The organism is Fusibacter sp., from assembly GCF_057447755.1.
On the sequence record NZ_JBVBZF010000004.1, the window covers coordinates 1 to 40,841 of the forward strand.

Genomic DNA, 40,841 nt, shown 5'->3' on the forward strand with positions numbered 1-40,841 from the left:
AAGAACACAATTTATGGGAGCGTGAAATGATGAAAACTACTTCGAATGAAATTCAAAATTTAATACTGAGCACTCTTCAAAGAGAAGTTGCCCCTGCCATGGGCTGCACTGAGCCAGTTGCCGTTGCGCTTGCAGTTGCAAAAGCCAAGGAACTTCTCGCAGATCGTGCAATTCTTGAAAGTATACAAGTTTCTGTGAGCCCCAATATTTATAAAAACGGTTTGGCAGTGGGAATTCCGGGCACTAGAGAGGTAGGACTTGTCATCGCTGCAGCACTTGGCTTTACCAGTGGCAAAAGCGAAAACGATCTCAAAGTACTCTCTACGGTCAATGATCAAGACCTCATACAGGCTAAAAAACTCATCACAAGTGGCGCTTTAAAACTTGATATAAAGGATACTGCTAATAAAATCGATATTGATGTCACCATAAAAACCACGACATCTACCTCGAGGGCTGTCATCATGCACAGACACAATCGCTTTGTCTATCTTTCCTCTGATGATCAAATACACCTTGATGAAATAGGCGGGAACACTTGTACAATTGAAGAAAATCCCCTTTATGAAATCTCAATTTCTGAAATCGTCACTGCCATAGAAAGTATGCCATTTGAGTCATTGGCCTTCCTAATTGAAGGTGCAACCATGAATCGCTCTGTGGCAGAATACGGATTAACCCACGATGCGGGTATGAGAGTGGGTCGAACACTCATGAATTCCAATTTCTATTCTGACGATCTTTCTTCTAGAGCAATGATATTAACAGCAGGCGCTTCAGATGCAAGGATGGACGGTATCAGCCTTCCTGTAATGAGCTCAAACGGGAGTGGCAACAACGGTCTCACAGCTATTTTACCTATTGTAGCCTATAAGGAACTCTATAATATCGACGAAAGTCATTTGGCAAGGGCTATTGCTATGAGCCACATCGTCAACAGCTATATCAAGAATGCCATTGGCAGATTATCAGCACTTTGCGGATGTGGTGTAGCGGCTGGTACAGGTGCTTCCGTTGGACTCGCATGGCTAATGGGGGCTACTAAAGAACAGCTCAACAGTACGGTAAAAAACATGCTCGCAAATACAAGTGGCATGATTTGTGATGGTGCAAAGGTTGGTTGTGCCTTAAAGCTTGCAACTTCGGCATCGGCAGCCGTTCAGTCTGCTATTTTGGCCACAGCTGATATTTGTGTTCCTACCTTTAACGGCATCATCGGCGATACCGTTGAAAGAACCATCGACAATTTACGCATCCTATCCAACGAAGGCATGATGCGAACGGATGAAGTCATGCTGGGTATTATGAAGCAAATGCAAACAGAACTGCAAGCTTAGTTTAAAGTGTCATATAAATGCCCACTGAGCATGCCACTTCTCACTTCTCTTTTCCTACTGTAAACTTAAAAAAGCGAGCGTCCTGATGGCTAAACGTCTCAGGTCACTCGCTTATTTGATTGTCTTTCATTTGGTAGATGTCCGGATTATGATTTTAAAAAATCTAGGTTTTGTGTATTTTATAGGACGCATATTCCGCTACAAAGTATTATGTGTCTCACCGAAAGTAGGCACCTGTAGCACTTGCTCGGATGGTAAATCTAGATCAAAGAGCTCCTTAATGACCTCCTCAATGGTCTCCATTGGCTTAAAGACAATGGCATCAGTGACTTCACTTGGAACGTCTTTTAAATCCTTCATATTTTCGGTAGGGATCAATACCTTTTTCACACCAGCTCGATGGGCTGCTATAATTTTTTCTTTAATACCACCCACTGGCATCACCATACCTCTTAAAGTTACTTCACCCGTCATAGCAATATCCGACGGCACCTTTCTACCAAGGACAAGTGATGAAATTGCACTAAAAAGAGCAACGCCTGCAGAAGGACCGTCTTTCTGAATCGCGCCTGATGGTACGTGAATATGAAGGTCCTTTTTAGCGAATTCAAAATTTGTCGTTTGGAATGCCAATCTTGATTTCACAAGACTAAGTGCAATCCTTGCAGATTCCTTCATCACATCTCCCAATTGCCCAGTCAAGATCATCTGACCATTCCCTGGCATAAAAGAGCCTTCAATGAAGAGGATGTCTCCACCAACTGGTGTCCAAGCAAGTCCTGTAACAACACCCACTGCATTGTTTTTACCAATTTGATCATGTCTTGCTTTTGGTCTTCCAAGAAATTCTTCAACCTTAGCTTCGTCTATGACAAGTGGCAAATCTACTTCTCCAAGGACGATTTTTTCAGTTGAAACCCTAGCAAGACCTGCAAGTTCACGCTTTAGCCCTCTAACGCCAGCTTCTCTTGTATAATCATTAATGACTTTGAGAATGGCCTCATCGCTGTATTGTAATTGGTAATCGCTTAAACCATGATCTTCAAGGACGTTTTTAACAAGATGGTCCACAGCAATGTGGAATTTTTCCTGATTGGTATAGCTTGAAAGCTGAATGATTTCCATACGGTCAAGTAGTGGTCCTGGAATACCTCTAAGACTATTTGCAGTAGCGATGAAAAAGACATCTGATAAGTCATATGGCACTTCCAAAAAGTGGTCTGCGAAGGAATTATTTTGCTCAGGGTCAAGGACTTCCAGAAGGGCACTGGCTGGATCACCACTGTTACCTACCATTAACTTGTCCACCTCATCTAGGATGAAAACAGGATTGGTTTGCCCAGCCTTTTTCATGCCCTGAATGATACGCCCAGGTAGTGCTGCCACATAAGTTCTTCGATGACCTCTGATTTCAGCCTCATCTCTAATACCACCAAGGCTCATTCTCACATAAGGTCTATCCAGTGCTGTCGCAATACTTTTACCCAAGCTTGTTTTACCAGTCCCAGGAGGTCCCACAAGCAATAAGATTGAACCTTGTTTTTCTTTTTTGAGCTTCATCACAGCCAAGTGCTGTATGATTCTATCTTTGACTTCTTTTAGACCATAATGCTCTTGGTCCAAAATCTTTCTCGCTGCTTCTATGTCAATTTCCTTTGCTTTATGCTTGCCCCAAGGCAATGTCAACAACAATTCCAAATAATTGACGACAACATTACGCTCAGCACTCTGTGCTGAAAGACCTTCAAATTTAGCCAGCTCATCATAAGCCACTTTTTTCACATCTTCTGGCATTAATGAAGTCTCTATGCGTTCTCTGAAATCCTTTTTCGATGAACCACTTTCAGTTTCGTTAAGTTCTTCCTGAATTGCTTTTAACTGTTCACGTAAAAATGCTTTTCTATAGTTCTTATTGGCCTCAGTTGAAAATTTTTCTGAAATCTCTTTTTGGAAGGCATAAAGCTCTTTTTGCTTAATCAAGAGATCTATCATCTTCATCCCTTTTTCACTGTAGCTATAAGCTTCAAATACGGCCTGCTTATCCTCGATGTTAACCTGCATGTACTGTAGCAAAATACCACACAAGAGCGGCAAATTATCAAGCTCTTCAATATATTGAATAAAAGGTTCAGACCCTTTGAAATAAACACTGATTTCTTTTACCAAGGACTTAATGGTCTTCAGCATTTCTTTTAAAGTCATTTCATCCAAATCCACCACATCTTCATCGAATGAATAAGATGCCTTTAATTCACCTTCAAACTCATAAAATTGTTCTATTTTAGCTTTTTCAAGTGCCATGACGTCAAGCACATAGAAGTCGTTTTCCAGTTTAATGCTCTTAACTGTTAAAATAACGCCTTTTTTATAAAAATCGCCCACCTGATATTGGTGTGAAGGTTCAGTCTTCTTCACTGTAATGCCTAGGGCATAATAGGAATCCTCCATTAGACTTTGTTCTAAATCTCTTTTGGGATCCTTAGCAATTCTTATGGTGATTTCAGTCCCTTTAAAAAGAACCATATCCGTTATACCAAGTACATTCAGGGTTTTATTAATTTCTTCTCTTCTCATATGAAAGCCTCCTCTCACATAGTCTCTATTTTGTTAACTTCTCAAGTAATATCATCAGAGTCTTTATTTCTTCAGCTTCCAGTTTCTGATAGATGACATCTACTAAATTTCGATAGCTCAATTGGTCTAGTCTTGCCAACTGCTCCCCTTTTTCGGTTAAGGTGATGTAGTAGATACGGCCATCCATAGTGCACTGGTGCTTCATGATGCAATCTAACTTTTGTAATTTATGAACCGTTTCTGTAACCGTTGGTTTTTTTAATGCCATAATCTCAGCAAGATTACTTATGGTCGTTGCTTCAAGGTCGTCAATAACTTTCAAATAAGCCAGTTGTTTCATGGTCAACTGATCTGTACCAAGATCACGGACGAGCTCAAAAGCACACTCTCCTTTTAACTCCGCCAGTTCTGCCAATAGGGCTTCAAGTTTTAAGCGTGAATTTTCATTTTTCATGTTCAACCACTTCCTTAAATAGTTAGGTCCTTACTAACAAATTATCACATTCCCATTTTGACTTCTTACATATTTCATGTCCAAATTGTTACAAATCATTGAACAAATGACCTACAAAAAAAGAATAAACCTCCCTAAACTGATGAAAACATCAATCTAAAGAGGTTTATGAATTGGCAGTAATGCTTATAATAGTACTGGAAAGTTTAAAATTGTAAGGTTTATTACTGCCAAATGGTAAACTTTATTGAATTTATACGAGTCTCGGAACATCCTCACTCTCTCCAACAAAAACACCATTGTCATTTTGTACATACAGTGTTGCAACTCCCGCGTTTGTTAGAATAGTAAGTGCTAAAAGGACCATAGCCAATTTCTTTTTCATATTGTTTCTCCTCCAAAATGTATTTTTCAATAGCATTTTATTAGGAAAACAGAGTCTTTAGTCCCGATGTCAATCGGGATAATTATCTTTTGAAAACAATATGAAATCTTGTATTCAGCACATGTTTATTATAAACTAGAACTACTAAACAAAACCCCGATGTCAGTCGGGATTTTACAGGAGGCTTTAAATGTTTGCTTCTTATGATTTAATAGAATTTGGCAATCGATTAAAAGAAATTCGAAAGAAACAGGGTATCTCACAAGCCCAGGTCAAAGAGATCGTAGGCTTGAACGAGGATACCTTAAGGAAAATTGAACACGGCAACGTCTTGCCACGTTACGATACATTAGAACTGATGTCGCTCGCATATAAAGAAGATCTCCTCAAACTACTCCAGTCTTATAGAAGCAATCAAACCCTAACTGACTTATATGAGCATACCGATCAAATCATCACAGCATATACCCTTGAAAACTTGAACAATATCAAAGCTCAGCTCTCACAGTTTAAAACCCAAAACCTATCAGACAATACTCTATACAACACACTTGAAATTGAACAATTTGAGCTTTATTTAGAAAGCCTTCGCATCTACTTTGAGGGCAATATTGTCAAGCGAAATCAAGCCTTTGGTTTTTTACAGGAAGCACTAAACAAGACGCTCATAAATTTTTCACCCTTTAACTTTAGAAAGTACAAATACAATTTTTTTGAAATCCGAATTTTGCTCTTTCTTGGCATCGTACTATACGACGTCAAGCAGGAAGCCCTAAGCAACCAAGTGCTGGAGTTCTGTTTAAAGTACCTGCTTCAAAGCTTTACACTTGAAGAAAAAATTCAAAAATTGGTCATAAAGGTCTATAATAACCTCGCATATAACTATCACCTATCCAATCAGCATAAGAAGGTCATCCAAACTGCTGATGACTGCATCGACTTTGCCACTTCCCACAACAATCTCTACGGCCTTGCCAACATTTACTATCGGAAGGGGATCTCTGCTTTTAGACTGAAACGAGAGGATTATCTTGATCTCTTGAAAAAGAGTGTCATGTTATGTGAAATCTCAGGAAATCATGATCTTGCGGCACTTTATAGACAAGTAACGCTCAAATATTACAATATTCTCATTGAATAGACGTTCTTTTACAAAAAAGCGCTCAATAGCCACTCGGTTTGATTCCCGAGGCCACTGAGCGCTTTTATTATATTTTATATTTTATTGAGAACAAACAATCTGATCACTAATCTCTTCTTTGATAAGACGTGTGCAAAAGATGATGTGCCTTATGACTGTTTGGCGCATCCAAATAGGTTTCATAAAGCTTCATTACCGATGGATTGTGATGAGATTTTCTATAGTGAAGCACATTGGCGTCCTCATGGTAGAGGGCTTTTGCCCTTTCTACCCTAACATCCATATGCATCTTGCCCTTTGCGTCCACTATAGGTTGACCCCCACCGTTTACACACCCGCCTGGGCAAGCCATGAGTTCTATAAAGTGATAATCCTTCAATTCACCCTTTGACAACTTTTCCATAACCGTTCTGATATTCTTGCCACCATGTGCTATGGCAATCTTTGCAGTGAATTCTGGTGTCACTTGAATTTTAGCCTCTTTAACCCCCTGCACACCTCTCACAACCGTATAATCGATCTCCTTGATCTCAGTGCCGTTCATGATATCTGCAACTGTTCTGATTGCCGCTTCCATGACACCACCTGTCGCACCGAATATGACAGCAGCTCCAGTTGAGTCCCCATAGAAATCATCAAATTTTTCATCTGATAGATATTTAAAATCAATCCCTGCTTTTTTTATCATCCGGCCAAGTTCTCTGGTGGTGATACAGTAGTCTACATCTCTTATGCCATCCACCTCAAGCTCACCACGTGCCACTTCGAACTTTTTCGCTGTACACGGCATAACCGATACAACCTTCAACTTTTCAGGATCAATGCCATTCAATTCTGCATAGTGGCTCTTGAGCAAGGCTCCCATCATATTCTGAGGCGATTTGCAGGATGAGATATGTGGAATTAGCTCTGGGTAAAAGGTTTCTGCGAACTTGATCCAGCCTGGTGAACAACTTGTAATTAATGGCAAGTGTGCCCCTGCCTTAACTCTGTTAAGAAGTTCTGTGCCTTCTTCTAATATGCAGACATCTGCTGCAAAATCTGTATCAAATACCTTGTCGAATCCAAGTCGTCTTAGGGATGCCACCATTTTGCCAGTTGCAGGTGTCCCCATTGGCAAATCAAAGACTTCTCCAATTGCGGCTCTTACTGCCGGGGCGGTTTGAACAATCACCGTCATGGTAGGATCGTCAATTGCATTTTGAACGTCGCTTATATTATCCTTCTCTTTAAGCGCTCCCACTGGGCAATTCACTATACACTGACCGCAGTTGATACAATCAGATTCAGCAAGTTGTTTTTCATAAGCAGGCCCTATATGCATGTCCACACTTCTGCCGATAAAGCCAAGTGCACCCACATCTTGCTGGTTCTGACAGACTGAGACACAACGGCCGCACAAGATGCATTTAGACTGGTCTCTAACAATGGACGGTGAAGAAGTATCCACAGGTTCTGCATTGAAGTGCTTCTTAAAATGACTGTCTTCAATACCGTAGATCATGGCCAAATTCTGTAGTTCACAGGATTGTGACCTCACACAAGTTGTACATTCTGCATTGTGATTGGCAATAATCATCTCTAAAATCGTTTTTCGCTTGTCCCTTATCTTAGGCGTATTGGTCTTTATCATCAAGCCTTCTGAAACTGGATAACTACAAGCTGTTTGAACTTTACCACCGCTGGTCTCAACGATACAAACTCTACACGCACCAATGCCGTTTACATTTTTCAGGTGACAAAGCGTTGGAATTAAAATACCCGCTTGCTTTGCAGCCTCTAAAATAGACATATCATCCGGCACTGTAATCTTGATTCCATCAATTGTAACATCACAGTATTTCATCCTTAAAGCCCCCTACTTTATCTGATATTTTTTAAAAATGTACTTTCAAAATACTGGTATCCCGTCTTAAAGGGTACCGGTTCAGTCCTGCCACTGCCGCAAAGCGATGCTTCAGACATCATATCTAAAATGTCCTGATACATTTTTAGGTCTGACAGGGTTGCTGTTTTTGCTTTAAGCTTTCCAAGTATAATCTCAAGCTGACGATTACCCTCCCTGCACGGCACACATTTGCCACAGCTTTCGTGTATAAAAAACTGGCCTACATTTTCCAAATAATCTATTATGGAATCGTCTTCATCTGCAACCACAATGGCACCTGAGCCTACACTCACTTGTTTGGCTTTCAGCGCTCTATAGGTAAAGGGGGTAGACAAGCATTCTGGTGGAAGGATACCACCTGATGCCCCTCCAATCTGCACAAAGCCAACATTTTTCCCATCTTTTACGCCTTCAGCCAATTGGATAATTTCTTCAATTGGCGTTCCAAAAGGGACTTCAAAGACCCCAGGCTTATTGACCTTGCCAGAAACACTCACAACTTTCGTACCTGGACAATCAGGACTTCCCAAATCGACAAACATGGTCGTACCAAATTTCAAAATTGCCGTGATCGCAGAAAGCGTTTCAACATTAATGACTAAAGTCGGATAATTTAGATAACCCTCCTGCTTTACATATGGCGGTTTAGACCGTGGCCTGCCACTTTTACCTTCCATGCTCTCACACATGGCAAACCCTTCACCGCAGACATAAGAACCGGCACCTGAAAACAAAGACAATTCAAAATCAAAGCCTTGTCCTAGTATATTTTCGCCTAAAAAACCAGCCTCCTTACACTTCAAGATTGCAGTACATATCTGTTCATGCATCCAATCGTATTCTTCACGGCAGTAGATCACACCCTCTTTGGCGTTGGTACAGTATGCCACAATGACCATGCCCTCTATAAGCTGATAAATATCATTTTTCAACAGTTCCCTATCCTTGAAGGTCCCAGGTTCACCTTCATCTGCATTGCAGATTACAAATTTACGATCCCCTTTTTCCACGCGTGCCTGTTCTATTTTACGACCTGTGGGATACTCAGCACCGCCACGCCCCTGCAGGCCAGATTCTTTAATCTCCTCTATAGCCGCAAGTGGTCCCATTTCAATGACCTTCTTGAGCGCTTTAAAGCCGTCAAGCTTGAGATATGCCTCTAGCGACTTACCATCATATTTTCCGAAGTTTGCAGTGATAAAGTTCATTACATGTTCCCCCTTAACGCACTAATAATGCCCTCTACTTTTTCCTTATCCAAATTACCATAGACCTTATGACCGATCTTGATTGCCGGTGATACATCACAAGCCCCAATACATGGTGTCAGTTTAATCGTAAACAGGCCATCTGAAGTCGTTTCACCTGCATTGACTTTTAAGGTATCCTTAAACCATTCCAAAACATCATTAAAACCATTGAGTTTACAAACAGTCGTATTGCAGATCTGTATTACATATTTCCCCTGTGGTTTGTGAGATAAGGCTGCAAAATAGGTAACCACCTCGTAAACTCGACTCAAGGGTATATTGAGCTTATGTGCCACATAGGTCGCCACCTCCTCTGAGATGTAGTTTTCCTCCTCTACAGATTGAACCTTGAGTAAGATTTGTAATAAGTTTACTGAATCGTACTGATAAGCACCCAGTATTCCGTCAATTACAACTTGATCAATCATTTTAACGCCTCCCCATATTCATTTTCACGATGTTCGTTTGTTTATTAACAAACTATATTGTACAGATTTCTGTACATAATTTTATTATAGCCTACTTGTTTTAAAAAATATAGAAGTTGTCGCAATATTCAGTTAATTTTTAAAAAAATAAATGAACACCATATTTATGTGTTCATTTATCATTGATTGCTTATTGATATATTATGCAAGACCTTCTGATGCCAAAAGGCTCTCAATTGCCGCTATCGCATCACCTTCATCTGCACCTTCTACACTGATTTCCACAGTCTGGCCATTCTGAATGCCCAATGACATTATACCCAGTACTGATTTTAAATTGCCAATTCTGCCATTTGCATTAACTTTAATATCAGATTGGAAGCGTCCTGCTTCCTTTGCCAAAACTGAAGCAGGTCTGGCATGAAGTCCTGCTGGATCTGCAATAACAAATTTTAATTGTTTCATTTGCCACCTCTTTTTTCATTTTAACATCATAAACTTTTCTTATATTTTGTTATGATTTACTTTTGATTCTCAAGAAAGGCTTCAACTAGTTGTTTGACCGCTTCATTGGAATCCAATTCTAGCGCCTTTTGGACCAATGCCTTTACTTCACTTTGTTTCAAGCCTGAAATAAGCTCTCTAGCTTGCAAAATGCTGCTTGCACTCATGCTAAATTCATCGAGACCAAGACCAAGAAGCAGTGGAATTGCAATTAAATCGCCAGCCATTTCACCACACATCCCCGTCCATTTACCTGCCTCATGAGATGCTTGGATGACATTTTGAATCAAACTCAATAATGCCGGGTGATAGGGTTGATACAAATAGGCTACCTGCTCATTCATTCTGTCTGCTGCAAAAGTATATTGAATTAAATCATTGGTGCCTATTGAAAAGAAATCAACGACTTTTGCAAATTGCTTTGCCATAACTGCTGTTGATGGTATTTCCACCATAATGCCAATTTCAATATTTTCACTAACAGCGATGCCCTCTGCCTTTAACTTGTCCTTTATCTTTAATACAAAGGCCTTGGCTCTATTGAACTCCTCAATAGTCGCAATCATTGGAAACATTATTTTTAAATTACCGTGTACACTTGCTCTTAGCAAAGCCCTTATTTGAGTTTCAAATAGGTCTAATCGGTCAAGGCACAATCTAATGGCACGATGTCCAAGAAAGGGATTAAGCTCATCAGGGAGGGGTAGATAGGGTAATTTTTTATCGCCACCAATATCTAAAGTCCTGATTACAACTGGCTTTGGTCCCATACCTTCAAGTACTTTTTTATATGCTTCATATTGAATTTCTTCACTTGGCACCTCTAATTGATCCATGTATAGAAATTCTGTTCTATAAAGACCTATGCCCTCGGCGCCATTGGCTAAGACTTTATCTAAATCCTTTGGTGCCCCTATGTTTGCAGCGAGTTCAACATGCACTCCATCTAAAGAGAGGGTTTCAAGACCCGCAAATAACTGACGCCTCTTCTTTTGAACCTCAAATTCATGAATTGCTTTAATATATTCTGCCTTAACTTCAGGTGAAGGATTAATAAAGAGTTCACCCTTTACCGCATCTAATATAATGATGTCGCCATCACTGGTGTCCTGAAGAACCGTATTTGTACCTACAATTGCAGGTATTTCCAAGGTTCTCGCCATGATTGCACTATGACTTGTTCTACCGCCAATATTTGTAGCAAAGCCCTTTACAAAGTTTTTATCAAGCTTGGCTGTATCCGATGGCGTTAAATCCTCAGCGATTAAAATAACTTCCTCATCAATTGACTCAATCGATTTAAGGTTCACACCACAAATTGCATTCACAACTTGTGCTGAAATGTCTCTGATGTCAGCAGCACGTTCTCTCATGTAGGCATCTTCCATATTTTCAAACATATCTATAAAAAACTGGCTGACCTTTGAAAATGCATTTGCAGCGCTTTCCTTTTCATCATTAATGCGTTGAAGGGTCTCCCATCGCAACGAAGGGTCTTTCAGGATCTCAAGATGGGCTTCAAAGATTGCCGCATGATCTGCCCCCAGTTTCAATCTCGTTTTTTCAGAAAGCGCTTGAATATCCTTACTGACTGCAGAAAAAGCCCTATCCAAGCGTTCTATTTCTCCAGCAGAGTCGCCATTATGATGCATTTCAAAGCTAAGTGGTTTGTTTTCATATCGATACGCCTTGCCAATGACAATCCCTTGGCTGGCAGCTATTCCAGAAAGTTTCACATTGCCTCCTAAGCATTTACTTTTTACGGTTTAGTTCCAAAATGGTTTCAAGTGTTTCATGGTCTGATACAAGTGTGTTGATATAACCGCCCCTTAAAGCTGCTAAAATTGCCTTTGCCTTGCTTGGACCACCTGCCACCAATAAAATATTTTCATTTTTTTCGATGTCTTTAGTCTGAATGCCGATGACATTATCATTGACATCCAAATCCAAGAATCGTCCTTGGTCGTCAAAAAAGTGAGCACAGATAAAGCCAACACCGCCATTTTCCTTTATTCTAGCCTGTGTATTGCCTTCAACGTAAACATCCCAGAGCACAGCAGGTATGCGGCTATCGATTGCCCCAATACCAGATAGGATAAGATCACAATTCTTAATCATGTTCAGTGATTGCTGAATCACAGGGTTAGCAATTAAAATTTCTCTCGTTTGCTTATCTGGCATGTAGATGGGTGCTGGCAATGGGAAAAATCTGCCGTTTAACTTTGAGGATAGTAGATTGCCAATACTGAGCATATCCGTATCGTCCATGTCATAACTAAAGGCGCCGAACAACTCAACAATCTTTAAATCCTTAATGGCTTTATTTGGCAATTGATTGACCGTATTTCTCACTGATCTTCCCCAGGATATTCCGATTGTCATGCCCTCTTTTACCTTGTCTATTAACTCAAAAGCACCAGCTTTTCCAATTTCTCTAAGGGTGTCTTCATTCTTTTCAAGTGTTCTCACCGCGATTACTTTTGGAATATTGAAGGTTCTCATGACATCACTTTGAAGATTGGCAAGTTCATCACTATGATAATTAATCTTGATGTCTACAATATTGAGTTCGCGAGAGCGTTTTAAAAGTCTCGACACCTTAGGACGAGAGAGAAAAAGCTCTTTTGCAATTTCGCTCTGAGTTTTTCCTTCTAAATAGTAGAGTATCGATACTTCAATTAATAATTGTCTTTCATCTTGATCCATCATCATCACCTAATTTCATTTATTTGATTGCCCATAGTAGGCTGTTTTACCATGTTTTCTCAAGTAGTGCTTATCCAATAAGAACTGGTCGATCGCATCAATGTCACGGTTTAATTTCTCTGTTCTATAAGCCATTTTAGCGACTTCTTCCATCACTTTTGCATTATGAACCGCATCCCTTGGGCTTTTTCCCCATGTAAATGGACCGTGGTTGAAAACGATAATACCAGGGACTTCAACTGCTTGATATCCCTTGTTTGTGATCGTTTCAATTATAACATTTCCAGTTTCATATTCATAGTTGCCTTTGATCTCGGTTTCATTTAGTTTGCGTGTACATGGGATTTCACCGTAGAAATAGTCTGAATGCGTGGTGCCATAACATGGAATAGCCCTGCCGGATTGCGCCCATGAGGTTGCCCACTCAGAATGGGTATGAACCACACTCCCAATTTGATCATAAGCCTTATAAAGGGCCAGATGCGTCGGTGTGTCTGATGAGGGTTTAAGGCTGCCTTCGATGACGTTCCCCTCCAGATCAACGACAACCATATCAGCCACCGTCATCTTATCATAATCAACACCAGAGGGTTTAATGACAACTAATCCAGCCTCTCGATCGATGCCACTGACATTTCCCCAAGTATAGATTACCAATCCCTGACGAACCAATTCAAGATTGGCTTCAAAAACAGTTTGTTTTAATGCCTCTAGCATTTAGCCACACATCCTTTCATATAGCCAAGCTTTTGCATCTATAAGTTGCCTTAGTGTCGTCTCCGTTGTTTGTGAATTTGTCTCATCTGCCCACATTTCAACCAAAAAGGGCCCTTGATAATTGAGCTTTTCTAGTGTGTTAAAGAGCATACTGAAGGCAACCGTACCCTCACCAAATGGCACACATTTGAATTTACCTGGTTTGGTATCCTTAAGATGGATGGCAACGATGTCCTTAAACCCAAGCGCAAGCTCAAGTTCAGGCATATCACTCCATTGTGTCAAGTTTCCCAAATCTGGATAGATTTTTAACCATGGCGACTTAATTTGTTCTATATAATGCAAGCCCTTTTTTATAGTCCCCATAAAGGGTGTATCCATTATTTCTATAGACAGCATGACATTTGCGCGTGCCGCCTCTTTTACAGCCTCTTTTAAACCCTCAACAAACCATTGCTCAGTTGCACTGTCCTGTTCTTCATAATAGACATCGTAACCTGCCAACTGGATATTTCTGATGCCTAAATCCGAGGCAAGCTCAATGGCTTTTTTCATAATCCATTTTGCTTTTTCTCTTATTTTAGGGTCGTGACTTCCAAAGGGATATTTTCTATGACCACTCAGACACATGGATAGAAAATGAAAATTCTCCTGGTCCATAATTGTTCTAAGCTGTCGTCTTTCGTCCTTTGACCACTCCAATCTTGAAAGTCTTTCATCACTTTCATCAATTGAAATTTCCATAAAGTCATAACCTGCTTCTTTTGCGATTTTTATTTTTTCTTCAAAGCTAAAGTGATTGGGAATTGCTTTTTCATAAATACCGATTGGATTTTCTCTTAAACTCATGAAAACCTCTTTCCACTAAGCCCAGTACTTCAAGATTTCATCTTTGAGCGCTTTAGCCGCATCTTTTGGAACTGCTGCGTCTCTAATGCTTCTACCTGCAATAAAGCAATAAATAGGAAGCCCTGAAAATAACTTGATATCCTCAAGCGCCAAGCCACCTGTAACGGTCACCTTGAAACCCATCTCACATAGCTTGCTAATTTTATCAATATCAGCTGGGCCCCAGTTGACACCTGCAGCTTGAGCATCTCTTGAACGATGATACACAACTTGTTCTAGACCAGCATCTCGCCACTGGTTGGCCTGTTCAAATGTCCAATCCCCATAGAGTTCAATTTGAACATCCTTGTCACTTCCCATTTCTTTTGCAACAGAAAGCATGCCAGTCATGGTAGGAATTTCAGCACAACAGATAACCGTCATCCAGTTTGCACCTGCGCCAAAGCACTGTTTCGCAAGCAAGCTGCCTGCATCTGCCCCCTTGATATCTGCTAAAATAGTCTTTTCTGGATAAAGTGCTCTTAAGCATCTCACCGGTTCAAGTCCTTCTGCCACATGTAAAATCGTACCCACTTCGATAACATCAATCACATCGCCAATATCTCTAATAGCCTCTAGTGCATCCACCAAAGAGGTATTGTCCAGTGCTACCTGTAACTTTGGAATCATACTTCCTCCTCCAAAGCTTTTGTGACTTTTTCCTTGATTTCCTGCTCGGAGAGTAAATTAACCAGTCCAACCACTTTGGTTTTATTTGTCACATTAAATTCTTTGACAAAGGCTTGAGAAACCAAAACGAGATCAAAGTTTTTCGCATCACTTTTTGCTTGACCAACGCTTGAATGGTGAACTTCAAACTTAAGCCCCATCTCTTTTAAAACTTTCTCGATTTTCATTTTAATGATAAGACTAGAGCCCATTCCATTTCCACATGCCGCTAATACTTTTAACATTTAAACGCCTCACTTTCAAATTTATGATTATTGAACAGTTGATTGTAGTTTTCTATAACATTGAAATAAAAGGTAGATCCGGTTCAATTGCAAAGGCATCCTCAAATCCTCTAGGGTGATGATATTCCAGTGCATTCTTATCGTTTGGATAAATAAACTTGCCACCTACTTCCCAAATAAAAGGTTTAAATTGATATTTGAGTCGATCCTTTCTCATATGCCATAAGGTCAAAATCTCCTTTGGGTCCGCCATAAAATTGGTCCAGATATCATGGTGGATTGGAATAACAACTTCTGTATTTAGACATTCTGCCATTCTAAGCATGTCAATTGATGTCATTTTATCCGTCATACCTCTTGGATTTTCACCATAAGATCCAAGTGCCACATGGATGGTATGGTCATTCCCATGTTTTGCATAATAATTTGAATAGTGTGAATCGCCGCTGTGATAGATGTTGCCACCTGGGGTTTTGATCAAATAGTTCACTGCTAATAAATCCATCTCTTGAGGCATTTTTCCCTTAAGTGTAACCCCCTTAGGTGCCGTTACAAGTTCTGTTCGATCAAACGAATCCAGTGCAACAATTTCTGTGTCCTTAATCTTAATGATATCGCCAGGCTTCATCACTATACATCTTTCAACTGGAACACCCCAGCTAACCCATAAGTCAACACACGCTTGAGGCCCTATAAAAGGCACTGTTTCATCACAGTTTTGCAAAACCGCCGCAGCAACATTCTCGTCAATATGATCACCATGGTCATGTGTTGATAAAACCGCATCCAGTTTCTTGATTGCAAAAGGATCAATGACACATGGCACATTTCTAAGGTTGGGTTGAAGTTTTTCGCAACCAATCATTCTCTGATGTTGGTGCTGTTTCTTCATCATACCCTCTTTAGAAGACTTCTTGCCTGTCTTAACCCAAAGATCAATGAGGATATTGGTATCACCCTCACTTTTAATCCATAAGCCCGTACAGCCTAACCACCACATAGCTACCGTACCTGGTTTAACTTCTTCATTTTCTATTTCCTCATTAAGCCATGTTCCCCATTCAGGAAAAGTACTTAATATCCATTTCTCTCTTGTAATCTCACTAACTTTGCTCATATTTTTCTCCTATTGTCATCTATTTGTGCAGATTCGCAGAATCACTCATTAAAAATCGAAACGATTTCCTTGGCTGTCTTTGCACTGAAAAGTGCTTTGTTTTTATCTTCATCAGAAAGTGCCATTACGATATTTTGAAGCATTTCGAGATGTGTTTCAGCATTTACACACGATAAAGTGATCAATACCCTTGAATGATGCTCCTCAGCCTCTGAAAAAATTACAGGTTCAGATACTCTTAAGATACTAAAGCCCACCTTTTTTGACCCAGCTTCTGGCCTTGCGTGTGGCAGTGCAATATCAGGTGCAATACAAATATAGGGACCATGTTCATTTACAGAATCAATCATAGCAGTCACATATGCCTCTGAAACATAACCTTGTTCTACCAGTGGCTTTGCGGAGATTTTTATGGCCTCTTCCCATGTATCTGCACCCTCTATAAAATTTACCAACGTCTCATCTAATTGAAATCCTTTGACCATCGTTTTGCCTCACTTCCATCTTTTTCTTTTGCGTAACATTTATATCATTAGTCTACCCACCGGCTGAACATTTGTCAATTCTGCTCGGTGTTTTTGAACATTTGTTCACTTGTTTTAATATATAATGGCCGACTGCATATGCAATTCCGTTTTCATTATTGGTCAAGGTTACATGATCAACAATCTCTTTAACAGCTTCAACTGCATTTCCCATTCCGACTGAAACACCAGCATATTGAAGCATCTCGATGTCATTGTACTGGTCTCCAAAAGCAAGTAGATCCAGCGTCGAAAGTCCAAAGTGGTTTTGCAAGCATTCAAGACCCGTTTTCTTAGAACAACCGCTCGGCATAATATCCAGAAAGGCTTGATTAGATTGAACCACTTCAAGAAGGTCCTCTTTCTCAAAGGTCTTTTTTAGCTGTGTATATTTTTCTAAATCCCTTTCAATAATCAACAGCTTAAAAACATCTTGTGAACAAGCTTTTTTTATATCCAATACAAAAGTCACTTTTTCATCCTCAGCTAAGGATTGATTTCTGTTCATAAAAAAAGCCACACGTTCATTCATATCTGAATAAATCGCATGATTGGTATAAGCCATCACCAAATGCTTGTGGTCTATACAGTAATCAATGATTGTCCTTACCTTATCTTTTGGTATATAAGATGCCGCTAAATACTGATTGCTTATGGCGTTTCCTACAACAGCCCCGTTACAAGTTATTATGGGTATCTTTATCCCCAATTTCTTCACATATTCCCTGATTAATATTTCAGGTCTTCCAGTGGCAATGGTAACTTCATAATCATTTTTTCTCAACTTATGAATTGCGTGCAAATGCTCTTCAGATATATTACCTTTCGAATCTAAAAGAGTACCGTCTAGATCAAAAACTGCTAATTTTTTCATTTTAATGCCACCTTACTCTCGTCACTTCAGAATGTTTTTACTAAGCCTGTTTGGGATTAAACAAGCCAAATTTCAGCTTTCGGCTCAAATTTTGTTGTATTTAAGAACATTTGAGCCACCTTCGATGTCTCAAACCAATTTTCGCTGACGCTGTTTGAGATTGAACATTTCTCATCACAGCTTTCGGCTCAAATTTTGTTGTATATAATCATTTAACGCCAAAACCCTGATTTGCCGCACCTAACCGCTTTTGAAAATTCTTGCTCAAAGCTGGGTGAAAACTAATGATTTACAATATAAAAGATTCCGAGAATAATCTCGGAATCTTCAGAAGGTTATTATTCTCTCATGGTTGTAAAATAATTTTCTGGATGACGCTTATATTGAAGCTGAGGTATAATCATCATTAGGACAATTGCTGCAATCGGCACGATAATACCAAATGCCTTAGTCAATAATGTTGTTCCACTGAATAAGGTTGCCCAGTCAAACATTCCCATCCATCCAATTACATTTGGATTCCCTTTTAAAACCGTTAACACGAGTGCTGAGCCTAGTACTTGAATCAATCCTGCAAAGAAAGGTATAATTGCAGCTGCTCTTCTACCGCCTGCCGCATTTGCAAATACAGCCAATGTACCATTGTCAAAGAACAAACAAATAAAACCTGCAATAATTAAAACTGGTGACTTTAAGATCACAAGTGTACCAATTGCAATTAATTGACCGAAAAATCCAAAGATAAAACCATAGGTTGGTGCATTTGGCGAATAACCAAAGGTTACGGCACAGTCAACCGCTGGCACTGAGCCCTGTAAAAGTTTATCTGAAATACCATTGAATGATGCTGTTAACTCCGCAACGAACATTCTGACACCTGTTAATATTATGGTGATATAAACCGCAAAATAAGCTGTTGTTTCAAATACATAAGTCCCAAACCAATACTTTGCTTTACTGTATTCAAAAGAATCTGGACCAAGAATAACCATAATGCTACCCACAAATACGGTCATTAAAATTACATTCGATACGATATTGTCGTTGAAGATTGAAAGCCAGCCTGGCATTTCCACATGATCCACTGAATGTGCTTTGTTGCCAATTTTTTTAGAAATTTTATAGGCAAGCCATGCGCCAAACATCTGTTGATGGCCCACTGTGAAGCCTGCACCATCCGTAACCTCTTGAGTTGCTTCAATAATGAGGTTGGACATAACAGACCAATAGGTTCCGATTAAAAATCCTGTTACAACAACCACAGGCATTGTAACTGCCACGCCAGCAACCCCTTCCAATACCCAATAAAGTGCCCAAAGTAATACTGCTGACTGCTGATACATGATATGGCCAGTTATAAACAATGTTCTCACCTTGGTCTGCTTTCTAAAAGCCACAAGGAAAATGTTCCATGCGAAAGCAATTAACATAACATAGCCCACATACTGAAGGGAACCCACTGAATCCAAAACCTCTTGTGCAGATGTTTGACCAAAATAAGGGTCAATTACAAATGCCGAAAGTCCAAATTTTGCTGTTAAGGATTCGATGATTGGCTTAAACACGGCAACCAAGCCGCCAGTACCTACTTGTAAGATCTTAAAACCAACATATGCTTTTATAAAACCTGCTGCTGATTCATAAACTTTTTTACCAAGTAGCAAATAACCTATAAAGACCACTGTACCCATTAAAAGTGGTGCTTGACCTAGAAATTTATTAACAAACTCTTGAAATAGAAAGACCAGTTGTTCCATTAATTCTTACCCCCTAAATTATTTAGAATAAATTTGACATCCCGGGAAGCAACACTTGGATTGCTTATGGTGATTATAGCAAAGACGTCGAACAAATGTCTATAGTTTGAGTTTTTTTGAACATCTGTTCATCATTTTTTTCATTTTCGTAACATTATAAAAAAAACAAAAGACTGATAAAGCTTTTAATTTCAATGCTTTTCAGTCTTTTTCAACTTATATTCATTTTTCAGCTGCCGCTCAACTCTGATTTGAACCGCACGCTCTTTTTAACGACATAATCCCCCTTGAACTGCCATTCCTCTTTAAGAAGGCCCATTTTGATTCTATCATAGTAGATTTCATCGACAACACAACCCCTTCTGATCCTGCCTTCTTCCACAAAACCAAGCCTGTTTCCCAGTCTAATGACTTTCTGATTTCCACTCCATGTGGTAAATCCCACGCGTTGAAGATTCAAAGTCTCAAAGAGATATTGGACCCAAAGTGCCAATGCTTCTTCCCCTATACCAAGCCCCCAATAGGCTTCTTCAGGAATATCGATGCCGATTTCAGTCATGTGGGGATCTTTTGCATCATGATAAACGACAACCCAACCCACGTGATGTCCATCAGAATATTCGATCTCCAAAAATCGATAGGGTTTTTTTCCGCCTTCCTGTAGCCATTTTTTTCGCCAATTGATCACAGCTGTAAGATTGCCAGACAACCAAGGTGCATCATATGACCATGCCCTAAGCTCAGGATTGTTCCACCTTTTATAATGTGACAAGTCTGATATTCTCGTCTTTCTCAACTTAACCTTTGCCCCCACAACAATATAACCATCTGGCATAATGCCTCCTCTGAATGACGCTTAATAATCATCAAGGAAAGAAGTACCCTAATGGATACTCCTTTAAATGAATTCTATAATCATATTATATTTCAAATCATTAAATTTTTAAATCAATTTCATGAATAACTGCACTTCTGCCGTCTTCATTTAAATATATGCTGGATTTTTTTATGTCTGCAATGGTATCCAGACCTTCCTTTATGTGATATGGACTTGTCACTGCACCTAAGTATATTGCACCAACACCGGTTTCCTTTAATCCCAATAATGTTGAATTGCCATTTTCATCTACCTGCCAAATCTTCAAGCTGTCAAAAATTTCATCATTTTCATCAATCCAACCATTTTTGTCCGCATCATATGCACCAAGTTCTTCAAAACCTTGGCCTGTCTTCGGCCCAAACAACTCATTGCCATCGTCGACTATGCCGTTTTGGTTAAGGTCAAGTGCTAAAAAGCCACTGCCTCCTGCAAGTCTTCTGAAGGTGTCCTCATTGCCATCCAGGTTGAGGTCCAGCTTAATAGTATCGCTTCCAAAGGCAATCCCCTGTCCGTCTAAATTAATCACAAGAGGATCCTGAGTGGCACCACCAATCTGAAATGCGGTTTCACGTTTCTCATAATAACTTCTAGAATACGAGAGATTCAGTTCGAAATTAATGGTCCTGCCATCCTCAGTCTTAATCTCACCCTTTGAACTAAAAGCCATTTTCTCCGACTCATAAACTTCATGTGAACTGGAGAATCGGATGCCTATACTAGGATTGGCTTGAGGCTGACTGGCTTGAGGCTCATAACCTTGCTGTTTCACATCCTTGTTGAGCTTTACAATCCGAGTAAACTTGAATTCTTTACCTGTCAATGCCGTTATAAATTTTTCGAGCAGAGTAATTTTGGCGCGATCCTCCTCGGAGAGATACGCCATGTCATCAATCTCTTGAGTTTCATTTGAATGATTGAGTTCAAGCCTATCCTGTTTATTTAAAGCTCTTAACATTGCTGCCTTTGGTGCCGAAAGTTCAACCTTTGTAATCTGTTTTTCCTGGTGAACAAATTTTGAAAAAGCACCCTGTTCGACTGCATAATTTGAAATTTTCATCAAACACACCTCCTTGTGCATTTATGACATTAGAATCCATTCCTTATTCTGTATATCGTCGCAAGACACTTAATTGATTATATTTTACAAAAAAAGAACTATAGGTTTTTCCTATAGTTTATTTATACATGACTATTCTGTTAACAACTTCTTTTCAAAATGTTGATAATCCTTCACCGATTTAAAATCGCCACCCCATGTCCAACCCTTTTCTTTAAAAAGGGTGTAGCACAAATCCCCTTCCAAGATCATGCCCTTCTCTTTTTGATTTCTATCGACAAAGTCGCCTCCTTCGGGTGGAAAGACCCCTTTACTGGTCACATAAGGGTTTTGTACGGGATTGATGTCGATTGCAAGACCAAAGCTGTGATTGGATAGATTGGTTGAGCCGCTGACCACTCTAAAATTAAAGCCAGATGTATTGTTATCTGCCATGGATAAGTCATCATCCGCATCATAGTAATCCACAAGATTTATCTTGTCAATTGGATATTTCTCAGTATATAAGACCTCAAAAATGGAAAGCACCTCCTTGGCAACGGCTTTATTTACCACGAGTTGTCCAACATGACTTTCATCGTCAAAGCCATAATAGGTCACGGTTAATACTTTCAAATCCTCAATTTGAATGTAGTCATTTTCCTTGTAGGATTTTCCGAACATGAAGGCATACAGGTCATCATCAATGTCATCGCTTGTAAAGATCGAAAGCTCTGACAGCCCACTCTGGTCACTTCGCCCTATTATCACGGAATCAGATATTACCTGATCAGATGTCACTTGCTCTATTGTTACTTGTTCTGTTATCACTTGTTCAGTTGTCACCTGTTCTGTTGTCACCTGTTCTGTTGTCTCCCAATCGGGTTGAGACTGTACCGGTTCTGATAATTTAGCATCTACTACCTCAAGTTGGCGCTGATCCTCATCCGCATTCAAGGGATCAGTCTGCTTAGCATCATTTAATGTCTCTTGCGATTGTAGTTTCTCGAATATAGTCGGACTTTTTCCTATTATAGTGCTAACCAAAACGAGGACTGCTAGTATCCATAGGGTTTTCCTTAACATCATGACTCCTCATCCAACTTGTATTCTGAAATCTTACGATATAAGGTCGCTCTACTTATGCCTAAGGCACATGCAACCTTATCTGTCGCTTTTTTGTAGGGTCTGTAGTAGGCCAATGCATCTTTAATGGCTTTTTTCTCTAATTCGGCAAGGGTTTTAATTTCCAAACCCGCCTCTGCTTGTGATGATGGCGTTGAAGTAAGACCCGAACCGCTACTTGATCTCTCAAAGGAAGGCTCATCTATATCTTGTGTCCCGCCCGTCTTACCTTCTATAACATCATCTTTTAACATCCCTGCAGGCTGAATATAGTCATCTACAACATTTTTCAAATGATCTTCATAATAGGTCCTCTGAAGTTTTTTGGGCAGACAATGAATTCTAATCGTGTTATCATCACACATGTTAACCGCATACTCAATGGTATTTTCCAGTTCTCTGACATTTCCCGGCCACTCATAGTGTTTCAAAAGATCAAAACAAGTCTCTTCAATGCTCCCAATTGTTTTGTTAAGCTTTTTGCTTGCCCGTCTCACCATAGTCCACACAAGCTCAGGGATATCCACCTTGCGTTGTCGCAATGGCGGTACAAAAATTGGAATTACATTTAATCTATAAAACAAGTCTTTCCTAAAAGCCCCTTCATCGACTTTTAGTTCAAGATCTTGATTTGTGGCAGCCACAATTCGGACATCAATTGGAATCGGCGTCTTGCCACCAATCCGTTCAACTTGGCTTTCCTGTAGCACTCTCAACAATTTTGCCTGTAAATGAAGTGGCATATCACCAATTTCATCTAAAAATAAGGTTCCCTTGTTTGCCAGCTGAAACTTTCCAGGTTTTCCGCCTTTTTTTGCTCCCGTAAAGGCACCTTCCTCATAGCCAAACAACTCACTCTCCAATAATTGTTCTGGAATTGCCGCACAGTTAATCGCAACGAAAGGTTTGTTTTGCCTGTGGCTGGCATGGTGGATCGCACGTGCAAAGAGTTCTTTACCAGTACCACTCTCACCGAGTATCAAAACTGTAGAAGTACTCTTTGCAACTTTTTCAGCCATTTCTTTTGCTTGAGAAAGAACTTCTGACTTGCCTATGATCTTCTCAAAGCTCGTGGTCACCACATCGAGTAAGACCTCATTAACTGTGTTGATGACATCCTCCATAGCTCTAAAAGTAATCACATAACCTTTAATTTCATTACCTATCTGAATTAGACTCACATCATATAAACCGCGCTCATTGATGCTAAAGGTATAGGGCATATTAAACAAGGCCTTCTTTGAACCCAGTATCTGCAAAACCTCTTTATCATCCAAAATTTCATTGAGATGTTCAATATGTGTTTTGTCTAGCATTTTAAGGATTTTATGGTTTGCTCTTATGATCTTGCCATTGTTTTGAGTGGCAACAAATCCAGTTTCAATAGCATCCACCACAATTTCAAGTTCCTTAGCGAGCAAGGCCATCTCCTCTATGGCTTCTTGCTCATTGACCTTAGAAGCGATGAGTTCAGCCATACGGTTTAAAAATTGGAGCAGATTTGCCTGATTTTCTATGATATGGTCTCTTTGGTGTTTTTCAAATGCGATGAGACCGATGACCCCAATCGTTTGATCATCCCATTTTATAGGGCAACAGACCTCGGCATGCTCACTGCATTTGTTCTTGCAATCGCACAATTTGCATGCTAAATGATCGCCTGGATTTTCTATAATAAATTCAGAACCCGTTTTTATAGCATAACTAAAAGCCGAATGATCACTGACATTTTCACCAATCGTAGTTTGGTACCTACCAGTGCCGGCAATTCGCATAAGCGTCTCATCCACAATTGTCACATCTATATCGATGACACTTGCAATAGCGTCACAAATCATTTGAGCATTTTGTTTTACCTTATCGAGTTTCATAAAGCCTCCCAAAAGTTATTCTACTTCAACTATATCACATAACGTAAAAAGACGTATCATCACAATTTAAAAATTGTAATAATACGTCTTAAAGGTTTCTTCATTTTTAACCATTGAGGTCAGTTGCTTTTTTTAAGAAAGCCTCTTCAGTTTCTTCTATGACAAACGCGTCATCTACATAACCAAATACAGAATCTGAATGTTGACCACATTCGCCTAGGCAGCCCACTTCAACCTGTGAAGTCCCTACCTTTTCTGTTAAAATTTCAATGTCTACATTTGAACAGTTAGAACATACTCTTATCATTGTCGAATCTCCTTATTGAATTTGTGCATGAGCACTCGACTTATTGATATCCATTCTCAATTGACTTAAACATTTTTTTGACCTTTTTATGACATTAATTTTAAAGTTTCTCCAGCCCACTTAACCGCTTCCACGTAGTCGCCCAATAAAAGTTCTTCATCCAATTTAAAGCTTTTACAAATCTCATAAGCCTCATCCCAGTTGCCCATTTCATAAACTTTTATCAGGGCTGAGATAGGCGATAATACCCCTTCATGGTTGATCAATACATCCTTTATGCTCTGTGGCAACGAAATATCCTTTAGAGCTTGTTCCATGGGTTCATCCAACATAGCATCAAGTGTGCTAAAGAGTCCCATCATTGAAGCTTCATGTCTATATTGCTTCAAGTTGGTCTGCTTTGCTATGGCCTCAGCAAACTTTGTCCTGATAAGTGATACGTTCATGAGTTCCTTCGGTTTATTTCCGCCAAGATCTTGAATCATCAAGATGCTGATCCATCTTTCAATTTCCTTCAAGCCCATGTAGGTTAAAGCCCTTTTGATGGAGTAAACCAGATCATCTCCAGCTCTAGAGCTGATAACTTTCATAACCCTATAAGCCAAATTTACATCTTTCTCTATAATTTCAGCCAAGACTTGGTATGATGGCTCATCTCTCTTTAATTCATTTAAGAGTCTTGCATACTGAATTTTAGTTGCTGAATTGTTTGCATGTGCTTTTCCAACAATTTTAGGTTTACTGAAAAAAAAGCCCTGAAAGAGATGAAAACCCATTTCCTTCGCCTGTAAAAAAATTGACTCACTCTCAATTTTTTCTGCTAAGATAATTTTATTAAGTGATAGGGCTTTAAAAACAGATCTCTTTATTGTTTCCAGTGGTGTCATCAATAAATCAAATTTAATAATATCAGCATACGGCATCAGTGGATAAGTATCAAAATCCTCTACAAAATCGTCAAGCGCTATCTTATAACCCTTGGATTTGAGAATTTTTACGCGTTCAATGAGTTCATCATCAATCACTACGTCTTCCAATACCTCAATAATAAGTTTATTGGGTTCGATTAATTCAGAAAAATCTTGCCTTAAAAAATCAGCATCAAAGTTGACAAAGGCACGTTTGTGATCAATAATTTGACCGAATCCAAGCTCATATAAGCTTCCAACAACGCTTGCAGTGGCAGACATAGATGATGTGCCATCAAATTGCTTGGACTTGTCCGACTGCCTGAACAGCAACTCATACCCGTAAACATCTAGATTAATATTAAATATTGGTTGTCTCGCTATAAACATATTTAGCTCCTACAATTCTATTTTATGCACCCTTACATAAATATGTACCCTTGAAAACCTCATTCAAGCGTTTGTAAAACATTTTTTATGTCTTCCATTAAAAGTATATCATGATTCAATTAAAAGTATATCATGATTCAATTTTATTAAAAATATCATTTTAAATACAGGGATAAAATTTGATAAAAAAACAGATATAGGGTATAAGTAAAATTACTAAAGAGGTGTTTTTTATGAAAAACTTCAGTATTAATAGAACCTTAGAAGAACTGCTCATGTACTCGGGTCTTTATGCCAATATGTATATTCTTATGAATGTTAGTAAGAGCGGCTTAAACTATTTCCGAGATATGGACCATATTATCCTAATGCTTGCCTTGGCAGTCCAAACGCTACTAATGGTGGCCTTTGGTGAAAACAAATGGCTTCGCTTTATCTTGACTTTTATCACGCCATTCGTCTATACCCTCTATGAGTTCAAATCCATATACAGTTTTATTACCAATACTGGACATTTTTTCTTTTGGTTTTTCACCTTGATCATTGGCCTTGTAAATCTCATTTGGCGTCAGAAAGACCGACAAAAAGTAGATGTTTTTATGGTGATTGCAAACGTCGTGATCTTTATTTTCATCTACATGTACATGGACATGGTTCTCACTAATGAACAACTCTTATTGGCTTCACAGATGACTGTAACAGAATACGATATTAACCTTTCCGTTTTTAAACTCGGGGATAATCTAATCACTTTCTTAAAGGATTCAGCCCATATATATCTTATTTTGGGTGGTATTATCCTAGGAACAATCCTCGTCATTGGGCGTCTTAAGGTATATGAACTCACCATGAGGATTAGAACGCTTTTTGGTTTATATGTAGATGAACATTTTGTGACATCTCTTATTGAAAATCCCAATCAAATCAGTCAAAATAAACGTGTGACCATCCTCTTCGCAGACATTCGTGGCTTCACGCGCATGACGGAAGAAAAGGACGCCGATGCCGTCATTCAAATTTTAAACGAATACATTTCAATTTGGTCTGAAATTATGCCTGAGTATCAGGGTAAGATCAACAAGATCATCGGTGATGCCATTATGGCTGTCTTCATAGAAGAATCACTTGAAACGACAAACATGCATGCGACACAGTGTGCCCTTGACTTTATTGAACGTTTTAAGGAAAGCAGTCTGTCCAAGGAAATTGAGGGTGTCGGCATCGCCATCCACTATGGTAATGCCATTTTAGGCAATATCGGTGGTCCCATGAAGAAGGACTATACTGTCATAGGTGATGTGGTGAACACAACCTCAAGACTCGAGAGCAAAAACAAGGATTACAAGTCAACGCTGCTTATAAGTGGTGAAGTTTTTGAAGCCCTTGAACCCAATCTCAAATCTGTCTTTATGTTCAAGGAATCCGTTCTGCTTCGGGGAAAGGTCAAGCCCATATCCATATATGTTTTAAAAGCCAATTAAACCCTTAACAGGAGGTCCAAATGAAACAAGATCATGAGTTCAGGGACATCATTCAAGAAATCACTCGCAACCGAGAGTTTAGAAAAACTAAAAAAATACGCCATCATCACGACAGCGTATTCCATCATTCACTTAAAGTTGCCTATTTAAGCTATAGGCTTGCAAAAAAATTAAAACTTGATCACCATTCCGCAGCAAGGGCAGGCCTCTTGCATGACTTTTTTCTCTATGATTGGCGTGCGCCTAAAAAAAACCGTTTTTTTGAAAAACACGGTTTTACTCATGCAAGAGAAGCGCATATGAATGCAACCAAACATTTTAAACTCAATCAAAAAGAAGAAGATGCCATACTAAAGCACATGTTTCCACTAACACTTTCCCCACCCAAAAACACCATTAGTTGGATTGTCACCTTTGCGGATAAATATATTTCTATTGTGGAATATGTCCAAATTGCAACCTCAAAATCTCATAGAAAATAAAATTTGCCCTCAAAATCAATTTTGACGATTTTGGGGGTTACTTTTTTATAGTAGGTAGTTTCAGTGGCGCCTGATGAAAATATCGTATAGAGCTTGTCATTAAAATGCCCTAAAATACCATCTTCTACAACTTCATGCCCTCTAAACAAGGTTGAGATGCCAAAGCGTTGGCAATAAGCGTCAAAGTCCTCTTGCGTGAAGTAAAAACGTTTCATGCCAACTTTCAGATCACCTGTGCCCTTGTAGGGATCGCTCCACATAATATTATGTAGGATGTTATCCTGATCACTTCGAAACTGGGTCAAATCCGATAAGGTCTTAAGATGACTAAAGGTCTTGTCTAAAGGTCTTGGAATTCCGCCATGAACACACTGAATAAACTGATTGTTTTTTTCGATAAGGGCAATATAGGGCAATTGATCAAAAAAATTCAGATACGCCGGTAGTAGCTCTGGATTACAAGTCACGTTCTGGGCAATCAGGGCTTTTAGATATAGGGGAAAATATAATTTAGGATCGTCTGTAGGTGGCAACCCATAAGGCAATATGATTTGACCATCTTCCTTGATAATGCCACCATCATGGTTCCCTCTCAATAAATATATATGGTCAGGAAATAGTATTTTCAACATTAATAAATGCTCTAAGATTTTAAGATGCTGGCTTCCTCGGTCCACATAGTCACCTAGAAAGATCACTTTAAAAGCCTCTTTATTTAGAACTCGGTTATAGAAATCCGCCTTCATAAGACCATTTTCAAGGGACTTGTCATCCGAATGTAAATCTCCAAAAAGGAAGTGTAAACCTTGGTCATGAAAGAGCAGTATGCCATCGCCGCTTTTACCCTCATCTGTCTCTAAAAAGCCATGGTCCAGTTTAATGGTTGTCCTCAGGTAAGCCTGATTTTTTACCGAATGCTCATTAGCAAGTGTTTCACAGGTTCTCTTGATGAGGTAGAGTTGAAAATGGGAGACCACCTCTAAATTTTCATTTAACAAGACGTCATTATTATACTCATGCCACCCCATATGGTGAACCTTCATAAACTCAAACTTTAAAGATTGTCCATCTATGTTCTTTTGCCATTCACTTTCAAATATTTCGAACGCCCTTATCTTATCCTGTGCAGATACTTTGTCTTTTGTCATTTTAGGCATGAATCGGTCTCCTTCTTATCGCACTAACTTCAACAGTTGCTCAAATGAAACTTCTTTTTCGGTAATTTCAGGTGTTGCCAATTGCCGTGAAGGAATAAAAGTCCCATGATAATCAGACCCACAGGTCACAATCAAATCGTGTTTTATACAATATTGTTTATAGTATTCAAAATCCGTGTCATTTTTATAATACGGACTGTAGCACTCAATTCCCTTTATGCCAAGACCTCTTAACTGGTCCAGAATTGCTTCAGAGATGTTTTCACCACCAAAATACGCAGGTGGGTGCGCCAACACTACGGTATAGCCCATTTGAGCCAATTCCGGAAGGACTTCTTCAATTGGGTCAAAAATAAGGGGTTTGTTCATTTCCTTGATGATCGCAAAAAATTCAGCTAATGACTTTGTAACGCCAGTTGCAGAGAGGTAGTTTACAGCCTTCCATCCCCCTAAACTGGGATCTCTCATGAAGGCATCGTAACCTTCAAGTGTACACCGATTGTCTATTTTGCTGACGTATTCAATAAGGGCTCTATTGTGGTCTTCTCTAATGGTCTGATTCCTTGAGACGCGCTTTTGCAAGGCCTGGTTTTGGGGATCAATGCCATAGGTCAATAAGTGTATTTCTTTATCCATAAAAGTCGCAGAAAGTTCAATCCCCTTAATGAAAGATATGCCCTCCCTTACTGCAACCTCTGCCATTTCTGTCACATTATCCATACAATCGTGATCGGTTACAGAAAAAAGGCCAATTTCATTTTCTTTTACTTCTAGAATTAATGCCTCCGGGACCAAGGTACCATCGGATGCTGTTGTATGAATGTGTAAGTCAATTTTCATCTTTTCACGTCCTCTATCTCATATTAATTTTATTCATTATTTCAACATATTTTGCCACTTGAGATGCTTCAACAGCTTCAAAAGGGGATTTCAATCTTCTTACACCTGTCCCAATGTGAAAGTCACTGTTGGGGAATTGTCCTGCAATGGCTTCAAATGACTCAAGATCAATGCCACCACCAATTAAAAGTCGAATTGGCTTCATTTTTTGAGCCAATTCACCTAAGTAGGCACAGTGATCAAGTGGCGTCTTACCGCCGCCATTTGTTAAAATACTTTTTATTGCAGGAAATGCTTTCAACGCCTCTACTGCTTGAAAGGGCATTATGATTTTTTCAAATGCACGATGAAAGGTTATCTCCATCCCCTCTGCACAGGCCGCTAATTTTTCAAGCTGACTAAGGTTTATATTGCCATCTGCTGTGATCGGCCCAATGACAATGCCATTTGCGCCTAATGCACCAATTTGCTTAATCAAGTTACACATTTCGCCAACTTGCCAGTCTGTTAATACAAAAGAGACGTCTGATAGTCTCACCATGACATTTACAGGAATAGCGACACCTTTGACGACATCTTCCACACATTTAAGGGAAGGTGTTAATCCACCAAGTTCCAAATGACTTACGAGTTCAATTCGGTCTGCGCCACCTTCTTGTATCGCAAGTGCATCCTCAATATTTTGTGCAATGATTTCTAACATGATCTCACCTCAACTCTTTATAAGTCTAACATTCTATTTAAAAAAAAGAAATCCCTCAGGATTTCTAAATTTATTTAATATTTGATTCTTTATGAAAGACCCTCGTCATTTATTCCTCAGGCTGAACCATTGTTTTGGGTTTAAAGGAAATGTTTAACTCCACCAAAAGGATTGCAACGAATATTAAGCCACAGCCTAAAAGCATTACTGGAGACATGTGTTCCTTAAGCAATACCACACCAAATACAGCCGCAAACACCGACTCAAGGGATAAAATAATAGAGGCATGTGAAGACGTCGTATACTTTTGAGCAACAGTCTGTACAGTGAAGCACATAAAGGTTGAAAACATCGCAAGATAGACAATTGCAAACCAAGATCTTGAAGTTAGTCCCACAGGGATCGGTTCCGTGATAAAGGCAGTTATTACAAACAAGACTGCCGCAACAGCGATTTGTAAGAAGGCCAGCTTTATGACGTTCATGTCCTTAGCAAAGAATTCAATGGAAATGATATGACCTGCAAATAAGAGTGCACAAAGTAGCGTTAAACTATCGCCAATATTAAGTGCAAAACTTGATGCACCGTGAAAACTGATGAGACCAATACCAGCAATTGTGATCAAACTGCCAATCAGAGCCTTTATACCTGGCATCTTTCTATAAATTATCCAAGAAAGTAGGGGCACCATGACAACATAGGTCGCCGTTAAAAAGCCCTGTTTTGATGCAGTTGTATATTGTAAGCCCACAGTTTGAGCTGAAAAAGCCAGAAATAGGATTACACCGACTACAGATCCTTTTTTTAAATCAGATAGGGTTAATTTTCCAATCCATTTAAACAAGAACAAATACAAGATACCAGCAGCAAGTACAAATCTTAATGCCATTAAAAACATTGGCGTCACTGTGTTTAATGCATCCTTAACGGCTACGAAGCCACCACCCCACACTGCTGCCACAAACAATAGACTAAAATCAGACAAATATTTCAACTGATTTTTTGATAGTCGACTCATAATCATTTCCCCCTTGCCTACTACTCTATAAATATGTAGACTCCCTAAATTTATATCTTTATTTATCATAACAATTTTTCGGGGGACTTTAAAGAAGCTTACTTAAAAATTATTTGAATTTTATTTATTTTTTTTATAGTCTGAACATTAACTCATCTGAAATAATCTGATTCTTGTCTGCCTTCTTGGATTGATAGAGAATATCATCCGCTCTTGAGAGTGCAGAATCAATATTATGTTTTCTAGTGAGTCTACTGACACCTCCACTGAGAGAGACTTGTGTTTCCAATGGAATTTCGATTTCTTTGACGCATGTATTAATGCGATCTAGTATGGACATTACGGACTCAATATTCACGCCTTTAAAGACAAGTACAAACTCATCTCCACCATATCTGCCTGCAAAACCAATACTCGACATCTCATTCTCCATAATCTGAGCAATTTGCCTGAGAATCTTATCGCCAATAACATGTCCCAAGGTATCATTGACCCGTTTAAAATTGTCAACATCCACTAGGGCAAGTCTTATTTCCTCAGACTCATCCATATTATTCCAAAGCTTTTTTAGCTCGTCAAAGATATATCTTCTATTATATAGACCCGTTAACTCATCCCTAATGGTCATTTGAAATAATTTTTGATTCTTTTCAACCAAGATGTCGCTGTAGTCGTTCAACATTTTATGCTCTTTTCTAAAAGCATTTGAAAATAAAATCAAAAGAACAGAAGCGGCGATCAGGGTCACTGGAATTTGAATGAGGTTATCCCAAAATGAAACCTTAATCGAATTACTCACGATGAGGTCTGGGTAGTACTCACTGATGACCAATAATCCCAAAACCATGAAAATCTCAGAGGCTAACAGTAGTATCCTTGGAAACCCCTTGCAGACAAAGCAAATGGAAATACAAATAAGGAAAACATAGGCCATTGTTGATGGCGTGACGCCACCTGTGTAAATCCAGCCATTGGGTAAAAATATAAAGATAATTTCAGAAAAGGTCAAAATTTTAATACCTTTGATAATATTGTCTCTCTTGCTTTGTGCCTTTAATGTAAAAAAAATGCCCGTAACTGAAGTGATTATCAAAACCAGCCATTTCAGATTGGCTAACATTGGGAAGCTAATGATTATATTAGCACCAATATTGATCACACTGAGGATCAAGCTCAAAAAGAGCATATAGATAAAAAAACGTTCTTCAATTTCTAAAGTTTTAATGATTGTTTTCATTTTTCTCCCTAGGTGAAACCCTTACTTCTTTGGTTTCGTAGTAATATAGTCCTATTTTATCAGATTTACTTATGTAATGCATTATATAATGTCAATATTCACATTAGGGTGGGTATTTTATTAAAATCGTGTTAATATTCAATTTTTTTATTTTTTTTTTGAAAAGGAGTTGATTTTTTTAGCCAAAGGAATACAATGATTTCTGTGACTTTAAATAAAGGAGTGTTGTGTATGAACCCTTTCATTAGTTTGGGAATCGCCTTAATTGTAGGCGTCGTTTGTGGAAAACTCATGAACAAGTTTAAAGTGCCAGCCGTTGCAGGATACATTATCGGAGGATTAATTCTTGGAGCCTCAGGATTGAGAATTCTCGGCGGCGACACCATCAATCAATTGTCATTTCTAAGTGATTTTGCGCTTTGTGTGATCGCATTTAACATCGGTAGTGAACTTGAACTATCCGTTATTAAACAGCTTGGAAAGTCAATTTTTATCATTGCATTTTTTGAAGCCTTTGGTGCCTTTGTCCTCGTGACTGCCGTTTCCTATCTTCTCACCAAAGATTTCGCCATTTCATTGATTCTTGGTTCCGTATCTGCTGCAACTGCTCCAGCTGCAACCGTTATGGTCTTAAGAGAACTCAATGCAAAGGGCCCCCTTACAAGCACCTTACTTGGTGTTGTAGCCGTGGATGATGCCATTTGTCTCGTTATTTATGCTATGGCTGCTTCAGTGGCAAAGGTATTTGTCAATCACGAAGTGATTACGCTTCAAAAGGTTTTGATTTTACCGATTCAGGAAATTGTTTTCTCCATCCTAGTTGGTGGTATACTTGGTTTATTGATGACCGCACTGATTCAATATTCTAAAAGAGACAACGAATTATTGCCTTTCGTCATTGGAACATTATTACTTTTAGTGGGTGTCGCAACAGTATTTGGTCTATCTCCACTATTAACTGCAATGTCAATGGGTATTATTGTCGCGAATATTTCACCTCAAAAGATTAAAGCCTTTACAATTTTAGAGCATTTTTCACCACCAATTGTTGCGGCCTTCTTTGTACTTGCCGGTGCAAGATTGAACTTTGCCTATATCCCTCAAATCGGTCTATTGGGTGTGGCTTATCTCATATTTAGAATCATTGGCAAACTCGCTGGCGCTTCTTTAGGTGCTACGATTTCAAAAGCACCTCAAAGTGTTAAGAAATACATTGGTTTTGGCCTCTTGTCTCAAGTGGGGGTTGCAGTCGGTCTTGCAATAACCGTTAGCAGAGAATTCCCAGGGACAGATATTGGCTCTATCGTAGTAACGATCTTACTTGCGACAACTATTATCACTGAAATTGTCGGCCCAATTGCAACCAAACAAGCGATTACAAGAGCCGATGAAGCACGTCTATAATTGTTTACAAAGTTTCATTCTTAAGGGGATAGTTATCACGTTAAAAATATGTTAAAATCTTATTTAAGGAGGATAAACCCTATGAATTATGCATTATTCCTCGTATTAAATGATGTCGACAGGTTAAAGGATATTCACAAAATCTTTTATTCTTTAGGCTGTGGCGCAACCACTTTAGATAGTGAAGGTATGGGCAGAGTATTATTAGAACACAACGTTGATGTTCCAATATTTGCCGGTCTCAGAAAACTTGTTGAAGGCGATAAGCCCTACAATAAAACAATCATTAGTGTTATACACAGTGAGGAAAAACTTAGAAAAGTAATTGATAGAATTAAGGAAGAACTCAAAATGGATACAGTCAATAAGAACGGCATTGGCTACATTTTCGTCTTACCTGTTCTTGAGTGTCACGGATATCAAATACCAGACAAATAAAAAAAAGATGCCTAGTGTCATTTATGATTAAATGATGTTAGACATCTTTTTTGCTTTTTCGAATTGACGCAGAGATAGGGTATTTAGTGTGCAGACATTTTAACTTGCAGAAAATGCTCTAGGTCAAGGAAAGAGAAAAGCTAGGACTCGTAGCGTATATAGACATACGTGAGAGGTCTAGTTTTTTCGAATTGACGCAGAGATAGGGCGTTTAATGCAAGTTAAAAGGGTACACCTTTTGGTGTACCCTCCGATAGTCGCTGGAGATTCAAACCTTAAAACAACTTTTAAAAACTTAACTCTGAAAATTTAAAACTTATCAAACCTTTTAAAACTTACCTAATTGTTACTAATTTCTTTTTAATACATTAGTGACCTTACATATAGTTCTTGTTTGACATTAACTCTTTTCGAAAACTAATTTCTTAAAAACAACTTCAAAACTGATCATGCGCTTACAAATCTGAATTCCAATCTGCAAGTATTGAAAAAAACATTAACCCCAGCTCTATCTCGGAAGTATTTTCTTCCTATTGCATTCATACCCCTCGATTTTTTCTTTAATCATTTTTTTATTATTTAAATCGCTTAAATTTATAAACCTTTCTATTTTATAAACCTCTTTAATTTTGTAAATTGTTTTTTCTTTTTGTAATAGCCCTTGACACCATCATCAAAAAAAGATAACCTTTATAAGGTTAACCATATAGATTTTTATTATTAGAAGGAAGAAAACAATGTCAAATACAAACAAAAGTTTTATTCACGAGGTTCAACGTAGACGAACTTTCGCAATCATATCCCATCCGGATGCTGGAAAGACAACTTTAACTGAAAAATTTCTACTTTATGGGGGCGCTATCAGAGAAGCGGGTTCCGTTAAATCAAGACGTGCTCAAAAACATGCTGTATCTGACTGGATGGAAATCGAGAAGCAAAGAGGCATCTCTGTAACATCAAGTGTTCTCCAATTTGAATATAACAACTACTGCATCAACATCCTGGACACACCGGGCCATCAAGATTTCAGTGAAGACACCTACCGTACACTTATGGCTGCCGACAGTGCTGTCATGGTCATCGACAGTGCCAAAGGGGTCGAGGCTCAAACTAAAAAACTCTTTCAAGTTTGTAAAATGAGAGGGATTCCAATCTTTACATTCATCAATAAGATGGACCGTCAAGGAAAGGACCCATTTGAACTCATGGAAGACCTCGAAAAAGTTTTGGGCATAAGATCATGTCCAATCAATTGGCCAATTGGCTCAGGCAAGAATTTCAAAGGTGTCTATAACAGACAAAAACAACTTATTGAACTCTTCTCTGAAGGTAATCACGGTCAAGCAATTGCAAAAACGGTAAAGGGCGATGTTACAAACGAAGAATTTAAAGACCTCTTAGGAGCAACACTTCATAAACAATTACTGGATGATATTGAACTCCTTGATATCGCGGGTGACGATTTTGATTTAGAGAAAATTTTAAGTGGTAATTTAACACCAGTCTTCTTTGGTAGTGCCCTTACAAACTTTGGTGTTGAACCCTTCCTTGAAGATTTCCTAGAAATCTCAACATCACCACAGGCAAGAGAGAGCAATCTTGGTCACATTGATCCTGAATCAGATGCCTTTTCAGGTTTCATCTTTAAGATTCAAGCCAATATGAATCCTGCCCATCGTGATCGAATCGCCTTCCTTCGCATTTGCTCAGGCAAGTTCGAAAAGGGAATGGCCGTTAATCACGTGCAAAAAGGCAAAAAGGTTAAATTGGCTCAGCCACAACAATTCCTAGCTCAGGACCGTGTTATTGTTGACACGGCTTACCCTGGCGACATCATTGGTATTCATGATCCAGGCATCTTCAATATCGGCGATACACTCTCTGAGAAGTCAACAGACTTAAAATACGCTGGCATTCCTCAATTTGCACCGGAGCATTTTGCTAAGGTCTCTATCAAGAATTCACTTAAGCGTAAACAATTCATAAAAGGCATTACCCAGCTTGCTGAGGAAGGCTCTATTCAAGTTTATAGACGACCAAACATCGGTGTGGAAGAACTGATCATCGGCGTTGTAGGGGCACTTCAGTTTGAGGTTCTTGAATACAGACTTAAAAATGAGTATGATGTGGACATTTTAATGCAGTCACTACCATATCGCTATATCAGATGGATTGAAATGGACAATTTTAATGCCAAGACATTCTCAATGACAATGGATACTATGCTCGTTGAAAATGAAGAGGGTCAGCCTGTTCTTTTATTCCAAAACGAATGGTCTATCAATCAAGTTAAAGACCGAAATAAAAACGCAAAACTTCATGAAACTTCAATCTTTTAAAAAATTAACGCCCAATCCTAGGATTGGGCGTTTTTATATCTTGTCGTGTAAAGATGGACCTAATATAGAATAAAAATGTATGGTTCAAATCAGGTTGAATTAAAAATGCATCTTCCAACTAAAATAATCATTGTCTTCATTTTTTTCATATTTTAGAAAGGCTGAAAATTTTGTGCCCTTTTTATTGACGAAATTATTGCTAAAGACTTCTCCAGTCTCAAGCAATTTGATAATGGTATTCTTGTTTGGCGAAACACCCAGAGCTTGTAAGAACTTGTCTTCCTTCCAAATGACAAATTTACAGCCACCCTTCCAGTTGGTACACCCAAAACCCTTCTTTCCTTCTATAACATCAGAACCACATACTGGGCACTTGCCAAGTGATCCTTCACGAGGGGCCTCCAAGTTTTGAATCACATGAAAATCATCCCCTTTAATGTCTTCAACTGCCGTTGAAGTAAAAGCGACTATATTTTCAAGGAAGTCTACCCGAGACACTTCACCTTTGCCAATATCCGACAGGGTCTTTTCAAGACGTCCCGTATACTCAAGGTCAAATAGTGGTTTTACAGGAAAGAGCTCTACCAATTTACGTCCCATTTCAGTACAAAAAAGTGACTTCCCTTTAACATCAATATACCCAACTCTTTTTAGCTTTGTAATGGTCTCTGCTCTAGTTGCCGGTGTTCCAATGCTAAAACCACTTAAAATGGCTTGGATCATTTCTTGGTCATCACTTTCATCCACATCGACGCCTTCCACAAGATCATCTATATCCTCTTGATCTTCATCTTCATCGCCTGAGTCTTCAGGGCTATCCTTCTCTTCAGCTTTGTTTTTCTGATTTTTGAATTTCTTGCCACAGGTTTCCATGATTCTAAGAAGTGTCTTTTCGGTATGCCTCTTGGGTGGTGATGTACCTTTTGTTTCAATTTTCAGCTTTGTAATCCCAACAAGGTCATCAACTTCAACTTTTGGAAGCTCTTTTTCCTTAGACTTTATCTTTTCAATTTGTCGCCAACCCTCAATGAGTTGTCTTCTGCCCTTTGAAATAAATTGTCCTTCCAGTTCGACATCTCTACTGCCTGTGATGATGGTCATTTCCTCATGCTCCGCAATGGGCATAAACTGCATTAAAAACCGATTTCTGACAGCATCATAGACGATTTTTTCATCTCCAGCAAGTCCCTTCGCCACCACATAAGTAGGCATAATGGCACTGTGGCTCTCTACCTTAGCATTGTCAAAGACGCGTTTATGGGTATGAAACTCAATTTCATTTTCATAAGGTAAGCCTCTTTTGTGAACATTCAATACCTTTTGCGTTTTCTCCACAAGTGATTCTTCAAGTGCCATACTGGCAGTTCTCGGGTAAGTAATCAATTTCTTTTCATAAAGACTTTGTGCCACTTTCAGCACCTTATCTGAAGTCCATCCTTTTTGTTTACTGGTGATATAGCCTTGCAAGCCCGATAAGTTGAAAAGTGTTGGTGGGTATTCTCTCTTAACTTCTACAATCCGGTCAAGGACAATCCCTTGTTTTTTGTTGAGTGCTTCTTTGATTGCTTCCAGTTTTGCTATCTCTTCAAATTTATCATTACCCTCATGCGTATAAATACCTTCATAGACTTCACCTGAAGGGGTTTTAAAGCTACCAATAAGCTTGTGGTATTCTTCTCGGACGAAATTTTCGATTTCAAGATCTCTATCATAGATAATCTTTAGGGTTGGCAAGAGAACACGCCCTATGTTGAGGGCTTTGCCTGACCCTCTTTGATATTTTAAAGTCGCCACAGATGTCAAATTGATGCCGATGATCCAATCCGCCCACTGTCTGCTGATACCAGCATCCTTGAGGGGTGCCATTGTATCGTTTGACACCATCTTTTTAAGCCCTGATTCAACCTCATCTGGTGTCCACTCGTTGAGCAGAAGTCGTTCAATCGGCTTGTCTACCTTTAGGTAGTCTAAGATGATGTCCCCAATAATCTGACCTTCCCTATCATAGTCGCATGCAGAGATAACACCATCCACATCATTTCGATCAATCAATTGTTTAATGGTCATCAACTGCTTTTGTGCACCTAGATCTGGCTTATGCCTGTCAGCAGGGTCTGATTTAACTTTATATTGAAAAGTTTCAGGCACAAATGGAAAATTCTCCATTCGCCAGCCTGTCATTTTTTCATCATAATCCTTTGAATCAAATAATTCTAGAAGATGACCAAATGCCCAAGTTACCAAATAATCTGCACCTTCATAATAGCCATCTTTTCTTGTTTTTGCTTGTATGGCATCTGCGATATTCTTCGCAACTGATGGCTTTTCTGCAATAATGACTTTTGACATGATCTCCTCCTTTTTATAATATTTTACCGCATTTTCTTAAGTTCAAATTTATGCGTCCATTAAAATTTTATCATAAATTCCCCCACTTTAGAAACAAACAATGCCAAATACGTCCAAAATCTGTATTAACCATTCCATTTAAACACTTAAATGATGATTTCATCCTATAAAGGTCAAAGACAACTAATTTATGCCCCTTCATGTGAAGTTTCATTATAGCTTTTACATAAGTCCTTTTGAGACTGGAACAACTATGTTGTGACTTTCAATCTAAGCTTTTGGCAGGCAACAAAAAAATCCTCTCAATTATTTGAGAAGATTTTTCCATTTGAATATAGATTAAGTTTATATCACTAAAGTATAAACATCCACCACTGCTTTTGATTCTCTAAGCGCATTGAGCTGAGGAACGATTCTTTTGACATGTGGCATTTCCTTGTGATTTTGGAAAGCAGTCATATCCGACCATGTTTCGATCATCGTGAAAATAGAAGGGTTAGATTGATCCTGATACATCTCGTATCTGACACAACCCTCTTCTTTTCTGGACTCAATTACGAGTTCCTTTGACAATTCGATAACTTCAGCCTCTTTTCCTTGCTTTGCAACACTTTTTGCAACAACTTTAATCATCTTTCATCACCATTCCCTTTTATTTTGCTACTTCATATTCTATTTTATATTGAAGTCAGTTTTATTTCATCTTAAAAAGTGATATTTCAACGAATTCGCCATCACCTTTTTTCAGACTGCCTACAAAGACGCCACTTCTTAAAAATTGATATCGACTATTTTCATTTATGATGAAGCGTGGCACCGTTCGAATAAAGGGCTTGGGCTCAGCTTCGTCACCATAACCTTCATTTTCTATAGAAATATACTCACCATCATCTGTTAGCAAGGTGTATTTGGCAAACACATGCCTAATTTGTCCCCCTATCAAGGTATTCCAATCTGCACCACCCGGTACGACGGCCCCATTTATACCAGGTCCTGAAAAAGTACCCCCTAAAATAGGAATCACCTTGAGATGGCCATGCTTGGTTTCACCAATGACTTGAAATTCTCCTATATCAACTTTTAAGGTCATGATAAGTTCTGCTTCTAATTGCATGATCTTCCTCCTAATTACTGGTTAGAAATCTTTATTACTAATTTAATATCTGTTCGCCTGGCTTGAGATTAATAGACCCTTTTTTAGAATATGCGATGATGAGGCCCAATAAGATGGATAAAAAGGCTGATGCCAAAACTCTATATTCCGATGGCATTAAAAATACGATTGTATGGCAGGGTATCCAGACAAATAAGCAGGTTTTCAGCCATGAAAAGCTCACCAAGGTATACCAATCTGTGGTTTCCACCATGTCGCGGAGTGAAAGCTTTTTCTTTGCAAATAAAGCATCCATAACCTTATC

Annotated in this window: 38 protein-coding genes and 1 pseudogene; 7 read left to right on the forward strand and 32 right to left on the reverse strand. The window is 38.9% G+C overall.

Annotated features, from left to right (window positions below; all coding sequences use genetic code 11):
* On the forward strand, positions 1-1,337 hold a 1,337-nt coding region (locus AC220I_RS03310), incomplete at its 5' end, for an L-cysteine desulfidase family protein (protein ID WP_486722396.1).
* Positions 1,338-1,535: 198 nt separating this feature from the next.
* Here the strand turns inward: AC220I_RS03310 and lon are convergent.
* The 3 genes from lon to AC220I_RS03325 form a co-directional block, all read right to left on the reverse strand.
* Positions 1,536-3,911: an endopeptidase La gene (lon, locus tag AC220I_RS03315; RefSeq protein ID WP_486722397.1), complete on the reverse strand. Its 2,376-nt coding sequence runs from the start codon at positions 3,909-3,911 to the stop codon at positions 1,536-1,538.
* Positions 3,912-3,936: 25 nt separating this feature from the next.
* On the reverse strand, positions 3,937-4,365 hold the full coding sequence (locus AC220I_RS03320) for a MarR family winged helix-turn-helix transcriptional regulator (protein WP_486722398.1): 429 nt from the start codon (positions 4,363-4,365) through the stop codon (positions 3,937-3,939).
* A 253-nt stretch (positions 4,366-4,618) separates the two neighbouring features.
* Positions 4,619-4,750 (reverse strand): hypothetical protein, encoded by a 132-nt coding sequence (locus AC220I_RS03325; RefSeq protein WP_486722399.1) that lies wholly within the window; start codon positions 4,748-4,750, stop codon positions 4,619-4,621.
* Positions 4,751-4,940: 190 nt separating this feature from the next.
* On the opposite strand from AC220I_RS03325, the gene AC220I_RS03330 reads away from it, so the two are divergent.
* The gene (locus tag AC220I_RS03330) at positions 4,941-5,891 is read left to right on the forward strand and encodes a helix-turn-helix domain-containing protein (RefSeq protein ID WP_486722400.1); all 951 of its coding nucleotides are present in this window, start codon (positions 4,941-4,943) and stop codon (positions 5,889-5,891) included.
* Positions 5,892-5,997: 106 nt separating this feature from the next.
* Here AC220I_RS03330 and AC220I_RS03335 read toward each other — a convergent pair whose 3' ends face one another.
* The 20 genes from AC220I_RS03335 to AC220I_RS03430 form a co-directional block, all read right to left on the reverse strand.
* Entirely contained in the window at positions 5,998-7,737 is a 1,740-nt protein-coding gene (locus AC220I_RS03335; RefSeq protein WP_486722401.1) for an NADH-dependent [FeFe] hydrogenase, group A6, read from the reverse strand.
* A gap of 17 nt (positions 7,738-7,754) precedes the next feature.
* Complete coding sequence (locus tag AC220I_RS03340) at positions 7,755-8,987, reverse strand: complex I 51 kDa subunit family protein (protein WP_486722402.1); 1,233 nt, start codon at positions 8,985-8,987, stop codon at positions 7,755-7,757.
* Positions 8,987-9,457 (reverse strand): NADH-quinone oxidoreductase subunit NuoE family protein, encoded by a 471-nt coding sequence (locus AC220I_RS03345; protein ID WP_486722403.1) that lies wholly within the window; start codon positions 9,455-9,457, stop codon positions 8,987-8,989. Before AC220I_RS03345 ends, AC220I_RS03340 begins: the two co-directional genes overlap by 1 nt.
* A gap of 201 nt (positions 9,458-9,658) precedes the next feature.
* Complete coding sequence (locus AC220I_RS03350) at positions 9,659-9,922, reverse strand: HPr family phosphocarrier protein (RefSeq protein ID WP_486722404.1); 264 nt, start codon at positions 9,920-9,922, stop codon at positions 9,659-9,661.
* Positions 9,923-9,978: 56 nt separating this feature from the next.
* Positions 9,979-11,697, reverse strand: coding sequence for a phosphoenolpyruvate--protein phosphotransferase (gene ptsP / locus AC220I_RS03355; protein ID WP_486722405.1), 1,719 nt, complete (start codon positions 11,695-11,697; stop codon positions 9,979-9,981).
* Positions 11,698-11,713: 16 nt separating this feature from the next.
* Positions 11,714-12,667 carry a sugar-binding transcriptional regulator gene (locus AC220I_RS03360; protein ID WP_486722406.1) on the reverse strand — a complete coding sequence of 318 codons (954 nt, stop codon included), beginning with the start codon at positions 12,665-12,667 and terminating at the stop codon, positions 11,714-11,716.
* Positions 12,668-12,682: 15 nt separating this feature from the next.
* A complete protein-coding gene (locus AC220I_RS03365; protein WP_486722407.1) occupies positions 12,683-13,384 on the reverse strand; it encodes an L-ribulose-5-phosphate 4-epimerase in 702 nt (233 codons plus the stop codon).
* Complete coding sequence (locus tag AC220I_RS03370; RefSeq protein WP_486722408.1) at positions 13,385-14,233, reverse strand: L-ribulose-5-phosphate 3-epimerase; 849 nt, start codon at positions 14,231-14,233, stop codon at positions 13,385-13,387.
* 15 nt (positions 14,234-14,248) lie between these two features.
* On the reverse strand, positions 14,249-14,902 hold the full coding sequence (locus tag AC220I_RS03375) for a 3-keto-L-gulonate-6-phosphate decarboxylase UlaD (RefSeq protein WP_486722409.1): 654 nt from the start codon (positions 14,900-14,902) through the stop codon (positions 14,249-14,251).
* Entirely contained in the window at positions 14,899-15,186 is a 288-nt protein-coding gene (locus AC220I_RS03380; protein ID WP_486722410.1) for a PTS sugar transporter subunit IIB, read from the reverse strand. Before AC220I_RS03380 ends, AC220I_RS03375 begins: the two co-directional genes overlap by 4 nt.
* Before the next feature lie 52 nt (positions 15,187-15,238).
* Positions 15,239-16,303 (reverse strand): L-ascorbate 6-phosphate lactonase, encoded by a 1,065-nt coding sequence (gene ulaG, locus AC220I_RS03385; protein WP_486722411.1) that lies wholly within the window; start codon positions 16,301-16,303, stop codon positions 15,239-15,241.
* Positions 16,304-16,344: 41 nt separating this feature from the next.
* Positions 16,345-16,788 carry a PTS sugar transporter subunit IIA gene (locus tag AC220I_RS03390; RefSeq protein ID WP_486722412.1) on the reverse strand — a complete coding sequence of 148 codons (444 nt, stop codon included), beginning with the start codon at positions 16,786-16,788 and terminating at the stop codon, positions 16,345-16,347.
* Between the two features lie 52 nt (positions 16,789-16,840).
* Entirely contained in the window at positions 16,841-17,701 is an 861-nt protein-coding gene (locus AC220I_RS03395) for an HAD family hydrolase (protein ID WP_486722413.1), read from the reverse strand.
* A gap of 338 nt (positions 17,702-18,039) precedes the next feature.
* Positions 18,040-19,458 carry a PTS sugar transporter subunit IIC gene (locus AC220I_RS03400; RefSeq protein ID WP_486722414.1) on the reverse strand — a complete coding sequence of 473 codons (1,419 nt, stop codon included), beginning with the start codon at positions 19,456-19,458 and terminating at the stop codon, positions 18,040-18,042.
* Positions 19,459-19,687: 229 nt separating this feature from the next.
* On the reverse strand, positions 19,688-20,293 hold the full coding sequence (locus AC220I_RS03405; protein ID WP_486722415.1) for a GNAT family N-acetyltransferase: 606 nt from the start codon (positions 20,291-20,293) through the stop codon (positions 19,688-19,690).
* Positions 20,294-20,393: 100 nt separating this feature from the next.
* Positions 20,394-21,395 carry a hypothetical protein gene (locus tag AC220I_RS03410; RefSeq protein WP_486722416.1) on the reverse strand — a complete coding sequence of 334 codons (1,002 nt, stop codon included), beginning with the start codon at positions 21,393-21,395 and terminating at the stop codon, positions 20,394-20,396.
* Between the two features lie 132 nt (positions 21,396-21,527).
* The gene (locus AC220I_RS03415) at positions 21,528-22,463 is read right to left on the reverse strand and encodes a M15 family metallopeptidase (RefSeq protein ID WP_486722417.1); all 936 of its coding nucleotides are present in this window, start codon (positions 22,461-22,463) and stop codon (positions 21,528-21,530) included.
* Positions 22,460-24,370: a sigma 54-interacting transcriptional regulator gene (locus AC220I_RS03420; protein WP_486722418.1), complete on the reverse strand. Its 1,911-nt coding sequence runs from the start codon at positions 24,368-24,370 to the stop codon at positions 22,460-22,462. Before AC220I_RS03420 ends, AC220I_RS03415 begins: the two co-directional genes overlap by 4 nt.
* A 106-nt stretch (positions 24,371-24,476) precedes the next feature.
* Positions 24,477-24,677, reverse strand: a complete 201-nt coding sequence (locus AC220I_RS03425; RefSeq protein WP_486722419.1) for a YuzB family protein — start codon at positions 24,675-24,677, stop codon at positions 24,477-24,479.
* Between the two features lie 86 nt (positions 24,678-24,763).
* Positions 24,764-25,975 (reverse strand): EAL and HDOD domain-containing protein, encoded by a 1,212-nt coding sequence (locus AC220I_RS03430; RefSeq protein WP_486722420.1) that lies wholly within the window; start codon positions 25,973-25,975, stop codon positions 24,764-24,766.
* Positions 25,976-26,208: 233 nt separating this feature from the next.
* Between AC220I_RS03430 and AC220I_RS03435 the strand changes: the two genes are divergently transcribed.
* A complete protein-coding gene (locus tag AC220I_RS03435) occupies positions 26,209-27,456 on the forward strand; it encodes an adenylate/guanylate cyclase domain-containing protein (protein ID WP_486722421.1) in 1,248 nt (415 codons plus the stop codon).
* A gap of 20 nt (positions 27,457-27,476) precedes the next feature.
* On the forward strand, positions 27,477-27,938 hold the full coding sequence (locus AC220I_RS03440; protein WP_486722422.1) for an HD domain-containing protein: 462 nt from the start codon (positions 27,477-27,479) through the stop codon (positions 27,936-27,938).
* Here AC220I_RS03440 and AC220I_RS03445 read toward each other — a convergent pair.
* The 5 genes from AC220I_RS03445 to AC220I_RS03465 all read right to left on the reverse strand — a co-directional run bounded on the left by AC220I_RS03445 (position 27,926) and on the right by AC220I_RS03465 (position 32,893).
* On the reverse strand, positions 27,926-29,095 hold the full coding sequence (locus AC220I_RS03445) for a metallophosphoesterase family protein (RefSeq protein ID WP_486722423.1): 1,170 nt from the start codon (positions 29,093-29,095) through the stop codon (positions 27,926-27,928). The two genes, AC220I_RS03440 and AC220I_RS03445, sit on opposite strands and share 13 nt — an antisense overlap.
* Positions 29,096-29,110: 15 nt before the next feature.
* A complete protein-coding gene (locus AC220I_RS03450; RefSeq protein WP_486722424.1) occupies positions 29,111-29,935 on the reverse strand; it encodes a PHP domain-containing protein in 825 nt (274 codons plus the stop codon).
* Between the two features lie 13 nt (positions 29,936-29,948).
* Entirely contained in the window at positions 29,949-30,638 is a 690-nt protein-coding gene (locus AC220I_RS03455) for a copper homeostasis protein CutC (RefSeq protein WP_486722425.1), read from the reverse strand.
* A 109-nt stretch (positions 30,639-30,747) separates the two neighbouring features.
* A complete protein-coding gene (locus AC220I_RS03460) occupies positions 30,748-31,656 on the reverse strand; it encodes a DMT family transporter (protein ID WP_486722426.1) in 909 nt (302 codons plus the stop codon).
* Positions 31,657-31,789: 133 nt separating this feature from the next.
* Positions 31,790-32,893: a GGDEF domain-containing protein gene (locus AC220I_RS03465; RefSeq protein ID WP_486722427.1), complete on the reverse strand. Its 1,104-nt coding sequence runs from the start codon at positions 32,891-32,893 to the stop codon at positions 31,790-31,792.
* Positions 32,894-33,124: 231 nt separating this feature from the next.
* On the opposite strand from AC220I_RS03465, the gene AC220I_RS03470 reads away from it, so the two are divergent.
* The 3 genes from AC220I_RS03470 (at position 33,125) to AC220I_RS03480 (ending at position 37,074) form a co-directional block, all read left to right on the forward strand.
* The gene (locus AC220I_RS03470; RefSeq protein WP_486722428.1) at positions 33,125-34,297 is read left to right on the forward strand and encodes a cation:proton antiporter; all 1,173 of its coding nucleotides are present in this window, start codon (positions 33,125-33,127) and stop codon (positions 34,295-34,297) included.
* A gap of 81 nt (positions 34,298-34,378) precedes the next feature.
* Positions 34,379-34,735 (forward strand): hypothetical protein, encoded by a 357-nt coding sequence (locus tag AC220I_RS03475; RefSeq protein WP_486722429.1) that lies wholly within the window; start codon positions 34,379-34,381, stop codon positions 34,733-34,735.
* A 737-nt stretch (positions 34,736-35,472) separates the two neighbouring features.
* Positions 35,473-37,074, forward strand: coding sequence for a peptide chain release factor 3 (locus AC220I_RS03480; RefSeq protein ID WP_486722430.1), 1,602 nt, complete (start codon positions 35,473-35,475; stop codon positions 37,072-37,074).
* Positions 37,075-37,173: 99 nt separating this feature from the next.
* Here the strand turns inward: AC220I_RS03480 and AC220I_RS03485 are convergent, their stop codons facing one another.
* From AC220I_RS03485 to AC220I_RS03500, 4 genes and pseudogenes are all read right to left on the reverse strand, one after another.
* Positions 37,174-39,423 (reverse strand): type IA DNA topoisomerase, encoded by a 2,250-nt coding sequence (locus tag AC220I_RS03485; RefSeq protein WP_486722431.1) that lies wholly within the window; start codon positions 39,421-39,423, stop codon positions 37,174-37,176.
* Between the two features lie 345 nt (positions 39,424-39,768).
* The gene (locus tag AC220I_RS03490; RefSeq protein WP_486722432.1) at positions 39,769-40,056 is read right to left on the reverse strand and encodes a putative quinol monooxygenase; all 288 of its coding nucleotides are present in this window, start codon (positions 40,054-40,056) and stop codon (positions 39,769-39,771) included.
* 61 nt (positions 40,057-40,117) lie between these two features.
* Complete coding sequence (locus AC220I_RS03495) at positions 40,118-40,537, reverse strand: DUF3237 domain-containing protein (RefSeq protein ID WP_486722433.1); 420 nt, start codon at positions 40,535-40,537, stop codon at positions 40,118-40,120.
* Between the two features lie 37 nt (positions 40,538-40,574).
* A pseudogene (locus AC220I_RS03500) lies at positions 40,575-40,841 on the reverse strand (hypothetical protein); the annotation flags it as partial.

Coding starts and splice junctions, on each gene's coding strand:
- lon (WP_486722397.1), bottom strand. CDS start 3,911: ATGAGAAGAGAAGAAATTAATAAAACCCTGAATGTACTTGGTATAACG.
- AC220I_RS03320 (WP_486722398.1), bottom strand. CDS start 4,365: ATGAAAAATGAAAATTCACGCTTAAAACTTGAAGCCCTATTGGCAGAA.
- AC220I_RS03325 (WP_486722399.1), bottom strand. CDS start 4,750: ATGAAAAAGAAATTGGCTATGGTCCTTTTAGCACTTACTATTCTAACA.
- AC220I_RS03330 (WP_486722400.1), top strand. CDS start 4,941: ATGTTTGCTTCTTATGATTTAATAGAATTTGGCAATCGATTAAAAGAA.
- AC220I_RS03335 (WP_486722401.1), bottom strand. CDS start 7,737: ATGAAATACTGTGATGTTACAATTGATGGAATCAAGATTACAGTGCCG.
- AC220I_RS03340 (WP_486722402.1), bottom strand. CDS start 8,987: ATGAACTTTATCACTGCAAACTTCGGAAAATATGATGGTAAGTCGCTA.
- AC220I_RS03345 (WP_486722403.1), bottom strand. CDS start 9,457: ATGATTGATCAAGTTGTAATTGACGGAATACTGGGTGCTTATCAGTAC.
- AC220I_RS03350 (WP_486722404.1), bottom strand. CDS start 9,922: ATGAAACAATTAAAATTTGTTATTGCAGATCCAGCAGGACTTCATGCC.
- AC220I_RS03360 (WP_486722406.1), bottom strand. CDS start 12,667: ATGGATCAAGATGAAAGACAATTATTAATTGAAGTATCGATACTCTAC.
- AC220I_RS03365 (WP_486722407.1), bottom strand. CDS start 13,384: ATGCTAGAGGCATTAAAACAAACTGTTTTTGAAGCCAATCTTGAATTG.
- AC220I_RS03370 (WP_486722408.1), bottom strand. CDS start 14,233: ATGAGTTTAAGAGAAAATCCAATCGGTATTTATGAAAAAGCAATTCCC.
- AC220I_RS03375 (WP_486722409.1), bottom strand. CDS start 14,902: ATGATTCCAAAGTTACAGGTAGCACTGGACAATACCTCTTTGGTGGAT.
- AC220I_RS03380 (WP_486722410.1), bottom strand. CDS start 15,186: ATGTTAAAAGTATTAGCGGCATGTGGAAATGGAATGGGCTCTAGTCTT.
- ulaG (WP_486722411.1), bottom strand. CDS start 16,303: ATGAGCAAAGTTAGTGAGATTACAAGAGAGAAATGGATATTAAGTACT.
- AC220I_RS03390 (WP_486722412.1), bottom strand. CDS start 16,788: ATGGTCAAAGGATTTCAATTAGATGAGACGTTGGTAAATTTTATAGAG.
- AC220I_RS03395 (WP_486722413.1), bottom strand. CDS start 17,701: ATGAAAAAATTAGCAGTTTTTGATCTAGACGGTACTCTTTTAGATTCG.
- AC220I_RS03400 (WP_486722414.1), bottom strand. CDS start 19,458: ATGGAACAACTGGTCTTTCTATTTCAAGAGTTTGTTAATAAATTTCTA.
- AC220I_RS03405 (WP_486722415.1), bottom strand. CDS start 20,293: ATGCCAGATGGTTATATTGTTGTGGGGGCAAAGGTTAAGTTGAGAAAG.
- AC220I_RS03410 (WP_486722416.1), bottom strand. CDS start 21,395: ATGAAAATTTCAAATTATGCAGTCGAACAGGGTGCTTTTTCAAAATTT.
- AC220I_RS03415 (WP_486722417.1), bottom strand. CDS start 22,463: ATGATGTTAAGGAAAACCCTATGGATACTAGCAGTCCTCGTTTTGGTT.
- AC220I_RS03420 (WP_486722418.1), bottom strand. CDS start 24,370: ATGAAACTCGATAAGGTAAAACAAAATGCTCAAATGATTTGTGACGCT.
- AC220I_RS03425 (WP_486722419.1), bottom strand. CDS start 24,677: ATGATAAGAGTATGTTCTAACTGTTCAAATGTAGACATTGAAATTTTA.
- AC220I_RS03430 (WP_486722420.1), bottom strand. CDS start 25,975: ATGTTTATAGCGAGACAACCAATATTTAATATTAATCTAGATGTTTAC.
- AC220I_RS03435 (WP_486722421.1), top strand. CDS start 26,209: ATGAAAAACTTCAGTATTAATAGAACCTTAGAAGAACTGCTCATGTAC.
- AC220I_RS03440 (WP_486722422.1), top strand. CDS start 27,477: ATGAAACAAGATCATGAGTTCAGGGACATCATTCAAGAAATCACTCGC.
- AC220I_RS03445 (WP_486722423.1), bottom strand. CDS start 29,095: ATGCCTAAAATGACAAAAGACAAAGTATCTGCACAGGATAAGATAAGG.
- AC220I_RS03450 (WP_486722424.1), bottom strand. CDS start 29,935: ATGAAAATTGACTTACACATTCATACAACAGCATCCGATGGTACCTTG.
- AC220I_RS03455 (WP_486722425.1), bottom strand. CDS start 30,638: ATGTTAGAAATCATTGCACAAAATATTGAGGATGCACTTGCGATACAA.
- AC220I_RS03460 (WP_486722426.1), bottom strand. CDS start 31,656: ATGAGTCGACTATCAAAAAATCAGTTGAAATATTTGTCTGATTTTAGT.
- AC220I_RS03465 (WP_486722427.1), bottom strand. CDS start 32,893: ATGAAAACAATCATTAAAACTTTAGAAATTGAAGAACGTTTTTTTATC.
- AC220I_RS03470 (WP_486722428.1), top strand. CDS start 33,125: ATGAACCCTTTCATTAGTTTGGGAATCGCCTTAATTGTAGGCGTCGTT.
- AC220I_RS03475 (WP_486722429.1), top strand. CDS start 34,379: ATGAATTATGCATTATTCCTCGTATTAAATGATGTCGACAGGTTAAAG.
- AC220I_RS03480 (WP_486722430.1), top strand. CDS start 35,473: ATGTCAAATACAAACAAAAGTTTTATTCACGAGGTTCAACGTAGACGA.
- AC220I_RS03485 (WP_486722431.1), bottom strand. CDS start 39,423: ATGTCAAAAGTCATTATTGCAGAAAAGCCATCAGTTGCGAAGAATATC.
- AC220I_RS03490 (WP_486722432.1), bottom strand. CDS start 40,056: ATGATTAAAGTTGTTGCAAAAAGTGTTGCAAAGCAAGGAAAAGAGGCT.
- AC220I_RS03495 (WP_486722433.1), bottom strand. CDS start 40,537: ATGCAATTAGAAGCAGAACTTATCATGACCTTAAAAGTTGATATAGGA.